The sequence below is a fragment of the Nannocystis pusilla genome (assembly GCF_020073745.1).
GTDB classification, from domain to species: Bacteria; Myxococcota_A; Polyangia; order Nannocystales; family Nannocystaceae; genus Nannocystis; species Nannocystis radixulma.
Window position 1 is genome coordinate 459,341 of the sequence record NZ_JAIRAU010000028.1, and the last position, 57,671, is coordinate 517,011.

General features: G+C 73.8%; 35 protein-coding genes and 1 pseudogene (2 of these 36 running past the window's edge). 21 read left to right on the forward strand and 15 right to left on the reverse strand.

Annotated features, from left to right (window positions below):
* Positions 1-1,042, forward strand: partial view of a DNA repair protein RadA gene (gene radA, locus K7C98_RS23395; protein WP_224193957.1) — the 3' portion only. 347 nt of this gene lie to the left of the window's left edge; only the last 1,042 of its 1,389 coding nucleotides appear in the window; its start codon lies off the left edge, out of view; it ends in the stop codon at positions 1,040-1,042.
* A gap of 44 nt (positions 1,043-1,086) precedes the next feature.
* Here radA and K7C98_RS23400 read toward each other — a convergent pair whose 3' ends face one another.
* Positions 1,087-2,172 carry a hypothetical protein gene (locus K7C98_RS23400; protein WP_224193958.1) on the reverse strand — a complete coding sequence of 362 codons (1,086 nt, stop codon included), beginning with the start codon at positions 2,170-2,172 and terminating at the stop codon, positions 1,087-1,089.
* 123 nt (positions 2,173-2,295) lie between these two features.
* Here K7C98_RS23400 and K7C98_RS23405 point away from each other — a divergent pair, with 123 nt between their 5' ends.
* Complete coding sequence (locus K7C98_RS23405) at positions 2,296-3,735, forward strand: carotenoid oxygenase family protein (protein WP_224193959.1); 1,440 nt, start codon at positions 2,296-2,298, stop codon at positions 3,733-3,735.
* Between the two features lie 277 nt (positions 3,736-4,012).
* Here K7C98_RS23405 and recA read toward each other — a convergent pair whose 3' ends face one another.
* Together recA and K7C98_RS23415 are read right to left on the reverse strand one after the other, a co-directional pair.
* Positions 4,013-5,239, reverse strand: coding sequence for a recombinase RecA (recA, locus tag K7C98_RS23410; protein ID WP_224193960.1), 1,227 nt, complete (start codon positions 5,237-5,239; stop codon positions 4,013-4,015).
* Between the two features lie 174 nt (positions 5,240-5,413).
* The gene (locus K7C98_RS23415) at positions 5,414-6,562 is read right to left on the reverse strand and encodes a hypothetical protein (protein ID WP_224193961.1); all 1,149 of its coding nucleotides are present in this window, start codon (positions 6,560-6,562) and stop codon (positions 5,414-5,416) included.
* Between the two features lie 76 nt (positions 6,563-6,638).
* On the opposite strand from K7C98_RS23415, the gene K7C98_RS23420 reads away from it, so the two are divergent.
* A complete protein-coding gene (locus K7C98_RS23420; RefSeq protein WP_224193962.1) occupies positions 6,639-8,432 on the forward strand; it encodes a bifunctional metallophosphatase/5'-nucleotidase in 1,794 nt (597 codons plus the stop codon).
* Positions 8,433-8,498: 66 nt separating this feature from the next.
* Here K7C98_RS23420 and K7C98_RS23425 read toward each other — a convergent pair whose 3' ends face one another.
* The gene (locus tag K7C98_RS23425; RefSeq protein WP_224193963.1) at positions 8,499-9,818 is read right to left on the reverse strand and encodes a CinA family nicotinamide mononucleotide deamidase-related protein; all 1,320 of its coding nucleotides are present in this window, start codon (positions 9,816-9,818) and stop codon (positions 8,499-8,501) included.
* 137 nt (positions 9,819-9,955) lie between these two features.
* Here K7C98_RS23425 and K7C98_RS23430 point away from each other — a divergent pair, with 137 nt between their 5' ends.
* Genes K7C98_RS23430 through K7C98_RS23440 form a run of 3 tightly spaced genes read left to right on the forward strand, consistent with a single transcriptional unit; the run spans position 9,956 to position 15,571 of the window.
* The gene (locus tag K7C98_RS23430) at positions 9,956-10,714 is read left to right on the forward strand and encodes a Stp1/IreP family PP2C-type Ser/Thr phosphatase (protein ID WP_224193964.1); all 759 of its coding nucleotides are present in this window, start codon (positions 9,956-9,958) and stop codon (positions 10,712-10,714) included.
* 44 nt (positions 10,715-10,758) lie between these two features.
* A complete protein-coding gene (locus K7C98_RS23435; RefSeq protein WP_224193965.1) occupies positions 10,759-11,145 on the forward strand; it encodes a TIGR02266 family protein in 387 nt (128 codons plus the stop codon).
* A 46-nt stretch (positions 11,146-11,191) separates the two neighbouring features.
* Positions 11,192-15,571, forward strand: a complete 4,380-nt coding sequence (locus K7C98_RS23440; protein ID WP_224193966.1) for a protein kinase domain-containing protein — start codon at positions 11,192-11,194, stop codon at positions 15,569-15,571.
* 345 nt (positions 15,572-15,916) lie between these two features.
* Here the strand turns inward: K7C98_RS23440 and K7C98_RS23445 are convergent, their stop codons facing one another.
* Entirely contained in the window at positions 15,917-17,614 is a 1,698-nt protein-coding gene (locus tag K7C98_RS23445; protein WP_224193967.1) for an amidohydrolase, read from the reverse strand.
* 98 nt (positions 17,615-17,712) lie between these two features.
* Here K7C98_RS23445 and K7C98_RS23450 point away from each other — a divergent pair, with 98 nt between their 5' ends.
* A complete protein-coding gene (locus tag K7C98_RS23450; RefSeq protein ID WP_224193968.1) occupies positions 17,713-18,075 on the forward strand; it encodes a hypothetical protein in 363 nt (120 codons plus the stop codon).
* A gap of 209 nt (positions 18,076-18,284) precedes the next feature.
* Here K7C98_RS23450 and K7C98_RS23455 read toward each other — a convergent pair whose 3' ends face one another.
* From K7C98_RS23455 to K7C98_RS23480, 6 genes are all read right to left on the reverse strand, one after another.
* Entirely contained in the window at positions 18,285-19,256 is a 972-nt protein-coding gene (locus K7C98_RS23455) for a WD40/YVTN/BNR-like repeat-containing protein (protein WP_224193969.1), read from the reverse strand.
* 188 nt (positions 19,257-19,444) lie between these two features.
* Positions 19,445-20,014, reverse strand: a complete 570-nt coding sequence (locus tag K7C98_RS23460) for a hypothetical protein (protein ID WP_224193970.1) — start codon at positions 20,012-20,014, stop codon at positions 19,445-19,447.
* A gap of 49 nt (positions 20,015-20,063) precedes the next feature.
* A complete protein-coding gene (locus K7C98_RS23465; protein WP_224193971.1) occupies positions 20,064-22,409 on the reverse strand; it encodes an ATP-dependent helicase in 2,346 nt (781 codons plus the stop codon).
* An 11-nt stretch (positions 22,410-22,420) separates the two neighbouring features.
* Entirely contained in the window at positions 22,421-23,296 is an 876-nt protein-coding gene (locus K7C98_RS23470) for a hypothetical protein (protein ID WP_224193972.1), read from the reverse strand.
* A 110-nt stretch (positions 23,297-23,406) separates the two neighbouring features.
* Positions 23,407-24,864, reverse strand: a complete 1,458-nt coding sequence (locus K7C98_RS23475) for a sensor histidine kinase (protein WP_224193973.1) — start codon at positions 24,862-24,864, stop codon at positions 23,407-23,409.
* 403 nt (positions 24,865-25,267) lie between these two features.
* Positions 25,268-26,254 carry a terpene synthase family protein gene (locus K7C98_RS23480; RefSeq protein WP_224193974.1) on the reverse strand — a complete coding sequence of 329 codons (987 nt, stop codon included), beginning with the start codon at positions 26,252-26,254 and terminating at the stop codon, positions 25,268-25,270.
* Between the two features lie 134 nt (positions 26,255-26,388).
* Here K7C98_RS23480 and K7C98_RS23485 point away from each other — a divergent pair, with 134 nt between their 5' ends.
* Positions 26,389-28,566, forward strand: coding sequence for a hypothetical protein (locus tag K7C98_RS23485; RefSeq protein ID WP_224193975.1), 2,178 nt, complete (start codon positions 26,389-26,391; stop codon positions 28,564-28,566).
* A gap of 330 nt (positions 28,567-28,896) precedes the next feature.
* Positions 28,897-29,568, forward strand: coding sequence for a hypothetical protein (locus K7C98_RS23490; RefSeq protein WP_224193976.1), 672 nt, complete (start codon positions 28,897-28,899; stop codon positions 29,566-29,568).
* A gap of 21 nt (positions 29,569-29,589) precedes the next feature.
* Here K7C98_RS23490 and K7C98_RS23495 read toward each other — a convergent pair whose 3' ends face one another.
* Entirely contained in the window at positions 29,590-31,293 is a 1,704-nt protein-coding gene (locus K7C98_RS23495; RefSeq protein ID WP_224193977.1) for a DUF2330 domain-containing protein, read from the reverse strand.
* A 226-nt stretch (positions 31,294-31,519) separates the two neighbouring features.
* The gene (locus K7C98_RS23500; protein WP_224193978.1) at positions 31,520-31,753 is read right to left on the reverse strand and encodes a hypothetical protein; all 234 of its coding nucleotides are present in this window, start codon (positions 31,751-31,753) and stop codon (positions 31,520-31,522) included.
* 446 nt (positions 31,754-32,199) lie between these two features.
* Between K7C98_RS23500 and K7C98_RS23505 the strand changes: the two genes are divergently transcribed.
* From K7C98_RS23505 to K7C98_RS23530, 6 genes are all read left to right on the forward strand, one after another.
* Positions 32,200-33,657, forward strand: a complete 1,458-nt coding sequence (locus K7C98_RS23505) for a hypothetical protein (protein ID WP_224193979.1) — start codon at positions 32,200-32,202, stop codon at positions 33,655-33,657.
* 276 nt (positions 33,658-33,933) lie between these two features.
* Positions 33,934-34,614 (forward strand): hypothetical protein, encoded by a 681-nt coding sequence (locus K7C98_RS23510; RefSeq protein ID WP_224193980.1) that lies wholly within the window; start codon positions 33,934-33,936, stop codon positions 34,612-34,614.
* Between the two features lie 170 nt (positions 34,615-34,784).
* Positions 34,785-36,314 (forward strand): alpha/beta hydrolase family protein, encoded by a 1,530-nt coding sequence (locus tag K7C98_RS23515; protein WP_224193981.1) that lies wholly within the window; start codon positions 34,785-34,787, stop codon positions 36,312-36,314.
* A 509-nt stretch (positions 36,315-36,823) separates the two neighbouring features.
* A complete protein-coding gene (locus tag K7C98_RS23520; protein ID WP_224193982.1) occupies positions 36,824-37,300 on the forward strand; it encodes a MarR family winged helix-turn-helix transcriptional regulator in 477 nt (158 codons plus the stop codon).
* A gap of 5 nt (positions 37,301-37,305) precedes the next feature.
* On the forward strand, positions 37,306-38,031 hold the full coding sequence (locus K7C98_RS23525) for a hypothetical protein (RefSeq protein ID WP_224193983.1): 726 nt from the start codon (positions 37,306-37,308) through the stop codon (positions 38,029-38,031).
* Positions 38,032-38,312: 281 nt separating this feature from the next.
* Positions 38,313-39,446: a hypothetical protein gene (locus K7C98_RS23530; RefSeq protein ID WP_224193984.1), complete on the forward strand. Its 1,134-nt coding sequence runs from the start codon at positions 38,313-38,315 to the stop codon at positions 39,444-39,446.
* Between the two features lie 90 nt (positions 39,447-39,536).
* Here K7C98_RS23530 and K7C98_RS23535 read toward each other — a convergent pair whose 3' ends face one another.
* Positions 39,537-40,895: an ArnT family glycosyltransferase gene (locus K7C98_RS23535; protein ID WP_224193985.1), complete on the reverse strand. Its 1,359-nt coding sequence runs from the start codon at positions 40,893-40,895 to the stop codon at positions 39,537-39,539.
* A 163-nt stretch (positions 40,896-41,058) separates the two neighbouring features.
* Positions 41,059-43,185: a beta-propeller domain-containing protein gene (locus K7C98_RS23540; RefSeq protein WP_224193986.1), complete on the reverse strand. Its 2,127-nt coding sequence runs from the start codon at positions 43,183-43,185 to the stop codon at positions 41,059-41,061.
* 499 nt (positions 43,186-43,684) lie between these two features.
* On the opposite strand from K7C98_RS23540, the gene K7C98_RS23545 reads away from it, so the two are divergent.
* The 6 genes and pseudogenes from K7C98_RS23545 to K7C98_RS23570 form a co-directional block, all read left to right on the forward strand.
* Positions 43,685-44,812, forward strand: coding sequence for a dienelactone hydrolase family protein (locus K7C98_RS23545; protein WP_224193987.1), 1,128 nt, complete (start codon positions 43,685-43,687; stop codon positions 44,810-44,812).
* 208 nt (positions 44,813-45,020) lie between these two features.
* On the forward strand, positions 45,021-46,841 hold the full coding sequence (locus K7C98_RS23550; protein WP_224193988.1) for a S53 family peptidase: 1,821 nt from the start codon (positions 45,021-45,023) through the stop codon (positions 46,839-46,841).
* A 90-nt stretch (positions 46,842-46,931) separates the two neighbouring features.
* Positions 46,932-50,126, forward strand: a complete 3,195-nt coding sequence (locus K7C98_RS23555) for a poly-gamma-glutamate biosynthesis protein PgsC/CapC (protein ID WP_224193989.1) — start codon at positions 46,932-46,934, stop codon at positions 50,124-50,126.
* The gene (locus tag K7C98_RS23560) at positions 50,126-52,966 is read left to right on the forward strand and encodes a hypothetical protein (RefSeq protein WP_224193990.1); all 2,841 of its coding nucleotides are present in this window, start codon (positions 50,126-50,128) and stop codon (positions 52,964-52,966) included. Before K7C98_RS23555 ends, K7C98_RS23560 begins: the two co-directional genes overlap by 1 nt.
* On the forward strand, positions 52,956-54,155 hold the full coding sequence (locus tag K7C98_RS23565) for a hypothetical protein (RefSeq protein ID WP_224193991.1): 1,200 nt from the start codon (positions 52,956-52,958) through the stop codon (positions 54,153-54,155). Before K7C98_RS23560 ends, K7C98_RS23565 begins: the two co-directional genes overlap by 11 nt.
* A 999-nt stretch (positions 54,156-55,154) precedes the next feature.
* Positions 55,155-57,671, forward strand: a pseudogene (locus K7C98_RS23570) (hypothetical protein); its annotated part runs 176 nt beyond the window's last position; the annotation flags it as partial.

Sequence of the window (57,671 nt, forward strand, 5' to 3'; positions counted from 1 at the left end):
CAACGGCGTCGTGCTGTACGCCAGCGGCGAGGAGTCGGTGGCCCAGGTCGCGGCCCGCTGCGGCCGCCTCGGCGCCAGCCACCCGGGGCTCTTGCTCATGGCCGAGACGCGCATCGAGGAGGTCTTGAGCGCCGCCCAGGAGCGCGCCCGGACCCTCGCCGCGCTGATCGTCGACTCGGTCCAGACGGTCCACAGCGGCGCCCAGGACGGCCTGCCCGGCAACATCAGCCAGATCCGCGCCGTCACCTCGGCGCTGGTCGGCTTCGCCAAGACCCACGGCGTCCCGGTCGTCGTCGTCGGCCACGTCACCAAGGACGGCCAGCTCGCCGGCCCGCGCCTGCTCGAGCACCTGGTCGACGCCGTGCTCTCGTTCGAGGGCGACGAGGAGCGGGCGATCCGCATGCTGCGCGCCACCAAGAACCGTTACGGCAGCACCCAGGAGCTCGGCGTGTTCGAGATGCGGGGCGACGGCCTGCGCGAGATCACAAACCCCTCCGAGGCCTTCATCACCGACCGCGACAGCCCCGCGATCGGCTCGTGCGTGACCGCCAGCCTCGAGGGCTCGCGGCCGCTGCTGCTCGAGGTCCAGGCGCTGCTGGCCGCGGCGTTCGGCAACCCGCGCCGCACCTGCGTCGGCGTCGACCCCGTCCGCCTGGCCATGCTCCTCGCCGTGCTCGACCGCCACGCCGGCGTGTTCGCGCTCGACCAGGACGTGTTCGTCAACGCCGTCGGCGGCATGCGCCTCGGCGAGCCCGCCAGCGACCTCGCCGTGCTGCTCGCGGTCGCCTCCTCGCACCGCCGCCAGCCGCTCCCGCCGGGCCTGTGCGTGTTCGGCGAGGTCGGCCTCACCGGCGAGCTGCGCCCCGCCCCGCGCTCCGACGCCCGCCTGTCCGAGGCCGCCCGCCTGGGCATGAAGCGGGTGCTCCTTCCGACAGGTCCCAAACAACATGCCCTTTCAGCCAGGAAGCTGAAAGAGCAGCTCGACGTCGAGGTCCGGCTGGCGCGCACCGTCGGCGAGGCGCTCGAGCTGGCGTTCGGCTGAGCCGCGGCGCTCGCCTCACGCGCGCCGGATCGCGGGGCGGCCGCTCACGGCTTGCACACCTTGAGCCGCAGCTGCGGGGCGGCCTCTTCCGACTCGCGCGCGTGGAGCAGGGCGCCCGGAAACAGCACCAGATCCGCGGGCGCCGGCTCCACGTAGGTCGAGGAGCTCGGGACCAGCGCGAGGCCGCTGACGATCTTCGGGATCCACCCTGTCGCGGGGCCGAAGCCGCTCAGGTCGAGCGGGAGCACCGCCGTCGGCTTCATCGGGTCCGGGTCGGGGAGCATCTCGACCGTGCCGATGGGCGCCGCGTTCTGCGGGATCGGCTGCGGCCCGTTGGCCCACGCGCCGGAGCACGTCATGAGCTGCGGCCCGCACTCGCGGCAGGCGAACGAGGCCTTGCCGTCGAGGCAGGCCGCCGCGTTCTCCAGGTTGTCGCCCTCGTCCCAGTTCAAGTCGGCGCCGAGCCCGTGCACCGCGAATTCCAGGTCGCTGTACTTGTCCCACTCGACCTCGCCCGTGACCGCGAGGTGGATCGCCTTGATCTGTTCGCTCGGGACCGGCCCCGCGTCGGACACGAGCTGGCCGTCCTTGGTCGGGAAGCGCAGCACCATCATGTTCACGTTCTTGACCGCCGCGACGATGTTGCCGACGTCCTTGAACACCGGCGCCGCCTTCACCCGGCCGAAGCTGATGTGCTCGCACGCCAGCATCTCGTAGCCCGGCGGCGGGTCCGTCACCGGACAGCCCACCCCGACCCCGTCCTCCGCGTTGCTGAAGAACGTGTCGGCCTCGACGTCGACCACGACCTCGCAGCAGCCGTTCATGTCGACGTTGTCGCAGATGAACGAATCGCCGGTGGTCTCGGTGGTGCCGGGCGTGGGGTCGGAGGTGGTGACCTCGGACGAGCCGGTGACCGTGCTCGTCGTCGTCGTCGTCGGCGGTTCGCTGGTCGCCGTCAGCGTCGGGTCGACCGTGGTCGGCTCGAGCGAGCTCGCCGTCAGCGAGGTCTCGCTGTTCGAGCCGCTGTCGGTGACGACGTCCCAGGTATCGAGGAACAGCGGGTTCGGCTTCGAACAGGCGCCTGCGAGCGCCCCGCCCAGGAGGACCGCCGTGAACGAGCTCCGCGTCATCGAACACCCACCCTAACACAAAAACCCGCAGTTCGCCGCCACGGCGGCCCCCGCGACGCCTGAGCGCGTTTTGACCCCTGCCCCTCCTCGCAATTTGCGCCGGCCTCGTCTACATCGCCAGGCATGACCGCCGCACCCGAGCTCTACGAGATCTACGAGCGCTCCAACGAGGCCGTGACGCAGGAGTACGACGTCCGTCTCCCGTTGGTCGAGGGCGTCTTGCCGGAGGCCCTGCGCGGCGTCCTCTTTCGCAACGGTCCCGGCCGCCTCGAGCTGTACGGCCACCGCTACGGCCATCTGTTCGACGGCGACGGTCACATCAACCGGTTCGCCTTCGACGGTCGTGGGGTGACCTACCGCAACCGCTACGTCCGCACCCGCGAGTTCCTGGCCGAGGAGTCGGCCCGGCGGATCTTGTTCCGCAACTTCGGCACCAACATCCCCGGGGGCCTGCTGAAGAACCTCCTGCGCACCCGCTTCAAGAACGTCGCCAACACCAGCGTCGTCCACCACGGCGGCAAGCTGCTGGCGCTGTGGGAGGCCGGCTGGCCGCACCACCTCGACGCCGACAACCTCGACACCCTCGCGCGCGACGACCTCGGCGGCAGCCTGCGCAACCCCGGCAGCCTGGTCGAGCGCCTCGTCGCGCCCGAGCTGCCGTTCAGCGCCCACCCGCGGGTCTGCCCGACCACCGGCGAGCTGTTCAACTTCGGCCTGGCCGCCACCGGCACCCGCTCGCGCCTGTGCCTCTACCGCGTCGACGCCGGCGGTCGGGCCGCCCCCCCCGAGTTCATCGACCTGCCGGGCGGCTACTTCATCCACGACTTCGTGCTGACCGCCCGCCACCGCGTCTTCTTCCTCACGCCCACCGCCTTCGACCTGCCCAGGATGCTGCTCGGCCTGTCGCCGCCGGTCCAGACGATGCGGCCGGTCCCGGGCCCGACCCAGATCCTCGTCGTCGACCGCCACGGCACCGGCCACCGCCGCACCGAGACCAGCGCCTGCTTCATCTTCCACTTCCCCAACGGCTACGAGGACGACGGCGGCACCATCGTCCTCGACGGCTTCCGCATGGAGCGCTTCCCCGACCTGAACCCGCGCCCCGACCGGCCCGAGGAGCACGTCAAGCCGTACCTCACCCGCTACCGCATCGACCCCGGCGGCAGCGTCCGCGAGGACCCCCTCACCGACCACACCGGCGAGCTCGGCACCATCCGCCCCGACCGCACCAGCCTGCACCACCGCTACGTCTGGTCGATCGGCTCCGCTCCCGGCCGCAAGGCCCCGTTCTCCACCGGCCTCCTCAAGGTCGACTGCGACCGCGCCGCCACCACCTTCCGCGACTTCGGCCCCGACCTCACCGGCGAGCCCGTGTTCGTCCCCCGCCCCGGCCGCCCCGACGAGGACGACGGCTGGCTGCTCTCGCTCCACTACGTCGACGCCGAGCGCGCCTGCCACCTGCTCGTCCTCGACGCCCGCGACCTGGCCACCGTCGCCCGCCTGCGCCTGCCCCACGCCACCCCGCTCGGCTTCCACGGCACCTTCGTCGCCGCCGGAACCTGAGCGGAAGGACATGCCCGTCAGGATATGCCCCTCGGGGCATGTCCCCTCGAGCTTGTCGCAAGGAGCATGTCACATCGGACATGCCCCCTTTGTCAGCATCGCGCGCCGCTACGCGCGGCCGGGGTGACCGCGACGTCTCCCGCGCATCGCGCCCGCGTCGCGACGCGCGGACCGGATGACCGCGACGTCTCCAGCGCATCGCGCCCGCGTCGCGACGCGCGGCCGCCGAGGCGGCCGCGAGCGCTCCATCCCACCGGGCTCTTGCGAGCCCGCCGCGTCACTTGCTGGCGGCCTTGGCCGGCGCGCCCTTGCCCTTGCTCGGCTCGGGCTCGGGCTCGGGCGCCTTGCCGCGCGGGCCGCGGCCCTTGCCCTCGTCCGGGTCGCCGGCGGGCACCATCTTGATCGGCGCGCCCTTGCCGGACGACGGCGGCACGTCGGCGTCGCCGGGGGGCTGGGCGGCCGGCACCGAGGCCTGGTGCGCCGGCGCGATGCCGTGCTTGGCCAGGATCTCGGCCTCGATCCTGTGGAAGATGTCGGGGTTCTCCTTGAGGAACTTCTTGGCGTTCTCGCGGCCCTGGCCGATGCGGTCGCCGCGGTAGCTGAGCCACGCGCCGGCCTTCTCGACCACCTTCGCCTCGACGCCCATGTCGATCACCGCGCCCTCGCGGCTGACGCCCTCGCCGTAGGTGATGTCGAACTCGACCTCGCGGAACGGCGGGGCCAGCTTGTTCTTGACCACCTTGACGCGCGTGCGGTTGCCGACCACCTGCTCGCCCTCCTTGATCGCGCCGATCCGGCGGATGTCGAGGCGGATCGACGAGTAGAACTTGAGCGCGTTGCCGCCGGTGGTCGTCTCCGGGCTGCCGAACATCACGCCGATCTTCATGCGCAGCTGGTTGATGAAGACGACCATCGTGCGGCTGCGGGCCACCGCGCCGGTCAGCTTGCGCAGCGCCTGGCTCATCAGGCGCGCCTGCAGGCCGACGTGGCTGTCGCCCATCTCGCCCTCGAGCTCGGCCTTCGGCGTCAGCGCCGCGACCGAGTCGACGACGATGACGTCGATCGCGCCCGAGCGGACCAGCGTCTCGCAGATCTCGAGCGCCTGCTCGCCGAAGTCCGGCTGCGACACCAGCAGGTCCTCGGTGCGCACCCCGATCTTGCGGGCGTAGCTGACGTCGAGCGCGTGCTCGGCGTCGATGAAGGCGCACACGCCCCCGCGGCGCTGCGCCTCGGCCACCACGTGCAGCGTCAGCGTGGTCTTGCCCGACGACTCCGGCCCGTAGATCTCGACGATGCGCCCGCGCGGCAGGCCGCCGATCCCGAGCGCGATGTCCAGCGGAACCGCGCCGGTCGAGATCACGCCGACCTCGCCCGAGGGCATCTTTCCGTCCTTGAGCCGCATGATCGAGCCCTTGCCGAACTGCTTCTCGATGGTCTGCAGGGCCAGCTCGATCGCGGAGTCGCGCTGGGAGGGAGCGGGGGTGGTCGGGGGTGTGGTGGCCATGAGCGTTTTGGATCCTCAGTGCGCGGTCTAGCGCCCGCGCGTGATCTATAGGAGAACAAGTGTTCCGTATCAAGCGCTTTCCGCCCTTGACGTCCCCCGGATCGGCCGTCCCGCCGCGAATTCGCCGATTTTACCGCGCCCGCGGGCCCCGCCTCGGCCGGCGATCCCCGCCGCTCACAGCGGCCCCGCCGGCACCCGCCCCGCCGCGAGCTCCTCCGCTTGCGGCCCCGAGAAGGGCGACACCAGCAGGCTCGCGTCGCGCTGGCGCGAGCGGAAGTACTCGAAGATGTAGCGCATGCGGTCGTCGAGGCGGGCCCAGTCGTCGGCGCCGGAGCCCTGGGCGATGCGGTCCGCCAGGTCGAGGCGGTCGAGCACGAACGTCTCGACCCGGTCGACCACCCCGAGCCCGCGCTCGCGCGCCTCGTAGGCCCCGAGCTGCTGCGCCAGCCGCACGAGCCGCGGATGCTCGAGCCGCGCCAGCTCGTCGGGCCACAGCGGCTGGCCCGGCGGCGCCGGCAGGTCGCAGCCGAGCCGCAGCACCTGCCCCGAGGGCAGCGCCATCGTCATCATCAATTCCGTCGCGGCCCGCCGCACCCCGGCGGCCAGCGCCTGGCCTGCCAGCGACAGCTCGTCCGCCGCCCCGAGCTCCTCCAGCGGCGCCGCGAGCGCCCCGGCGATGTACGGCTGCAGCCGCGTCTGCTCGTGCAGCCCGCACAGCCCGTTGGCCAGCAGCATCAGCTCGGCGCGCGCCGCCGGCGAGCGCTCGTGAAGGGCCGCGAAGTAATAGGTCAGCGCCTCACGCACCAGCGTCTGCCCGCCTCGCTGCTCGCGCACCAGCGCGCCGTCGCCGGCCACCGTCAGCCGATCCGGCAGGCTCGGGCCCTCCTTGAACAGCCCGACCACGTCGGCCAGCCGCTCCTCCGTGCGCCCCGGCGGATCGGCGAACGCGAGCGAGAACGCCGCGAACGCCACGCCGAGCTCCGCGAACACGACCGTGTTGCCGCCCATCACGTGCCGGGCGATCCGCCGCTGCGTCTGCAGGATCGGCGCCCGCAACGTCAGGTCGTCGAGCACCCCGGGCAGGCGCGCCGCCAGCAGCGCCGACACGCAGGCCCCGAGCTCCTCCTCGCGGATGAACCGCCCGGCCTGCTTCGACGCCCACACCGCGAAGATCGGCCACGCGAAGTCGGCGCGCCCGAACAGCTCCGCCAGCGCCAGGGTCAAGCGGTGGTACCCGTCGGTGATGAGGAGGTTGCGCAGGACCGGTCGGTCCTCCATGGCCACGATCTCGCGCACCCGCTCCGGCGTCATCCACTCCCCCATCGCCACAGCTTGGACCGAACTCGGCCGCCAGGGATCGCCCGCGCAGCGCAGCGCCGCACCGGCTATCGTGAACGCCGTGACGACCCGCCCGCTCCGCCCCCCGACTGGCGCCCGCGACGTGCGCGACCCGGAGACGTCGGCGTCCTCCGGCCGCGCGAGAGCCCACTTCCGCGCGACCCTCGGCATCCTCCTCGGCCTCGTCGGCGCCTGTCGCCCGCAGCCCGAGGAGCCGCCGCCGGCCGGCGAGCACGTCACCCTCACGATCATCGGCACCAGCGACCTCCACGGCCACCTGCGCGCGCTCCCGCTGCTGGCGACCCACCTCGCGGCGCTGAGGCGCGAGCGCGCGGCCGAAGGCGGCGGCGTCGTCCTGGTCGACGCCGGGGACATGTTCCAGGGGACACTCGAGTCGAACCTCGTCGAGGGCGCCAGCGTCGTCGACGCCTACGCCGCGCTCGGCTACGACGCCGTCGCCGTCGGCAACCACGAGTTCGACTTCGGCCCGGTCGGCCCGCGGGCGACCGCCGCGACCCCTTTCGGCGAGGGCGAGGCCGACCCGCGCGGCGCCCTGCAGGCGCGCATCCGCCAGGCCCCGTACCCGTTCCTCGCGGCCAACCTGCGCCGCAAGGGCAGCGACGAGCCCGCGGGCATCGGCGTCCCCTCGACCTTGATCGAGCGCGCGGGCGTCAAGGTCGGCATCGTCGGCGTCACCACCGAGGGCACCCCGCACACCACCATCGCCGGCAACATCACCGACCTCGAGGTCGCCCCGCTGGCCGACACGATCGCCGCCGAGGCCGCGAGCCTGCGGGCCCGCGGCGCCGCCGTCGTCGTCGTCGCCGCCCACGCCGGCGGCCGCTGCACCGCCTTCGCCGACCCCGACGACCTCGCCAGCTGCGAGCCCGACCACGAGATCATGGCCGTCGCCCGCGCCCTCCCGCCCGGCGCCGTCGACGTCATCGTCGCCGGCCACACCCACCAGGCCATGGCCCACCGCGTCGGCGGCGTCGCCATCGTCCAGTCGTACGCGCTCGGGGCCGCGTTCGGCCGCGTCGACCTCGTCATCGACAAGACTTCAGGACATGTCGTTTCGAACATGGTCCATGCGCCACGTAAGTTGTGCGCCGGCGCCGGCGCCGACCCCGACGATCCGCCGGCCGTGTGCGACGCCCGCGACGACGCCGGCGCGCCGCTCGTGGCCGACGCCACGCTCGCCGCGGTCGTCGCCCCGGCGCTGGCCGCCGCCGACGCGGTGCGCGAGCGCCCGCTCGGGCCGACGGTCGCCGCCGCGTTCGTCGCCCGGCACCGGGCCGAGAACCCGCTCGGCAACCTGTTCGTCGACCTCATGCTGCGGGCCCGGCCCGACGTCGACGCCGCGATCATCAACGGCGGCGGCCTGCGAGCCGACCTCCCGGCCGGGCCGCTGCGCTACGGCGCGCTGTACGAGTCGTTCCCGTTCGACAACCGGTTCGCGCGCGTGCGCCTCAAGGCCGGCGACTTCGCGGCGATGATCGCCGGCAGCCTCGGCGGCGGCGCCTTCTTCTCGCTCGGCGGACTCGAGGCGGTCGCCGCCTGCGACGGCGCCGACCTCGGCGTCACGCTCTTCAAGGCCGGCGTCCCGCTCGCGGCCGATCGCGAGATCGTCGTGCTCGCCAGCGACTTCCTCGCCACCGGCGGCGACCGGGCCTTCGCCGGCTTGCAGGAGCGCGGCCTCGCGACCGTCACGCTCGAAGAGGACCCGCCGCTGCGCGAGGCCCTCGCCGCCGAGCTCGAGGAGATGGGACCCGTCGCGCTCGCGCCGATCGAATTCCACGACCCGTCGCGCCCGCGGCTGCGCGCGCCCGGCGACCCGCCGGTCCGCTGCCCTTGACGCCCCGCGAGCACCATGTGCTCCAGCGAGATCTGCCTCGCCTGCGCTTGCAGCCGCGCGGGTAAATCAGCGGCGCTCGCCGCTGATTCCGCCGGCGTCGAGTTCGCCGACGCGAGCCAGGCCGCGGGCCACCAGGCGGTCCCACACCAGCTTGAGGGCCACGATCCCCGCCACGTGCTGGATGAGGGCCCGGTCGCCCCACAATTGCACGCGCTTGTGCATGCAACCCTCGGCGTCGGCGACCGCGAAGTCGACGGTGCCGACCGGCTTCTCCGGCGTGCCGCCGCCGGGGCCGGCGATCCCGGTGATCGCGACCGCCACGTCGGCGCCGAGCGCCCGCCGCGCCCCCTCGGCCATCGCCCGGGCCACGGGTTCGGACACCGCGCCGTGCGTCTGGAGAGTGTCTTCCGCGACCCCCAACACCGCCGTCTTCACCGCGTTGGCGTAGGCGACGACGCCGCCCTGGAACACGTCGGAGGCCCCGGCGATCGCCGTGAGGCGGGCCGCGACCTGTCCTCCGGTACAGGACTCGGCCGTGGCCAGGGTGAGGCCCGCCAGGCGACAGGCGTCCAGCACCCGCACCTCGAGCTCGGCCTCGCCGATGCCGTAGAGCGAGCTGCGGAGGGCGGCCTGAAACGGCGCGTCGAAGCTGCGCAGCTCCTCCTCGGTGGCCCGCGCCCCGCCCTCGCCGGCCAGGCCCTCGAGGATCAGCAGCACCTGCGGCGTGGCGGCGCGGTAGTGGAGGTAGACGGCGGCGAGCCCGGGCGAGCGGGCCCGCGCCGCCGCCAGGATCGGCTCGATCTCGACGGCCACGGCCGATTCGCCGCGGCCGATCAGGCGGTAGATCCGGCGCGGGATGTCCGGCAGCGCGAAGCGCCGGCGCAGCCGCGGCTCGACCTGCTCGGTCATCATCCGCTTCATCTCGCGCGGGACCCCGGGCATGCAGGCGACGTAGGAGCCGCGGGGCAGGGCGACGGCGAAGCCCGGGGCGGTGCCGATCGGGTTGTGCAGCACGTCGCAGCCGGCCGGCAGATCGGCCTGTTTGCGGTTGATGTCGGGCATCGGCCGGCCCATGGCGGCGAACATGGCCGCGATGGCGGCCTCGGAGGCGGCGTCGCGGACCAGCGGGACGCCGGCGGCGAGCGCGACGGCCTCGGCCGTGAGATCGTCCGAAGTCGGGCCGAGGCCGCCGGAGACGAGGCAGAGATCGACCGAGACCTCGCCGATGGCGGCCACGATCTCGGGGATGCGGTCGCGGACCGAAAGCGCCCGGACGACCTCGAACCCGAGCTGTCGGAGGCGTTCGCCGAGAAAGGCCAGGTTGGTGTTGACCGTGTCTCCAGACAGCAATTCGTCGCCGATGGTGAGGATCTGGGCCGTGGGCATCGCCCGGGCACCCTAGCACCCCTCGGGTTGCGACGGCCGGCGGTGAGGGCTCGCGTACGCGGGCCCGGAGCGCCCTCCGCGCGCCCGGTCCGTCGGTCTTTCCGCGCTCGCCTCGGTCCGCTAGGATAAAGCCCACCGTGCGACTTCGTTACGCTGCCAAGACCGATGTGGGCATGAAGCGCGCCCACAACGAGGATTACTTCTCGCTGATCGAAGACGAGAAGGTGTTCTTGGTCGCCGACGGCATGGGTGGGCACGCGTGCGGAGAGGTCGCCAGCAAGCTCTCGGGCGACGTCATCAGCGAGTTCTACATGCACTCCAAGGACATGGACGCGACGTGGCCGTACCGCTACGACCCGAACCTGTCCTACCCGGAGAACCGCATGGTCGCCGCGATAAGGCTGGCCAACGCGCGCATCTACGACGCCGCGCAGAAGAACCCCAACCTGCGCGGCATGGGCACCACGATCGTCGGCTGCATGTTCGTCGGCGACCACGTCTACATCTCCCACGTCGGCGACTCGCGCTGCTACCGGATCAACGCCGAGATCAAGCAGCTCACGCGCGACCACTCGCTGCTCGAGGACTACAAGGACGCGCGGCCCGACATGAGCGAGGAAGAGGCGCGCAACTTCCCGCACAAGAACGTGATCACCCGCGCGCTCGGCATGCGCGACACGGTCCAGGTCGACATCACCAAGCACCAGGTGAACGACGGCGACCAGTTCGTCCTCTGCTCCGATGGTTTGTCGGGCATGGTCGACGACAAGACGATCTACAAGATCGTGCGCGAGGCCAGCACCCTCGAGAACGCGGTCGCCGAGCTGATCGAGCAGGCCAACCGCGCCGGCGGCACCGACAACATCACCGCCATGCTGATCCAGTGCAATCTCTGACGACGCTGACGCATTGAGCCGCCGCGCTCGCGGCGTGACACCTCGTGACCGACTCACCCGCCAATCGCCGCGCCGAGCCCCGGCTCCCGGTCCACTTCGAGGTCGACTGCACCTCGGGTGACACCTTCCTCTACGCCCACATCACCGACATCTCGTCGATGGGCATCTTCATCTCGACCGACAAGCCGCTGCCGGTCGGCACCGTGCTGCAGCTCGCGTTCACCCCGCGGGCCGACACGGCCGGCGGGCCGGCGCCGCAGCGGCTCGAGCTGACCGGCGAGGTCGTGTGGAACACCACCGGCCAGGTCGCGCCCGACAAGCCGGGCATGGGCGTGCGCTTCCATCACGCCGCCCCGAAGACGCGCAGCCGCCTGCTCGAGCTCGTGCGCGCGATCGCGTACCTCGACGTCGCCACCGACATCAAGCCCTAGTGCTAGCTCCCCCATCCGGGCGGACGCTGTCGCCCTGTTGGCCCGTATGTCCCTTCGGACACCCAACGACCGTCCCGGCGACCCGGCCGCGGACGACGAGCCGGTCGTCGAACCGCGACGGATCGGCCGCTTCGCGTTGCTGCGGCGCCTCGGCGCCGGCTCGATGGGGGTGGTCTACGCCGCCTACGATCCGCAGCTCGACCGCAAGGTCGCGGTCAAGCTGCTGAAGCGCGGCGACGGCGAGCCGAACCCGCGCTGGCAGGACCGCCTGCTGCGCGAGGCCCAGGCGCTGGCCAAGCTGTCGCACCCCAACGTGGTCCAGATCCACGAGGTCGGCTTCCACGGCGACGAGGTGTTCGTCGCCATGGAGTTCGTGACCGGCATGACCCTTCGGACATGGCTCTCGGAGCTGCGCCGGTCCTGGCAAGAGATCGTGGCCGTGTTCGTGCAAGCGGCGCGCGGGCTGGCGGCGGCGCACGCGGCCGACCTGGTCCACCGCGACGTCAAGCCCGACAACATCCTCGTCGGCGCCGACGGGCGGGTCCGCGTGGTCGACTTCGGCCTGGTCCGCTTCGGCGACGACGACGACGACGACGCCACCGACGAGGTCCCGCTGGCGCGGGCGCAGGCGACCCGCACGGCCTCGGGCATCCTGCTCGGGACGCCGGCGTACATGTCGCCGGAGCAGTTCCGCGGCCGCCCGGCCGACGCGCTGTCGGACCAGTTCAGCCTGTGCGTCGCGCTCTACGAGGCGCTGCACGGCGAGCGCCCGTTCGCCGGCGAGACCGCCGAGGAGGTCGCGCAGGCGGTCGTTCACGGCCAGCTGGCGCCGCGACCCGAGCGCCCGGTCCCGGCCTGGCTGCTGCGCCTGGTGTTCCGCGGCCTGGCCCACGAGCCGGGCGCGCGCTGGCCCGACCTCGACGTCCTCGCCGCCGAGCTGGCGCGCGACCACGGCCGCCCCCGCCGCACCGTCGCCCTCGCCTGCGCCGGCGCGGCCGCGCTGGTGGCCCTGGTCGTGGCTGTCTTTTGGGCCAGCTCGTGGCGCGACCGCGAGGCCCGCGCGCGCGCCGAGGCGCTGGCGGCCGGGCGCCTGCGCGCCGCCGAGGACAGCATCGACGAGTTCCTGCGCGCCGGCCGGCAGGCCGACGCCGCCGCCGTGCTCGACGCCTTCGTCGCCGTCCCCGAGCACCGCACCACCCGCGCCCTCGTCGACGCCCTGCGCGGCTGGGGCGAGCGCATGCGGGCCCTCGGCGACATCCCGGCCGCCCGCGCCGCCCACGCCCGCGCCTACGCGGCCGCCCTCGACCCCGCCGCCGAGCGCTCGATCCTCGGCGACTTCGTGCGCCTGTTCCACGAGCAGTGGGCCTGGGACCAACTCGGCCGCCTGTGCGCGCTGCTCGGCAGCGAGGCGCCCGGCGGGCCGTGGTCGGGCCGCTGCGCCGAGGCGGCGTTCGCCCGCCGCGACTTCGCCGCGCTGCTGGCCGCCCGCGACCGCCACCCCGACGACCCCGCCCTCGTCGACCTCGCGCCGCTGGCCGCCGCCTGGACCGAGGCCACCCCGCTGAGCCGCGACATCCTCGGCGCCGGCCCGCTGTCGCCGCCCGGCGCCCTCCCGCGCGAGCTCTACCTCCACCGCGACAGCCCCGCGCCCGGCCGCCTCGACGTCGTCCTGCCGACGCCCAAGCTGCCCGTGGTCCGCTCCTACACCCTGCCGAGCCGGTTCGCCCCGCGCGTGCGCCCCCTGTCTCTCGGGCCAGGTGAACCGCCGCTGCTGCTGACCTGGAGCGCCGCCCACCGCCGCGCCTCGCTGTCAGCCGCCCGGCCCGACCGCCTGGTCGAGCTGGTCAGCACCGCCGCCGACGAGCCGCTCGCCGCCGCGGTCGCCGACCTCGACCGCGACGGCGCGCGCGAGGTCTACGTCGGCACCGGCCCCTACGGCCGCGTGCTCCTGTCCTTCGAGCCACTGTCCGATGGGACATGGCGCATCGACCATCCTCACCCCGAGACCGACGCCACCAACTCCGACATCACCTCGATCGTCGCCGCCGACCTCGACGGCGACGGCGCCGACGAGCTGGTGATCGCCGCCGGCCCGTGGCGCGCCTTCGACCTCCGCGTGCTCCGCCCCGGCGAGGACGGCCCGCTCGAGCTGGTCGCCCGCCGCAAGCTCGGCGCCGTCGTCGGCCTCACCACCCTCCGCGCCGCCGACGGCGAGCGCCTCCTCGTCGCCCTCAAGACCGACGGCTACCCGAGCAAGATCGCCTTCCCCGCCGACCACCCCGCCGGTCCGCCGGCCGGCATCTACCTGCTGCGCCTCAGGGGCAGCGAGCTCGAGACCGTGCGCTTCTTGCCCGCGCCGCGCCGCGCCGGCAGCGACGAGCCGGTCGACCTGTTCCGGCTGCACGTCGGCGACATCGACGGCGACGGCCTCGACGACATCATGCTCGGCGCCCACGACCACGAGCCGCTGCCGGGCTTCAGCGTGATCCACCGCCAGCACGGCGACGGCAGCTTCGGCACGGCGATGCTCGCCGGCTTCCACCCGATCGCGCTGGTCGAGCTCGACGGCGACCCCACGGCCGAGCTCATCGCCCGCACCACCGGCCCGCTCAACACCCAGGAGACCTGGCTGCTCGGCGTCGTCGCCGAGCCGACGCCGGTGCTGCAGGTGCCGCACGCGCCCGAGCCCGCGCCGCCGCCCCCGCTCGCCGATCCGCTGCTGGCCCGCGCGTGGCGGCGGGCCGAGCAGCTGGCCGCGCTCGACCTGTCCTCCGAGGCAGCTCGCGCGCTCGACGACCTCGCCGGCCTGCTGCCCGACGAGCCGCGCCTGGTCGCCCGCATGCGGGCCGCCGAGCTGCACGAGGCCGCCGGCGACGACCTCGCCGCCGCCGAGCGCTTCGAGCTGCTCGGCGATCGCAGCGACGCCCTGCTCGGCGCCGCCCGCACCTACGAGCAGGCCGGCCGGTTCGCCGACGCGCTGCGGGTCTCCCGGCAGCTGACCCGGCGCGGCGACCTGCCGCGCGCCGAGGCCGCCCACGCGCGCGACCGCGTGGCCCAGCTGGCCGCGATCGTCGAGGACGTCGCGACCGTCGCGCTCCGCTTCGACCAGCCGCTGCCTTCGCCGTGGACCGTCGACGACCCGACCGCCGCGCGCCAGGACCTCGTCGGCGAGCACCTCCAGGTCGACGCCTTCGCCGGCCGCGGCCCGATCGCCCGCCTGCCGTTCGAGTGGTCGGAGGGCCCGCTCGGCCTCCACGTCGACCTCGCGCTCGAGCGCGGCGAGTGGGGCTCGGGCCTCGTCGTCGGCGTGCGCCCGCTCGGCAGCCCGACCCTGCTGTCGGCCGTGCGCGTCGAGGTCCTCGGCGGCGGCGGCGTGTTCACCCGCCGCTACGCCTGCCAGATCGCCGGCCCCGATCCGACCATCCTGTCCCAGGAGCCAGGCGACGACCCGGCCCGCCCGAGCCACCTGCACCTCGGCTTCGAGATCTTGCCCGAGCTCGGCCAGGCCAGCTGCAGCGCCGTCGTCGACGGCGTTCGTCACGAGCGCCGCGTGCGGCTCACGCCCGCCGTCATGCCGCCGCCGGGCCGCTACGAGCTCGTCGTCATGCCCGCGGGCGTCGACAAGCCGACCGGCCTGTGGACCTCGGCCCGCCTGCGCGCCATCACCCTCCGCGGGGCCCGCTCCGGCGCCGCCGCGGCCGACGAGGCCCCGCTCGCCCACGCCGCCCGCCTGCTGGTCCAGGGCGAGGCCGAGGCCGCGCTGGCCGAGCTCGAGCGCGCCGGCGAGGACGGCCCGCAGGTCTGGCGCGCGCTGGCGCTGTCGGAGCTCGGCCGGTGGAACGAGGCGACCGCGGCCCTGCGCGCCGGCGGCTCGCCGACCGCCCCACCGGCACGCGAGGCCCTGCTCGGCCTCTTGCGCGCGCGCCGGCAGACGACCGCCCCGCTGGTGCGCGCCGCCTTCGGCCCCGGCTACTTCCGCCTGTTCTGGGACGCGATGGCCGACGTGGTCCGCCACCACAGCGACCCGCTGATCGAGCGCACGCTGACCACCGCGCTGTCGGACCTCGGCGAGTTCCGCCCGGCCGCCGACGACGTCGAGGGACATGTCCTCAAGGTCAGGCTGCTGTTCGAGCGCGGCCGGGCCTGGAGCGCGCTGCGCCAGGAGGACCGGGCCCGCGTCGACCTCGCCGCCGCCGCGGCGCTGGCCGAGCTGCTGCCCGCCGCCCGCCGCGCCGACCTCGACATCGACTACGAGCGCGCCGCCCTCGAGGCCGCCGCCGGCCGCCGCGAGGCCGCCCTCGAATTCGCCGGCCGCGCCCTCCTCCGCGCCCCCGCCCGCGAGCTCCTGGCCGACCGCCTGCGCTTCGACCCCCGCTTCGCCCCCCTCGCCGGCGACCGCGCCTGGCAGCGCATGCTCGGCGACTGAACCCTGTCTTAATGGGCATGCCCCCGAGGACATGTTCTACAAGGCATGCCTCGCCGAACATGTCCTCTCAGTCATGATGACTCCGCGCCTCGGCGCCGCTCCGCTCCCTCGGCGCCGAGGCGAGCAGCGATCCTGCCCTTCGACATCGCATTCGCCGGGCACCGAGCGGCGCGAGCTGGCGCCAGCAGTCCCGCCGCTGGCCACTCACGCGCGCCGCCTGCCCCTCCGGACATCTCATTCGTCAGGCGCCGAGCGGCGAACCGCTTCGCCGCCCGTCGTGCAGCATGGTCTCGCCTCTGTCCGCGTCCGCCGCCTCTGTCCTGCCCGCCGATCGGCGGCTCGCCGCTACCTCGTCCCGGCCACCACCTGCCCGCCGATCACCGTCGCCAGCACCTTCGCCGTGCGCAGCTCGAGCGGCGGCATCGTCGTGAGATCGCCGGCGAAGCAGGTGACGTCGGCCAGCATCCCCCCGGCCAGCGTCCCGGCCCACGCCTCGCGGCGGGCCGCGTACGCGGCTCCGCGGGTGAACGCCGCGATCGCCTCCTCGAGCGTCAGCCGCTGGTCGGGCAGCCAGCCGCCGGGCGGGTTGCCGCGCGCGTCCTGGCGGGTGATCGCCGAATACAGCCCGAACGTCGGCTCGACCTCCTCGACCGGGAAGTCGGAGCCGAACGCCAGGTGGACGCCGGCGTCGAGGAAGCGGCGCCACGCGTACGCCCCCGCCAGGCGGGCCGGGCCGATCCGCTGCTCGGCCCACGGCATGTCGCTGGTCGCGTGCGTCGGCTGCATGCTGGCGATCGCGCCGAGCCGGGCGAAGCGCGGGATGTCGGCCAGGTCGACGATCTGCGCGTGCTCGACCCGCGGGCGCGCGTCGCCGGGCGGTCGCGCCGCGGCCAGCGCGTCCAGCACCGCGCGGATCGCCGCGTCGCCGATCGCGTGGGCCGCCACCTGGTAGCCGTGCGCCAGCGCCTGCGTCACGATCGCGGCGAGCTCCCCCGGCGCGTGCTGGAACATCCCCGTGTGCCCGGGCCGGTCGCTGTACGCTTGCAGCAGCGCCGCGCCGCGGCTGCCGAGCGCCCCGTCGACGTAGATCTTGACCCCCTGCAGCGCGTAGCGGTCGTCCGGAGATGGCCTTTCAGCCATGTCCGGAAGACCATCTCCCCTGCGCTTCAACCACGACTCGTCGCAGTAGCCGACCATCCGCAGCTTGAGCAGACCCTCGGCCGCCAGCTCGCGCAGCGTCGCGTCGACGAGCGGGCCGACGCCCATCTCGTGGACGCCGACCAGCCCGCGCGCGAGCGCGTGGTCCTGCGCGAGCAAGATCCGCCGCCGCAGCTCGGACTTCGGCGGCGGAGGCACCGGGACCAGCTCCATCGCCGCGTCGATCAGCACCCCGGTCGGCTCGCGCCCCGACGGCCCGTCGCGCGTCACGATCTCCCCGCCGGTCGGCACCGCCGTCGCGGCCGTGATGTTGGCCGCCCGCAGCGCCGCCGCGTTGGCCCAGCCGGCGTGGCCGTCGACCCGGCGCAGCCACACCGGGCGCTCCGGGAACGCCGCCGTCAGCGCGTCGTGGCTCGGCATCGCCGCCCCGGGCCACAGGTTCTGGTCCCAGCCGCGACCGACGATCCACCCCTCCGGCGGCGCGCCTCGCTGCACCCGCTCGACGACCTCGGCCACCGAACGCGCCCCGCGGAGATCGACCTCGACCAGCGCCGCCCCGAGCCCGGCCAGGTGCGCGTGCGCGTCGGTCAGCCCCGGCGCCGCGCTGCCGCCCGCCAGCTCGATCACCTGTCCCCGCGGACAGTCACGGACCAGCGACTCCGCCGCGGCCCCGCGGGCGACCACTCGCCCGCCCGCCAGCGCCAGCGCGCGCGTGATCGGCTCGGCCGGGTCGCCGGTGACGATCGTCCCGCCGCGGATCACCAGCAGCGAGCTCTCCTGCCCCTGAGGACAGGTGCTCGCCCGCTTGTCCCCGCCCGCCCGGCACGCGATCAGCGCCGACGCGCCCGCGAGCCAGCTCCGGCGGCTCAGCCCGGGCGCGCGCACGTCGCCCTCCGTGGATGTGGTTCAGTCCGGTTGCGCCGCATGCGAGGCGCAGCATAACCACCGCGGCCGCGCCGAACCACCGGCGCAAGGAGACCGCGATGACCTCCCTGAGAAATACTCTGGAAAACAGCATGCAGGAGCTACGGACGCTGCGCGACGAGATCCGCGTCCGGCTCAACCTCGCCGGCAAGGAGGCCCGCGACCGCTGGGAGCAGCAGCTGGAGCCCCGGCTCGAGAAGCTCGAGCAGCAGATCCGCACCGCCACCGACGCGACCCTCGACTCGATCCGCGACGCCATCGAGCGCGCCCGCACCTCCTTCCACGAGTACCGGGCCCAGCTCACCCAGGGCTCCGCCCGCGGCGTCACCGGCAGCGGCGGCGGCGAGGAGACCCGCGAGCAGACGCGCGCCGAGTCCGGCGACGAGCCCGACTTCACCAGGGTCGAACCCGACAAGCGCTGAAGCATGCGGCGCCGCGCTCGCTCCCTGGCGCGAGGGTCATGTCCCTCGCGCCAGTCGAGGGCGAGCCGGCGAGCGCGACTCACATGTCGCGATGAACATGTCCCTCGGGCCAGCGGAATGCCGTCGCCCTCGCGCCCGCGGACTGCCGCACGCCTGCCGGTGCACGCGACACGCGCGCGGCGATCGAAGCCGCGCCTCGAGCGCTTCGCTCACAGGTGCGGCTCGCCGTGCAGGTCGTCGAGCCCGTACAGGGCATCCTCGAGGCCGAGCTCGAGCGCCTCCCAGTGGAGGCCGGCGTCGTGCGACTGGAGGGCCACGCCGTGGTCGCCGACCACGTGGCCGTGACCGTCGAACGCCAGGTGCAGCCCTCGCAGCGCCAGGCCCGGCTCGAGCAGCTCCTCGACGCTGGTGCCGAGCTCGTCGTCGAGGCGGAGCACCGTGCCCGCCGCGCCGACGGCGACCACGAGGTCGGCCTTGAGGGAGATCCGCACCGCGTGCAGGTCGCGGCTGGTCGGCGTCGGCACGCTGCTCCACGTCTCGCCGGCGTCGTCGGAGCGGAGCACGAGACCCCCGGCCCCGACGGCCACCAGGTGCGCGCCCTCCGGCGTGACCCCGATGCCGGTCAGCGGCCCCTCCGAGCCGGTGAACACCGGCGTCATCGCCTCGCCGTCGAGCTGCCAGATCTGCCCGCTCGCCGTCGTCATCCACGCCAGCGCGCCCTTCGCCGTCGTCGTCACCGCCGTGAATTCGCCCTCGACGTCGGGCACCGGCGTGAAGCTGCGGGCCTCGTCGTCGGAGCGCAGGACGATGCCGTCGCCGACCACGAACCCGGCTGTCCCTCCGGACAGGGCCACCGCGCGCAGCGAAGCCCGCGTGCCGACGTCGAGCTGCCGCCAGCGCCCGCCGGCGTCCTCGGTGCGCAGCACCACGCCGTCGTCGCCGACCGCCACCGCCATCGCCTTCCCCTTGCAGGCGATGGCCCGCAGGTCGCCCTCGATCTCGAGCGGGTACAGCCACACGTCGCCCTCAGGGTTCAGGCGGACCATCGTCGCGTCCTCGCCGACCGCCCACGCGCCGCCCGAGCCGTCGGACGTCGAGGTGGTCTTGTCGTCGCCTTCCTTGCAGGCGACGGCGGGCATCATCATCGTGATGAGGAGTGGAGTGAGCGATCCGAGCTTCATGCTCGCGACGCTAACCGCCCGCCCGGGGCCTCACAAGCACGAATGCCCGGCTTCGCCGGGCCCCGCAGGTGTCCCGCCCGGACCCCAACCGCGACGAACTCTGTTCCTCGCGCCTCGCGGTCGCTCGCGTATTGCCGAGGTCGCCGAGGCCTGGCCTTCAGGACCTGTCCTCAAGAACAGGCGTGCAATCACTGGCACACCGGCCCGGGGCCGTCGGCGATCGTGACACACTTCTTGCCGTCGGCGCACTTGCCGTTGGGACAGGGGATCCCACAGGTCTGGAACTTGGGCCCGCGCGGCCCGGCGATCCCGTAGTACTCGATGCACTGCTCGCCGGCGGCGCAGGCGACGTCGCCGCAGGCGACCCCCGGCGCCTCGCTCGCGGGCGTGGGGTCGGGGCTCGCGGCGGCCAGGCTGAGGCTGCCGTCGGACCACCACACGCACTCGCCGGCCACGCAGCCGCAGCTGGCCGCCGCCGGGATCTGGACCTCCAGCGCGTCGCAGTCGCCGGGCGGCGGCTCCCCGCCGGCGCACACCTCGTTCGAGCAGCCGCCCTTGCTGCAGGCGGCGTCGTCGCTGCAGGCGTTGTCGAAGGCTGTCCCTTCGAACCTGGCGTAAAGGGCATGGTCCTTCGGCACCAGCGGGACCCGATCGGCCGCGCTGCCGCCGACCTGGTCGGCCGGGACGGCCGCCTCGGAGCTCTTGCAGGAGGACGCGGCGACGAGCGCGACGACGACGACGACGATGGCGCGGATCATCGCCGGAGCTTAGCACTCTCCGGCCGCGGCGAGGATCACGGGGCGAGGATCACAGCGGCTCGCAGAAGCGGGCCAGGATGGTCTTCACGCCGACGACGGGGAAGTTGATGGCGAGCTTGAGGTTGTTGCCGCTGCCGTCCCAGCCGACCAGCGTGCCCTCGCCGTACTGGCGGTGCCGCACCTGCATGCCCTTGTACAGCGACGGCGCGTCGTCGCTGGCGATCGGCGCGCGGGTGCGGGCCGCAGGCCGCGCCGCCACGCCCTCGTCGTAGACGATGTCGCTGTTCCACGACCTCTCACGCGCGGGCGCGGGCGCGGCCGCCCGCGGGGGCGGGCTCGACAGCATCGCCTGCAGCTGGGCGGGCACCCCCGGCGCATCGCGGCGGATGACCCCCGGCACCCGCCCGCGCACCGCGTCCGGCGGCAGGTCGCGCACGAATCGCGACGGCGCGCCGATGAACTCCTGGTTGTAGAGCCGGCGCCGCCGCGCGTACGTCACCACCAGCTGCCGCTTGGCCCGCGTCACGGCGACGTAGGCGAGGCGCCGCTCCTCCTCGAGCTGGGCCCGCTCCTCCGGCCGCAGCCGGCGCCCCTCCTCGCGCGCCGCCTCCTCGCCGGCGATGGAGCGCGAGTGCGGGAACACCTTCTCTTCCATGCCGGTGAGGATGACCTTCTCGAACTCGAGCCCCTTGGCGCTGTGGATCGTCATCAGCCGGACCGCTCGCACCTCGCCGCGGCCGCCCCCGTCGGCGTCGCTGACGAGGCTGACCTGCTCGAGGTAGTCGGCCAGCGTCTGGTCGGGGTTGTCCTGCGCGAACTCGGTGAGCGCGCCGACGAACTCGTCGAGGTTCTCGACCCGCGCCTCCGACTCCTCGCTGCCCTCCTGGACCAGAGCGTCGCGGTAACCTGTCCTTTCGAGCACCTCGGCCGCGAGCTGGCCGAGCGGCGTGCCGGCGTGCAGCCGCGCCGTCAGCTCGTCGATCATGGCGACGAACAGCGCCAGGCGCTTGGCCGCCGCGCCGCCGACCCCGGCCTCCTCGGGGTTGCGCGCCACTTCCAGCAGCGGGACGTTGCGGTTGGCCGCGAGCGCCGTCAGGCGCCCGACGGTGGTGTCGCCGATCCCGCGGGCCGGCTCGTTGACGATGCGGGTGAAGTCGAGGTCGCTGGCCGGGTTCTGCAGCAGGCGCAGGTAGGCCAGCGCGTCCTTGATCTCCTTGCGCTCGAAGAACCCGAGCCCGCCGAAGATCGCGTAGCGCATGCCGTGGTCGGTCAGCTGCTGCTCGATCACCCGCGACTGCGCGTGCGTGCGGTAGAAGACCGCGATCTCCTCCGGCGGGATGTCCTCGTTGAGCGCGTCGAGGATCTCGTTGACGACGAAGCGGGCCTCCTCGCGCTCGTCCTCGCAGGCGCGCAGGACCACCAGCGCGCCGTCGCCGAGCTCGCTCCACAGCGTCTTGCCGAGCCGGCCCTCGTTGCGGCGGATGATCGCGTCGGCGCAGCGGAGGATGTGCCCGGTGCTGCGGTAGTTCTGCTCGAGGCGGATCAGCTCGCAGCCGGGCTGGCGGTCGGGGAAGCCGAGGATCTGCGACACGTCGGCGCCGCGCCAGCCGTAGATCGCCTGGTCGTCGTCGCCGACCACGCACAGCTGGGCCCGCTGCGACAGCAGCTCGACCAGCCGCGCCTGCACCGGGTTGGTGTCCTGGTACTCGTCGACCACCACGTGGAGGAAGCGGCGCTTGAGCCCGACCACCGGGTCGACGTCGACCAGCTGCGCGCCGGGCCGCGGCTGCTCCGTACCCGCCTTTTCGAGCAGCTTGACCGCGAGCACCAGCAGGTCGCCGAAGTCGGACGCGTCGGCGGCGCGCAGCAGCTCCTGGTAGCGGCGCCCGAGCAGCGCCACCAGCCGCGTCATGAAGCCCTCGAGCCCGAGCTGGTCGACCTGGTCGATGGTGAGCCCGCGGTTCTTGAGCTGGTCGAGGTGCCCGAGGATCGCCCGCGGCTTGATCTGCTCGTCGTCGCGGTTCATCTCCTTGAACACGCGCTTCATCAGGCGGGTCTGGTCGTCGGTGTCGTAGATGGCGAAGTTGCGCGACAGCCCGACCGACTCGCCGTGACGGCGGAGGATCCGCGCCGAGATCGAGTGGAACGTGCCGACCCACAGCTGCGACACGTCGACCTTGCCCTCGCACATCTTCTCGATGCGCGCGCGCATCTCGGCGGCGGCCTTGTTGGTGAAGGTGACGGCGAGGATCCGCCACGGCGGCACGCCCTCGTCCATGAGCGCGGCCACGCGGTGAGTGATCACCCGCGTCTTGCCGGTGCCCGCGCCGGCGAGCACGAGGAGCGGCGACCCGCGGTGATCGACCGCCGCCTGCTGGGCCGGGTTCAGCTGCACGATGCCGTGGCCTATACCACGGCTTCGCGGACCGGCGCGAACGCGAACTCGACGCCCCGCGCGTCGAGCTCGACCCGCAGCTCGCGCCGCCGGCTGTCGCCGACGTCGCCGGGCTCCTCGACGATCCGCGCCGGGCGCACCTGCTGCAAGACCACGGTGAAGCCGACCGCGGGCGCGCCGAGCGTCAAGGTCGCGGCGCGCCCGTTGCTGCGCCCCGCCTCGACCGCCTCGAGCCAGCGCGTGAACCCGAGCGCCTTGTTCTCGGCCAGCACCAGCGCCAGGCGCCCGACCGCGGTCGGCCCGACCCGATGGACCACGCGCAGGCCCGCCTCGCCCGACGGCCGCTCGATGCGCTGGCGGATCAGCAGGCCCTCGATCCGCCGCACCTGGCTGCACGCCTCCTCGAGGCCGTCGATGTGCAGCTCGGGGTCGGTGGCCGGCAGCGGCCGGCGGGCCTCGATCACCTCGCCGCCGAGGTGCCCGCCCGAGTAGCTGCGGCGCGAGGTGTGCGGGCTGAACTTGAGGCCCAGCTTCAAGCTGTCCCGAAAGCCATATTCGTAGGAGGCCAGGGCCAGCTCGGTGATCACGCCGCCGGCGAAGCTGAGGCGGCTCATCTCGGCGTTGCCGTCGTCGGCCAGGATCACCTCGCCGCGCACCGGCGAGGGCTCGCCCGACATCGACGCCGCGACCCACGCGTAGAAGTCGTGCGGCATGCCCGGCCAGCAGCGCAGCGTCAGCTCCTCGTAGCGGTCGGGCTTGCGGTCGCCGCCGAGCTCACCGACGGCCAGCGCGCCGGAGACGTCGGTGAGCCACCCGCAGGGCTTGCCGTCCAGCTCGAGCGCGTACTTGTTGGACGTCGGCCCCCGCTTGCTCGGCGCCGTCTTCACCGATCACCGTCCCCCGGGGGCGACCTTAGCACGGGGACGCCGCGGGCCGTCGAGCCCCGAAGTCGCCTTCGGGATCGCGGGCCGGGCGCAACTTCGGGCCGGGGACCGCCTCACGAGCCGCCGATCCACGAGAAGGAGCTGCTGGAGCTGGCCTGGTAGGAGCTGCTGACGTTGGCGACCTGGGAGCCGGTCGCCGTCTGCGAGCCGCTGCCGCTCGAATTTGCCAGCGTCGCGTGAGCGGGGATCCGCACGGTGAAGGTCGAGCCCATCCCGGGGGTGCTCTCCACCGTGATGTCGCCGCCCATCATGCGCACCAGGCGGCGGCTGATGGCGAGGCCGAGCCCGGTGCCCTCGTACTTGCGCGACGACTCGAGGTCGCCGCGCGAGAACGGCTGGAACAGCTCGCGCACGATCTCCGGCGACATGCCGATGCCGGAGTCGCTGATCTTGAAGACCACCCACTCGTCGATCGCGTCGCCCTGGCGGCCCGGCTCGCGCGCGACCGCGAGCTTGACCACGCCGGCCTCGGTGAACTTGCAGGCGTTGTGCAGCAGGTTGACCAGCGCCTGGCGCAGGCGCGTCTTGTCGACGGTGACCGCGCCGAGGCCCGCGGGCGGGCGCACCAGCTCGAGCCGGTTGCGCCGCGCCTCGGCCTGCGGGCGGATCATGCCGGCGACGTCGTCGACGAGGTCGTCGAGCGCGAAGGTCTCCCAGAACATGTCGATGCGCCCGGCCTCGATCTTCGACAGGTCGAGCACGTCGTTGATGATGTTGAGGAGGTACTTGCCGGCGCCGCGGATCTTCTCGAGGTCGACGCTGGCCGCGCGCACGCCCTCGTCCTCGAGCTCGTCGCGCAGCAGCTCGGCGTAGCCGATGATCGCGTTGAGCGGCGTGCGCAGCTCGTGGCTCATGTTGGCGAGGAAGAAGCTCTTGGCCTGGTTGGCGCGGATCGCCTCGTCGCGCGCGCGGTTCAGCTGGTCGTTGACCCGCTGCAGCTCGGTGTTGGAGTGGATGAGCCGCCCCTCGGCGCGGTGGCTGGCGAGGAAGAACAGCAGCGTCGGCCCGAGCGTCAGCGTGAAGGTGGTCAGGATCATCAGCAGGTAGATCCAGTGCTGGGCCGCCGCCGTGACCGCCGAGCGCGGCGCGAGCGAGTAGTCGGACAGCTCGCCGACGAAGAAGCTGACGACCACCACGACCATGCAGAAGATGATCTGGCTGCGCTCGCGCGCCTCGAAGCACACCAGCGGGAAGCCGATGATCGGGAACATGATGAACTGCAGGCCCGAGGGCTCGCCGAGCATCGAGGCGAAGAACACGATCGCGGTGCAGCAGCACACGCACAGGCCGATCCGCGAGACGTTGAACCACCCGAACTTGTTGGCGAACATGCACGCGAGGTAGGCCAACCAGAACGGGATCACCGTCAGCGCCTCGGTGTACAGCCCGAGCGCCACGAACAGGCCGATGTAGGCGAGGATCACCGCGAGGCAGACGACGAAGACCTGGTTGGTCAACATCACGCGGGCTGCGAGGGCCGGCGACCCCGTATACGGGACCCCCCAGAGCATCGCGGCGCGCAGTCGATTCCACAGAGAGCTCGGCACAGCCTGAACTCGACCTTTAGCACGACCCCGCCGGTCTAGCGAACCGGCCGCTGCGAGCGCCGTACCGTGAGCCCACGACCGGTCGGCACGCCCACGCCGCACCCCGTAAGCGGCGCCGCCCGTCGCCGCGCCATGAGCGACCGCGGCTTCGCCGGGCCGCCGAGCGGCCGTCCGCACGCGACCCGCTTGCTGCCTCCTCCGCCGCGCGCAGCAGCGACATCGGCGACCCGCTCCGCGACGGCGAACGACCGCGCGACGCTCGAGCGGCCGCACACTCGCGTGCCGCTCGCGTTGCCTCCAGCGACGCAGCAGCCGCGAGCGCCGGCCTCGAGCCGCTGCGCTGCGCGCTGCCTGCAATCGCTGGCTCTCACGCCGCGGCGCTGCCGTAGCTCCGCATGCTCAGGCGGGCGCGGTAGCGCATCGTCTCCTGCATCCACACGAAGTTGCCGCGGACGAAAGACCCCAGGTCGGCGACGTAGCCCAGGACGGCGGACCCGGCCAGGCCCTCGTAGTCGCGCAAGCTGCCGGCCAGCGCGTCGAACGCGTCCTCCTCGGCGCCCTGCATCGCCACCGCCCGCGCCAGCGCCTCGTCGAGCGCGAGCCCCTGGTCGGCCTGCAGCACCAGCACGAGGTTGTGCGGGTTCTGCTCGACCATCTCCTTCTCGAGCGAGCCGATGTCGTTGGCCCAGCAGATCGCGTTGTTCGCCAGCAGCTCGAGCTGTTGTATCACCACGTGTTGCCGGACCTCCTCGAGCGACTCGTGACGGATGAGCTCGATGAGCGCGAACACCACCCCGGCCGCGCCGGTGAACGGGCGCATCTTCAGGTAGATCGGCAGCGCGGGCCGGATCTGGTGCAGCAAGTTCCGCAGCTCCCACACGTTGCTCTGGAAGTAGCGCTCGACCTCGACGACGAGCCGCGCCATGAAGCCCTGCGCGGCCCACGCGGCGGTGCGTGCGCCCAGCTCCGCGAGCATGTGCACGAGCGGCTCGTCGACCTCGAGCGGCTGGCTGCCGCGCAGCACCGCGAGCATCCGCGCCTGCGCGTCGTGCAGACGCCGCAGCGGCTCGGGGGCGGCCACGACGTCGTCACAGAAGGCGTCGTCGTAGAAGAACAACCACGTGATCCAGTCGCACACCAGGCGCAGCTCGGCGAGCGGGGCCCGCGGCAGGCCGCGCGCCGCCAGCCGGGCGAACTTCGCCGCCTGCAGCTTGCGCAGCCGCCCGGGGCTCAGCGCGACCGAGGGGAAGAAGCGCAGCACCCACGCGATCCCCTCGCGCTCGACGAGCTCGGCGTAGCGGTTGATCGGTGCGGCGTGCGGCTCGAAGATCGAGGGCTGAAGCAGCGAGGACATCTTGGTTCCGAAGAGCGGTCCCTGCGGTGATCCATCGAAACCCATTCCAAGCGTATCCCGTGATGATGCCACTTCATGGCACGACTCGCAGCCGCTTCAACCTCACCATTCGATGGTGATATACTTCTGGACAGGTGTCCGACCGCTCGACCCTCACGGCCCTCGCGTGGCTCGCCGTTTGCGCCGCGCTCGGCCTCGTGGCGGCGGCTCGGGGCACCGAGGCGCAGGTGTGGGGCCTGATCCCCGCAGCGCACCGACCTGTGATCGAGATCGACTTGCGGGTGCGCCTCGACGACGGCGCGCCCGACGAGGCGCTCGAGGCCGCCGTCCTCGCCCTGGAGCCGCTGTCGGGGCGCTGCCCGCTCGCGCCGCCGCCGGCCGAGGCCCGCCGCTGGCTCGACGCGCACGCGCTGTCGCTGTTGCCCCGCGAACACCACTCCGCGCTCGCCGACCGGCTCGCGCCCGAGGCCCTGCGTACGGCGATCGCCGGGGCGAGGGCCCGACTCGCCAGCCCGTTCGCGGGGCTCGTCGGCGACGATCTGCGGCGCGACCCGCTGCGCCTCGCCGAGCTCGGCCCCGGCCGCGCCGGACGCCTCGGCTTCCTCGCCCCCGCCGGCCCCGACGTCGCGGTCCGCGGCGACCTCGTCGCGCTCGACGGGCGCAGCGCTCTGCTGTGCTTTCAAACCGATAATTCCGGGCATGAACTTCGCGACAGCGCCGCGGCGCTCGTCGGCGCGCACCCGGTCTCGCTGTCGGTGGTCGGCGCACCAGCCCGCGACGACGCGGCCGTCGCGGCCCTCGCCGCCGCGCCGCGCGTGCTCACCACGCTGGCCGCCGCGCTCGTCCTGGTCCTCGCCCTCGCGTTCCGCAGCGTGCGCCCGGTGGTCGCCCTGCTGCTGGCGATCCTCGGCCCCGCCGCCCTGCTGGCGGCCCTCGTCGCGCCGCTCGGCCTGCTCGACCTGCCGCTGCTCGCGCTCGCCGTCGGCATCTCGGCTGCTCCGGCGCGCCCTGACTGGACCGTCACGGCGCTCTCTGCCCTCGCCCTGACCCCGCTCCTTCTCACGCCGTACCCTGCGTGGCAGACCTGGGGCCTGGCCTGGGCCGCCGCGCTCGCCGCCGCGGGGGTCGCCCGGCGCGTCGTCCAGCCGGTGCTCACGACCTGGCTCGGCAAGCCGGCGGCCGAGCGCACGCCGTTCGGCCGCCCCGACCCGCCGCCGCTGCGCCTGCGCGTCGCCCTCCCGGCCGCGGCCGCGTGCGCCGTCATCCTGTCTCTCGGAGCATGGTCTTCACGACATGTCCGTTTCGACAGCCCGAGCCCGCTCCCGCTCGCCGACCCCGAGCTGGCCGCGGCCGAGGCGGCGGTGCGGGCCGAGTTCTTCCGCCCCGAGGACGTCGCGCTGATCCACAGCCCCGGGGCGACGCCCGAGGAGGCGCTGGCGCGGGCGTCGGAGGACCTGCCGGCCCTCCTCGCGGCGATGCCGGCGCAGATCGAGCGGGTCGACGCCCCGGGCGCGTTCGTGGTCGCGGAGCCCGAGCTCAAGGCCCGCCTCGACGGCCTGCAGGCGCTCGACATCCGCGGCCGGCTCGAGCTGCTGCGCGGCACGATCGCCGAGTTCGGCATGCGCCCCGACGCCTTCGGCGAGTTCATCCGCGCCGCCGGCGACGACCTGCGCGACCCGCCGAGCCCCGAGTCCGCGCTGGCCGGCCCGCTCGGCCCCTGGCTCGAGGGCAAGTTCGGGCCCGAGGGCGTCGTCACCCGCGCCTACCTGTCGAGCGAGCCCGCCGCGCTGCCGGCCGCGCTCGACCTGCGCGGCCCCGGGGTGTTCGCCCGCGCCGAGCATGACCGCTTCTCCAGCCGCGCCGGCGCGGTCGCGGCCGCGGGCGCGTGGCTGTCGGCGCTGGTGGTGTGGCTGGCGACGCGCCGCCTGTCGCTGGCCCTGGCCCTCGCGCTCGCGGCGATCGTCGCCCAGTGCGGCCTGCTCGCGCTGCTCCACCTGCTGCACCGCTCGTTCGGCCCGCTCACGCTGCCCGTGTTCCTGCTGGCCGGCTCGGCCGCCGCGGTCGCCGGCCTGCGCGCCGTCCGGGCCCTCGCCGACGGCCGGGCGTGGATCGACCCCGGCCGCCTCGCCAACGCCCTCGGCCCGCTCGCCGCCGCCCTCGCCCTGCTCGCCGCCCCCGAGCCGGTGTGGCGCTCCCTCGGGATCGCCGCCGGCCTCGCCGTCCTCGCCGCCCACGGCGTCGGCGGCCTCCTCGGACCCCTCCTCTACGCCCTCACCAGCCGCGCCGGCCAGCGCTTCGAGCGGCGCCCCTGAGCTGTCCCATGCGACCTGTCTATCCCGCCATGTCCTTTCGAGCACGCGAGATGGGCCGCGGCGCAGGCGCCTGCGCGAGAACCTGGCTCTTGCGACCTGCTCGTTCGTTCCTGTCCCTCGGATCTACTGCTCGACGCGCGCCACGCCCCGCCGGCCGCCTCGGCCGTCCTGCCCCGGCGCCGCCCCCTCCGACCCTCACGCCGCGCCGGCCGACTCGGGCGACCTGTCCCGCGGGCCACCGCGGCGCCGCCTCACGACCTGTCCCTTGCGACATCTGCGTCCCGCGCCCGCGCGACCGGCCCTCCTCGCCCGCCTGACCCGCCCTGACCCATGCGCCCCCGCCGACAATTCCTGTGCCTCGCCGCCGGCGCCCTCGCCCTGGCCGGCCACGCCCGCGCCGCGGCACCGGCGGTCGATCGCCAGCTGACGCGCCGCCTCGAGCTGTGGGCCAGGGCGGCGGCAGGCACCCGGGTCCTGGTGGCCCGCTACGCGCTGACGCGCCAGTCGACGCTGCTGCAGGCGCCGCTCAAGACGGCGGGGACGCTGCTGGTGCGCGCGCCCGACACGCTGGTCCTGCGCGACGACGAGCGCGCCGGCGCGACCACCCGCCTGGCCCGCGGCCGCCTCGAGATCCGGCCCAACGACCCGGCCCTGCCGGCGCTGGCCGAGGCGCCGAGCCCGAGCGTCACCTGGCTGTTCGAACATGTCCTCGCGCTCTTCAGCGTCCCCGACGGCGCCGGCGAGCCGACCGCCGCGCTGTACGCCGACGCCCGCCTGAGCGTCCCGCGCGGGCCCGGCCACCTGCTGGCGATCACCCCGCGCCGCGACCACCCGGCCCGCCGGGAGATCCGCGACCTCGTCGTCCACCTCGACCCGCACACCGGCGACGTCGACCAGCTCGAGTTGCTCGAGACCGGCGGCGACAAGGTCGTGCTCACCTTCAGCCAGCGCCGCCGCGACGCCCCCGAGGACGAGGTCGCCGCGCTGCTGCAGCCGACATGACCGTTCGGACAGCCTGTCTCTTCAGCCAGCCGGTCGCCGCCGGCGCCCGCGCCAGGCGAACACGAACACCACCCCGAGGCCGAGCGCCGCGCTCCACGAGCCGCGGCGCAGCGCGCAGCTGAGGCCGTCGCCGTCGTCGTAGTCGAAGCGGGCGTTCGAGGCCTTGAGCGCGGCGACGATGGCCGGGTCGAAGTCCTGGATCAGCTGCGGCGCGCCGGCCGGGGCGATCTGCTCGACCCGGCGCGCGAACGGCATGCTCTCGCCGAAGTCCGGCCACTGCCCGTCCGGCTGCAGCAGCACGCCGCGGCCGTCGGGCATGAGCATGCGGTTCGAGCCGGCGCAGGGCACCTGCTGCACCCCCTGGCGGCTGCTCGAGACGTCGCCGAGGTCGGCGTTCTGGATGAACTCGGGGTCGACGGTCATCTCCTCCGGCGAGATGATCGTCAGCAGGCGCGACAGGTACGGCCAGCGGTTCAGCAGGTCGACCGCGCGCTTGCCCGGGTCGATGACCCGCTCCTGCATCTCGGTGGCGAACGAGGCCCCGCTCCACACCTCGAGGTCGATCAGATCCTCGTAGCTGGCCATGTCGCGGTAGAACTCGTCCTCGGGGATCCCCGGCGGCGCCGGCAGGTAGGTGCGGAGCAGCGGCAGGATCTGCGGGTGGAGGTACGAGCACGTCCCGGGCGAGCAGTCGACCAGGCCCTGCGACTCGAGCGCGTCGACGATCGAGAAGCCGCTGTTGATCGGGGCCGCGTCGACGAAGGTGTCGGCGTTCCACGTCGGGCTGAACACGCCCGTGGTGCTGACCACGCTCGACGCGCCGGCGTACTCGGTGACGAAGCCGTGGCCGTCGCTGCCCGGGGCGTCGATCGCCTGCTGCACGACGTCGCCGTAGTTGGCGGCGTTGGCGGTCCAGTCGATCGCCACGTCGTTGATCTCGACGTGGCGGTAGTTCGACGGCGCGTAGCGGGCGCGGCCGAGGCCGAACACGCGCACGCCCATGTGCGGCGTCGCGGCGATGGCCGTCAGGCGCAGCGGCACGCACGGGGTCGTGCCCTCGTAGGTCATCACGATCGGCTGCAGCTCCTCGACGCCGGTGCCGTGGATCAGCTTGGCCGCCACGAAGTAGAAGCCCTCGTCGAGGTACTCCTGCATGATCGGCGCGGCCGCGGGGTCCTGGTAGTAGCCGGCGGCGTCGAGCCACTGCCACACCTCGTCGGCCGTGCCGCCCTTGAGCACGACGATCTGGAACGGCCCGACGACCTCGCGCTTGACGACCTCGAGGCCGCCGGTGTCGCCGCCGCTGTCGGTCTCGAAGCCGCCGCCGCTGGCCAGTCCCCCGCCGTCGCTCAGCGAGAGGGTGGCGCAGCCGAGCTGCGGCCGGTCGTTGTCGGAGCAGTCGGACGCGAACGTGAAGCTGTAGGTCGGCACCGTGGCCGCCAGCAGGTTGGTGAACAGCAGCTCGCTGCCCACCGCGAATTCCGGCACCGCCGTCACGGGGATGACCCACCCGAATTTCAGCGGATCGCCGGTGTACTGGATCTGGATGTGCGCCTCGACCGTGCCCGCCGCCTCGTCGACGGCGAACAGGATGTTCTCGCCGGTCTGGTCGACGGGGATCGGCTGGTTGTTGACCACGTCGCAGAAGAAGCCGCCGCACGCTCGCGCCGGCTCCGCCGGCAGCCACACTGCGAGGCCGGCGGCGAGGCCGGCGAGGATCGGCACGGAACGGGCGCATCGAGACATGCGCTCCATCTCACGTCATCGCTCGCCCGCCGTCCAGCCTCGGCGCCGTCCGTGGCCCCGCGGCTCGCGGCCGCCGACGACGGCCGCGCCGCCGCTTCGTGCGTCGCACCGAACGCTGTCCCTCACGCGGCTCGCGGCGCCTCCAGGCGCACCCGCCCGGCGACGAGAACCTCGTCTTTCGCCGCCGCGGACGGAAAATCCCGCGTCAGCTGCGGCCCGGGCCGAGCGCTTTCGGGCCCGAATTGCGCATCCACAGGTAGCCGACCCCGCCGAGCAGCAGGATCGGCCAGAACACCAGCGCCGCGTAGGCGACCGCGGCCGAGCTCACGCCGGTCAGGGCGGCGGCGCCTGCCGCGGCCCCCGAGGTCGCCTGGCGCTGCTTGCTGTAGGCGTAGGTGGCGCCGGCGGTGCCGCAGCCGATGATGAGCGCGAGGAGCATGAGCGGGCCTCCTGAAAAAGCGGTGTCTCGCAGTATAGACCTTTCGTGAGGCGGGGCGAGCGGACTGGACGCCGGGCGGACGGCGGCTGATACTTCCGGCCGTGGCAGACGACCGGAAGAGCAACAGCGCCCGCGATGCGCGGCCCGGGGCCTCGGGGCCCACGGGTGGACCGCAGCAGGACCGCCAGCGGCGAGACCGTGGCAGAGGTCCGCGGGAGGGTGGCGAGGGAGGCGGCGAGGCCCGGCCTCCGCGTGAAGGTGGAGCCGAGGCCCGGCCCCCGCGCGATGGCGAGCGTCGCGAGCGGCACGGCGACGGTCCGCGGCAGGGCGACGGCCCGCGGCGTGACGACCGTCCCCGCCGCGACGACCGTCGCGACGACCGCCGCGGCGGACCGCCGCCCCGGCGCGACACCTCGTCGCCGCTGACCGCCTCGCTCTTCAGCGCCGTGCAGGACAAGGAGATGCCGTGCCGGATCGCCGGCTGCGACAACACCTGGACCTGGTTCGCCGCCCAGCAGATCCGCGGCTTCGGCCAGAAGGCCCCCGAGCGCATGTGCGACCAGCACCTGGCGCAGTTCAGCGAGCTGAGTGACCGCGAGGTCCACTGCCGCACGCCCGGCTGCCCCAACACCTGGTTGTGGAAGCGCGGGGCCCAGCTCGCCGAGCTGCAGCGCCACGGGCGGCTGAAGAAGCCGGCCCGCCTGTGCAACGAGTGCGTGGCCGCCGAGCGCGACACCACCGACGCCGAGATGCCGTGCAAGGTCGAGGGCTGCCGGCGCGGGTGGATCTGGTCGCGCGACGCCCAGCTCCGCCACCGCCTGTGGGTCCTGCGCCAGCGGGCCCGCGCCCGCGCCGTCGAGGCCCGCGCCGGCGAGGCCGTCGCCGACGAGCCGGCGCAGGAGGTCGCGGCGGCGGTCGAACCTGCCTCTGGGGACCTGTCCCCGGAGACCGGTGCGCCTGTCTCTGCCGACATGCCCCAGGGGACAGACGAGACCGCGACCGCGAGCGCCCCGGAGGCCGGCGAGGCCCACGAGGACGGCGAGGCCGGCAAGGCCGGGCCGGGCAAGAAGCGCCGGCGCCGGCGCAAGCAGCACGTCCGCGCCGTGCCGGACCCCGAGGGGCCGCCGCAGCGCATGTGTGGCCTGTGCGCGCAGAAGCTCGGGCGCCTGGCCGCGCGCGAGGTCCCGTGCAAGGTGCACGGCTGCGTGCGCACGTGGACGTGGGACCGCGCCGGTCAGCTGCGGGCCTGGGTGCTGTCGGGCAGCGACGACGTCGAGTTCGACCCGCCCGCGCCCAAGCGCATGTGCGAGACCTGCCGCGACTTCTGCCGCAAGCACCCCGACCGGGAGATCCGCTGCGGCCGGCCCGACTGCGAGTCGGTGTGGATGTACAAGACCGGCGCCCAGCTGCAGGCCTTCCTGGCCGGTCGCCTGCAGGACCCGCTCAAGCTGTGCGACGAGTGCGCCAAGGGCGAGTTCGCCAAGACGATCGAGGAGGCCGGGCTGCCCGAGGGCGCCGAGATCATGCCGTGCGTGGTCCCGGCGTGCGGCGGCACCTGGGTCTACATGCCGGGCCAGCGGCTGATGCACGTGCCCGAGGGTGAGCTCGCGCCCGACCGCATGTGCCTCAAGTGCAAGCGCGAGCGCGGCCTGGCCCCGCCGGAGGCGGCCGCGGACGAGCCCGCCGCCGAGCTCGAGGTCTCGCCCGAGGACACCGAGGTGTCCGACGACGACGGCGACGAGCTCCTCGCCGACGACCCCGAGCCGGCCGCGCACGACGACGGCGCGCCCGACGACGGCGCGCCCGACGACGGCGCGCCCGACGACGAGGCCCTGGCCGACGACGCCCTGAGCGACGAGGAGTCGGCCGCGTCCGACGAGGCCGCGGTCGCGACTTCGGATTGACGGCGCGCGGCGTCGCGTGCGAGCCTCCCCGGGCGCACGCGACGCTGCTCGTTCGACCGCGTCCTCTCGCTCCTGGGCCCCTCGGGTCCGCGCCTCTCCCAGCGACTCCGACCGCTCCCGCGTGCGCGCCCTTTCCGACCCGACCCTCGGCCTCGCCCGGGTCAACGGCCGAGGGCGCCTGTGCTTCGGCGCAGGTCCCCGGGCACAGGTCACTTCATACAGGCCCTTCCGCACAGGCTCTTTCGCACAGGTTCTTCGAGACAGGTCCCTTCGACCATGGCCAACCCGCTCCCGCGCTCCTTCGCCCTGGCCGAGACCCGCCGCCGCTACGAGGCGACCCCGCGGACCCTCGACGACGACCTGCAGCGGATGGCCCGCGGCGACCGCGGCTGCCTCGGCGACGCGGTCGCCGGCGTCGGCGCGCTCGGCATCCTCGTCTCGGGCGTGCTCGGCTACATGGGCCTGCTCGGCATGGGCTTCATGGCCGTGTTCGCGGCCATGCTGATCGCCGGCTTCGTGCTCAGCGCCGCCGCCCAGACCCGCAGCGGCCCGGCCCGCTACAAGGCGCTGACCGAGGGCCCGCTGGCGCTCGGGCGCGTGCTGCGGGCCGACCCGGCCCTGTTCGAGCCCGGCGACGTGCCCCACCCCGCCCTCGTCGTGTTCGCCGTCGACGCCGCGCACCGCTTCGACCCCGCCTACCTCCACGGCGTCGCCGCGGCCCTGCTGGCCCTGCGCGACGCTCCCACCGCGCCGGCCGACCAGGCCGACGTCGCGGCGATGCTGCGCGACCCCAACCGCGTCGCCCCGCTGCAGCTGCCGCCCGCCCTCGCGGGGGCCGGCGAGGCCTGGCTGGGGGTCGTGAGCGTCGACCCGCGGCGCCTGCCCGCGCGCCGCGTCGAGGACGACCTCGTCCCGGTGATCGCCGCGCCCGGCCTCGGCTTCGTCGAGCACGTGTGAGCGGCTCGCCCGCGCGCCTGCGCCGAGGGACCTGCCCGATCTCACATGTCCTCTCGCACAGCCGAGGCGTCTGCCCGCAGCCGGCCTCGACACCCTGCGGGGCCCGGGGTATGAACGGCGGGGGGCCCGCGCGCGCCGCGGCCCCGCGCTCCGTCGCCGCCGAGGACCCCGTGAAGCAACCTGTCCGAATCGCCCTGTCCGTTGCGCTCTGTCTCTCGGTACCTGGCTGCAAGACCAGCCAGCCGACGAGCCAGCCCGAGCCCGCCCCCGTCGCCCCCGCGGAGCCGGCCCCGACCCCGGCGGCCGAGGGGCCCGAGACGTGGGTCGGCGCGGTCGAGCTGCCCGGCGACGGCAAGCTGCGGTTCGTCGCCCATCTCGAGCCGCCGCGGGCCGGCGACGCCAAGCCGGCGTGGAGCGGCCGGCTCGACATCCCGGCCCAGAGCGTCAAGGACTTCCCGCTGCAGGACGTGCACGTCGCCGCCGACGCCGTCGACTTCGTGCTGGCCCCGCCCGGCGCGCCGGAGAACCAGTGGGCGATCTTCAGCTTCGAGCGCGAGGCCGGGGCCGACGAGGTCAAGGGCACGCTCAGCCAGGCCGGCCAGAGCCTGCCGGCCACGGCCCGCAAGCTGAAGCCCGGCGAGCCGGTCGACGTCGCCCCGAAGCGGCCGCAGGAGCCGAAGCCGCCGTTCCCCTACGCCACGCGCGAGGCGGCGTTCGCCAGCGCGGCCAGGGACAAGGTCGCCCTCGCCGGCAGCTTCACCCTGCCCGAAGGGCCAGGTCCGTTCCCGGCCGTGGTCCTGTTGACCGGCTCCGGCGCGCAGGACCGCGACGAGGCGCTGATGGGCCACCGCCCGTTCTTCGTCCTCGCCGACCACCTCACCCGCGCCGGCTTCGCCGTGCTGCGCTTCGACGACCGCGGCGTCGGCGGCTCGAAGGGCTACCTCGACAAGGCCAGCCAGCTCGACCTCGTCGGCGACGCCCGCGGCGCGCTCGACTGGCTCGCCCAGCAGCCCGAGGTCGACAAGACCAGGCTCGGCCTCGTCGGCCACAGCGAGGGCGCCATGATCGCCGCCAAGACCGCCGCCGCCGACAAGCGCGTCGGCGCGATCGTCATGCTCGCCGGCCCCGGCGTCAGCGGCAAGGACATCCTCGTCCAGCAGCTCGTCGCCCTCGCCCGCGCCCGCGGGGTCGCGCAGGCCGACATCGACGCCCAGGTGGTGCTGCAGAAGCAGCTGCTCGACGGCCTGGCCGGCAACAAGAAGCGCGCCGACCTCGAGGCGATCCTGCGCAAGCTGGTGGCCCTGCAGGCCGGCGACGCGGCGACGCCCCAACAGGTCGACGCGCTGGTGAGCGCGTCGCTGACCTCGCTCGACACCCCGTGGTTCCACGACTTCCTCAAGGCCGATCCCCGGGTCGACCTGCGCAAGCTCAAGAAGACCCCGGTCCTCGCGCTGATCGGCGCGCTCGACCTCCAGGTGCCCGCCGACGGCAACATCCCCGAGCTGCAGCAGGCGCTCGCCAAGGCCGGCAACAAGCAGGCCACCGTCAAGTCGCTGCCCGGCCTCAACCACCTGTTCCAGCACGCCAAGACCGGCTCGCCCGCGGAGTACGGCGACATCGAGGAGACGATGGCCCCCGAGGCCCTCGGCGAGGTGTCCGGCTGGCTGCGCACCAACCTGTCCGAAGCGCCAGGCAAGTAGCAGCCGCCCGGCTCGGCGGCGGATCCTCGCGCCCCGAGCCGAGCGCCGAGCGAGCTCCCCGCACGACTCCCAGGTCTGCGCCGCCCGGTGAACGCCGCAGCGCGCACGCCCCGTCGAACGAGAGGTTGACGATCTCGTCGTCGAGCCTCGTGCCGAGGCGCTGCGACGACTGCATCGCGCCGGACGGATCGAGCCGCGGGCGCGACGGCGTACAGGGGCCGTCCCGCAAATTCGTGAGACGCGCCCGGAGGGCCTCCCACGCCGCCGATGACATGTCCTCCGGGACATGGCGAAACTCGCCGCCGGCAGCGTGCGAAGCCGCGTGAGCGGCCGCTGCCGGCCGTCGCCGTCACGGCGACACCGCCCGTGTCATGGCCCCGTGTGTATGTATGCGTCGCAGCGGCGCTCGGGCCGGCGGAACGTCGGTCTGCGCGCTGCGATCGCCGTCCTCGCCGCGCTCGGCGGATTGTGTTTGACAGGTACCTGTCGAATTCGCGACCGTGCCCCCCGTGGCACGATTGACGGCGGCGGGTCTCGCGTTCTCCGAGCTCATCCTCGCGGTGTTCCGCGTCAACGGCCTCGCGCTCGCGGCCGGCGATCGTCTGGCGGCGCCCTCGGGCCTGACCAGCGCGCGCTGGCAGGTCCTCGGCGTCGTCGACCACGGCCCGGTCACCGTCGCCGACGTCGCGCGGACGATGGGCCTGCGGCGCCAGAGCGTGCAGCAGACCGCGGACGCGCTGGCGCGCGAGGGCTTCGTCGACTACCTCGACAACCCCGCGGACCGGCGGGCCAACCTCATCGCCCTGACCCGGGCCGGGCGCAGGGCCCTGCGCGCGGTCGAGGCCCGCCACGCGGCGTGGGCCTCGCGGCTGGCCGCGCGGGTCGACCTCGACAAGCTGCGGGCCACCGTCGCCGCGCTCGACGACGCCGCCACGCTCCTGGGCGCCCCGCCCCCGCCGCGAGCGCGCCGCCGACGAAAGGACTGACGACCATGCACCCCGAGACGATGATCCCCGTGCTCCCCTCGGTGTCGCTCGCCGACACCCTGGCCTTCTACCGCCTGCTCGGCTTCGAGGTCACCTACGAGCAGACCCGCCCGTACGTGTACGGCTCCGTCCGTCGCGGCGGCATGGAGGTGCACTTCATGGGCATCAAGGAGCTCGACCCGAAGGACGCGTACAGCACGTGCCTCGTGATGGTCCCCGAGGTCGAGCAGCTGCACGCCACCTTCGCCGGCGCGCTGCGCAGCGGCTACGGCAAGCTGCCGATCGCCGGCATCCCGCGGATCACCCGCATGAAGCCCGGCCAGACCCGCTTCACCGTGGTCGACGTCGCCGGCAACTCGCTGGTCTTCATCAAGCAGGGCGCCGGCGGCGGCGAGGACGAGGACCCGCTCGAGGCTGTCAAGCGCCGGCCCGACGAGTCGCGCCTGGCCCACGCGGTCCGCTTCGCCGCGCGCCTGCGCGACTTCAAGAATGACGACCCGGCCGCCGCCAGGGTCCTCGACCTGGCCCTCGCCCGCCCCGAGCCCGGCGACCCGCTCGAGCGCGCCCGGGCCCTCTCGGCCCGCATCGAGCTGGCCGTGGCCCTCTCCGACCCGGCCCGCGCGGAGACCCTCCGCGCCGAACTCGCCGCGCTGCCGCTGTCCGCCGACCAGCGCGCCGAGCTCGCGGCGGAGCTCGAGCGCGCCCGCGAGCTCGAGCGCTCGCAGGAGTGAGCCCGCTCATCAGGACATGTCTTCACAGACATGTCCATTTCGACATCCACCGCTGCAGCCGCTCTCGCTCGCAGCATCGACCTGCCCTCCTGGACATGTCCGCTTCGGCATCTCTCGCTGCAGGCCACACGACTTGGGCGGTCGCGGGTGCCCCGCCGCGGCAAGGCCGTCCACCGCGCCGGCCTCGCCGACCAGCGGCCTCCTCCGCGCGCATCCCCGCGAGGAGCCCGACCGCCGGCGCCCACCTGCAGCCCCCCGGCCCTGCGCTCCATCGTGTCGACGTGCCGCGCCCCGCTCTCCCGTCGCTCGCGCTCGCCGCGGCCGCGTGCGCCCCGTCGGCCGACACCGCGCCTCCCGGCGGCGACGAGTACCCGCCGGTCGTCAACCCGTACGAAGACGTCGACCTCGCGCCGGAACCCGACGCCCCGACGTGGCACTCGCTCGGCGGCGTCGTCGCCGAACCGGCGGCCACGCTCGGCGCCGACGGCCGCATCGAGGTGTTCGTGCGCGGCCGCGACGACGCGCTGTGGCACATCCATCAGGTCGCGCCGAACGGCGGCTGGTCGGAGTGGTTTTCGCTCGGCGGTCGGCTCGGCGGCGGCGCGGTCGTCGGCGAGGACGGCAACGGCCGCCTCGACCTGTTCGCCCGCGGCCGCGACGGCGCGCTGTGGTACCTGCGCCAGAGGGGACCGCATCACGGCTGGTCGAGCTGGGTCCGCCTCGGCGGCCAGCTCTTCCCCGGCGATCGCCCGGCGGTCACCCGCGGGCTCGACAACCACCTCGAGGTCTTCGTCCGCGCCCGCGACCGCCGCGTGCAGTACCGCCACGAGCTCGGGAGCGGCGCGTGGAGCCCGTGGGTCACGCTCGCCGGCGAGGCCGCCGGCCCGATCGCCGTCGCCCGCGAGGTCGACGGCCGCCTCGCCATGTTCGCCCGCGGCTTCGACGACGAGCTGCTACACCGCCGCCAGCGCGAGGTCGACGGCGCATGGGAGCCCTGGGCCGCGCTCGGCGGCCGGTTCGGCGGCGCGCCCGCGGTCGGGCGCAACCGCGACGGCCGCCTCGAGGTGTTCGTCCGCGGCGTGACCGGCGACCTGCAGCACCTGTGGCAGACGGCCCCGGGCGGCGCGAAATGGTCGGCGTGGGCCTCGCTCGGCGGCGCCGCGAGCGACCTGGTGGTGCTCTCCGACGCCGAGGGCCGCCTCGAGGTGTTCACCCGCGGCCGCGACTTCGCGCTGTGGCAGATCGGCCAGGTCACGCCGAACGGCAGCTGGACGCCCTGGACCTCGCTCGGCGGCGCATTCAGCGATCTGCCCGCGGTCGCCCGCAATCAGGACGGCCGGCTCGAGGCGTTCGTGCGCGGCGCCGACGACGCTCTGTGGCACCGCTGGCAAACCAGCCCCGGCTGCTGCTGGTGAACCAGCGCGATCCTTTATAGGGGCCGCCCCGCGATCGACCTGCCCCGCGGGACAGGCCGCGGCGGCCGCCGCGACCTGTCCTTCAGGACATCACGCCCGGCGCGCCCGCCAGCGCTGCCACAGCGTCTTGCCGTGCTTCCACGCCCACAGCCCGACGAAGATGTAGACCTCGAGCGCCAGCAGCAGCAGCAGCGGGTCGTAGGGCGCGCGCAGGCGGGTGTCGCCGAAGTAGATCGCCGCGGTGATCATCAGCGCGAGCACGTGGATGGCGATGAGGCCGTAGCTGGCGACGGTGCGGCGCATGAACAGCGTCGACAGGCCGAGCACCACCGGCAGGGTGACGAAGGTGGTGTAGAGGCCCTGCCACCAGATCGCGCGCGGGCGCCACAGGTCGCGCCCGGAGTCGGGCCACGGCGTGTTGTAGCCGGCCAGCAGCAGCATGTTGACGATCCCGTACTTCACCTGGCCCAAAAGCCCGGTCTTGCGGATGCACTTGGCCATCAGCGCGTCGAGGGCGGCGGCGTCGGCGATGTAGCCGCGGTACTCGAGCTCGGGCCCGAGCGCCGGCTGGAGCTGGACCCACGAGCGCGGCGCCGTCTTGGCCCGCTTCTCGAGCTGGATCAGCGGCGGCGGTCCGAAGCGGATCTTGCCGCGCCCGGGCTCGGTCGGGGTCGCGGTGGCCTTCTTGTTGTGACAGCGGCCGAACAGCTGGTTGAACTTGCCGTTCTCGCTGACGAGGCCGACGCGGCCGGTGTGGTGGTACATGCGCGCCGCCGAGAACCCGAGCACCAGGCTCAGCGGGATGCCGGCGTAGACCAGGTGACGCCAGCGCACCCGCGGCATCTGCTTGCGGAACACCAGCCAGACCACCCCGAACAGCGCGATCGACAGCAGGATCTGCGGCCGGCACGCCGTCGCCAGCCCCGCGGTGATGCCCGCCGCCCAGGCGTCGCGGCTCTTGCCCTCCTGCACCAGGCGCAGCAGGTAGAACACCGACATCATCATGAACACGCCGAACGGGATCTCGCTCAGCGTGTAGCCGCCGAGCGAGATCAGCGGGTAGTAGAACACCAGCAGCGTGCCGAGCAGCGGCGGCACCCACTTGTACGGGCTGATGCGCGCGGCGATCCGGTAGGCGTAGGCGACGATGCCGGTGCCCATCAGCGCGTAGGCGACGCCGATGGCGGTGAAGTTGTCCTTGCCGAACAGCGCCTTGACGAGCGCGAGGATGAAGTGCGTGCCGTAGGGGAAGAACGCGTGGTACTCGTTCGGCGCGCCGAACTTGTCGATCATCTGGTCGGCCCGCGAGACGTAGCCCTTCATGTCCGAAGAGACATAGTCGCCGAGCGGGTGGACCACGAGGTTCCAGTGCAGGCGGACGAGGAAGGCGCCCAGCACGATGACGAGCGGCCAGCGGTTGCGGTAGAGCCAGTCGAGAGCGCGTTGCACGGGATCGGAGGGGGCGGAGAGTAGCAGCGTTCCGGACCCGGCGGGGAGGCGCGGGCGGGGCCTCGCGGCCCGGAGTGCGAGGCGGGCGCGGGCGCGCCCCGGATGCAGATGCGCAGCCTCACGGGCGCCCCGAGACGGGACGCCCGCGAGGCGACCATGGCGCTCAGTTCTGCGGGAACTCGACCCAGTGCGCGTCGCTGAGGTCGGCCAGCGCGCTCGCCTTGATCCCGACGTCGCTCAGCGTGAACACCTGCTCGCCGATCACGATCGACCGCCGCAGCATCGGCGACCAGCCGCACCCGTAGTACTCGTCCCAGCAGTCCTCGACCACCGGGTCGGGGTGCTGGACCTCGCCGATCTGGACGATGCCGTCCTCCTTGTCGACGCGGAAGCCGAGCGCGCCCTGCTCCCAGAGGTAGTTGTCGTTCTGGTCGTAGCTGCCCCACTCGAGCGGGATCATCGCCAGCTGGGTCTTGCCCCACCACAGGAACGCCTTGTGGTCGAACAGCGCCTCGGACCAGCCCCAGTCCTCGCCGATCGCGACCTTGTGCAGCTGCTTCGGCGCGGCGTCGTCGGACACGTCGAACAGGCTGAGCTGCATGCCGAGGATCTGGCCGTCCTCGGTGCCGTCGCGGCCGACGCCGAGGATCAGGTCCTCGCCCACGGGGTGCAGGTACGCGCTGAAGCCGGGGATCTTGAGCTCGCCGGCGACGACGGGCTTGGTCGGGTCGCTGACGTCGACGGTGTAGAGCGGGTCGGTCTGGCGGAACGTGACGACGTAGCCCTTGTCGCCGATGAAGCGCACGCCCTGGATCTGCTCGGTCTTGCCGAGACCGCCGACCTGACCGATCTGCTGCAGCTCGTCGCCGTCCTGGCGCAGCACGCTGACGAAGCTCTCCGAGGTGTTCTGGTCCCAGCCGAGGCTGTCGGTGCTGGCGACCCGCAGGTCGCCCGCGAACTCCGACATCGCCCACTGGCTCAGCAGCCAGCCGCGGACCTCGCCCGAGGCGACGTAGTTGGCGCGGGTGCGGTCCTTGATGTCGAACTTGTGGACGTAGGTCGTGCGGCCCTGGTCCTCGGGCGAGGCCTCCGGGTCCCAGTCGGCCGGGTTCCACGGGGTCGTCGCCACGTACAGGTTCTCCTTCGAGGCGTAGACCGTCTCGCCCTCGGAGAACACGCCGACGCCGCCGGTCGGGGCCAGGTGGCCGTCGAGGTCGACCGTCAGCACGCCGAGGGTCGACAGGCCCGAGTAGACGCCGGTGTGCATGACGTCGTCGCAGGCCAGCAGCACGCCGCTGGTGATCTCGCCTTGCCCCTGGGACAGGTCCTCACGGACATAGCGCGGCAGCCAGTTCTCGATCGTCGAGGCGTCGATGGCCGACTTGTTGAACACCTTCGACTGCGCGAGCGCGATCTGCCACAGGTGCTCGTAGAGCGCGTCGCTGCCGCCGCCCTGCTCGAAGGCCTGGTAGTCGAAGAACTCGTACGGCTCCTTGAGGTGGATGCCGTTCGGGGCCGAGCGGACGACCACGCGGGCGACGCCGTCGACCATGCGGGCGCTGACCAGCTCGCCGGTGATGTGCAGGTTCGACACGACCTTCATCGCCTCGGGGTCGCTGATGTCGACCTCGATCAGGCGGGTGACGCCGGCCCAGTAGTCGGGGCCGAAGTACTGCTGCAGGTCGAGGCCCCCCGCCTGCGGCGCGCCCTCGTAGTCGTAGTAGTACGGCCAGGTGCGGACCAGCAGCAGCGCGCGGTCCTCGTGCATGAAGATCTGGGCCTCGTACAGGTCGGCGCCGAGGTCCAGCGAGCCGCGCAGCGTCGGCGACGCGCCGGACACGTCGACGAAGTGCAGCTGGCCGCGGGCGAACGCGAGGATCCGCTCGCCGTCGGTCTTGACGACGTCGGGCTCGTCGACGCCGGCCTCCTGCACGTTGGTGCCGGAGTAGTCCTTGCCGCCGTCGTCGCCGCCGTTGCCGTCGCCGGGGGCCGGATCGCCGTCGCCGCCGTCGTCGAAGCCGCCGGTGCTGCCGCCGCTGCCGCTGTCGCCGCCGGCGGCGTCTTCACCCCACCAGCCCTGGCTGTAGTCGTAGCCGTAGAGGTTGCCGTACTTGTCGATCAGGCCCTTGGCCTGGCCTTTGGTGTAGTCGAGCAGGTCGTCGCAGCCGTCGAAGCTGTAGAGGACGCGCGGGCTCTGCTCCGAATCGGGCTCCTCCTTGTCCGAACAGGCGGTGGCGAGGGCGCCGAGGAGGAGGAAAGCGGGGAGCGCAAGGGCGGTGGGGCGAGACATGAGCGTGTTCTCCAGAGAAGTCGGCGACGGGGGGTCGCGGGACTGGACAGGTCAAGGACGCCGGGGGGTCTTTGCCGGCGTCGCGGGGCCTTGAGCACAGCGCGTGCCAACGGCCCCTGTGCCGCTCCGGGCGGCCGTTCTGGCGTTTCGGTGGCGACAGCGCCGATCACCCTGCCGGGGGTGCGACCCTGGCGCCCGGACGTCGGCGCCACCCTGCGGCGCCGCCGCTGCGACGTTTTTTTCACGAGTTATCACACACCGCGCAGAGCCCTTCTCACCCGCAGCTCACGGCGCGCGAATTTGGCGCGCGATCCGCCGGCCGCGGAGCCGGTGCTGTCTCCCGGATCACACATCAGAGAAACATAAAGACAGGGCCTTTAGGACAGGTTGTTTGGGACATATGTGCATTGCCCGCCCAAACAGCTGAGTCCGCAGCGGGCGCCTCGCCGCGTTGACATGTTCTTGATGTTGACGAAATCTTGACGGCAGAGGTGCTCGAATGAAAACCGCGAAACTCCTCACCATCGCCGCTTCGTTCACGCTTGGGCTCGCCATGACGGGTGTTAATACGGCGTACGGATCAGACGACTCGCAAAACGACGAAATCGACGACACCGACCGCGTCGTCGAGATCGACGGCGAGGACGCCGCCGGCGGCGAGGACCTCCTGGAGGTCGAGACGAGCGACGTGCGCCTGCCCTCGGCGCGCCACGGCCAGCGCCTGACGATCCCGGCCAAGGTGTTCAAGCCGAAGCTGGCGAAGACCGCCGGGCGCGCCCCCGCGGTGCTGATGATGCACGGCTCGGGCGGCCTGACGAAGATGCCGGGCAAGAAGCAGAAGCAGATGAGCCAGGACCCGTGCAGCCCGCAGCTCGAGGACCAGTACGAGCGGTGGGGCGAGGAGCTGGCGCAGCGCGGTTACGTCGTGCTCATGCCCTCGAGCTACTCCGCGCGCGGCTTCTGCGACATGCACGTCGACAAGGAGCGCATCCCGGACACGTTCGACGAGCGCCCCGAGGCGATCCTGAGCCGCCTCTACGACATGGACGTCGCCGCGCGTTACCTGTGCGAGATGGACGAGGTCGATTGCGACCGCATGGGCGTGATGGGCTTCTCGCACGGCGCGACGATGGCGATGCTGGCGCTCCACTGGCAGATGGACCACGCGCTCGATCACTACCGCAAGCATTCGCCCGACCGCGAGGAGATCGACTTCGAGATGCCGGACCTCCCCGGCAAGCCGCCGCGCTTCAAGGTCGGCATCGCCTATTACCCGGGCTGCGGGACCGACGGCTTCCTGCCGCGCGAGACCGACGACGGCGCCGACATCCGCAACAAGTACTTCCCGAGCTCCGACCTCTACGTCCTCCACGCCTCGAAGGACGACCTGGCCCGGATCTGCACCGTCGACAGCTCGGTGAAGGACGCCACCGGCGAGCGCGAGATCCAGTCCGCGCAGGTCGCCGCCGAGCGCGGCGTCGACGACAACTATCACATCGAGGTGTACCCCGACGCCGGCCACGGCTTCGACTCCGACGAGAAGGAGATCAACGAGCCCGGCAACCCGAGCGCGGCCGCGCACGCGCGCAAGCTCGCGCTGCAGCAGCTCTACACCCACTTGAACTGAGCGCATTCGCTCGGCGTGAGCGCCTCACGCGCACCGTACACCTGTCCTTTGTGCCAGATGAATCAATAGACCATCAATGCCCGACGGAACCGGATCAAAGCCGGTCCGCCGCACACTGGGCCGCCGACGTGACGCAGGTTGCTTGTCGCGTCGGCGGCCTTTCCTACGCTCGGAGGCGTTACAGGGGGGGCATTGTATGCCATCGAGAGTGGAAGGCACGGTTGCGTATACTCGTAGGATTGCGTCCTGGGCGGCGCTTCTGACCTGCGTCGGCGCCTGTCCGAGCGAGGATATCGGGGTCTCGAGCGCGACCGAGGGAGGCAGCGGCACCACCGATTCGGCGCTCCCGGGCACCGGCGCGAGCGAGGGCGTACCGACGACCACCAATTCGGGCGTGTCGGGCTCCGGCGGCGATAACCTGACCGGCTGGGAGACCACCGGCGCGGACGACCCGGTCGGGCCGTGCGCCACCGATCCTCTATGCGACATCCCGCCGGAGGAGCACGAGCCGACCAACAAGCCCGACGGCCTCCCGAGCCCCTTACCCGGCGTCTACGACGACCTGGGCCCGGCGCCGCTCGACAACGGCTTCCGCTCGCTGATGGGCTTCCCCAACCGCCAGCGCGAATTGCTGGAGGAGCGGGTCGCGGCGATGTACGACCCCGACAGCCCGAGCTTCCGCGACTACCTCACCGTCGACGAGTGGATGGCCGACCACGCCCCGCGCACCAAGGACGTCGACATCGTCAAGGCGTGGCTCAAGTCGCGCGGCTTCACCATCAATTACGAGGCCAAGAACCGCCTGCTCGTGCACTTCAGCGGCAGCGTCAAGGACTTCAACGAGACCTTCGACACCGAGCTGCACATCTGCATGCGCAAGAACCCGCTGCACAGCGGCGACCCGTTCCCGGTCTACTGCACGCTCGAGAGCTTCACCCTGCCGATCTTCGTCGCCGAGCGGACCCATGGCCTGGCGACCGCCGACCTGCCGGCCGAGACCGGCACGCTGACGAAGGAGGTCGGCGACGTCGTCGAGGACTACCCGGGCGACGACGCCCACGGCCCGCCGGCGTTCTACGGCGCCTACAACATGAACAAGCTGTTCGCCGACGGCTACGACGGCACGGGCTCGGCGATCGGCGTGGTCGGGGCCGGCACCTACCACACGATCGACCTGCAGATCTTCTGGAAGTCGTTCGGCATCGAGCGCGAGCTGCCGACCCGCGTGGCCCTGATGGAGCCGGTGTTCGAGCGCATCACCGAGACCTCGCTCGACACCCAGTGGTCGTCCTCGCTCGGCCCCGGCGCCGACGTGTTCGTCTACGAGGGCCCCGACGCCCGCAACACCGCGCTGCTGTTCGCCTGGAACGAGGCCATCGGCGACAACAAGGCCGACGTGGTGACCACGAGCTTCGCCCACCGCGAGGACGCCGAGGCCAAGACCCTGCGCCACCAGTACGACGAATCGGCGCTGATGGGGGCCGCGATCGGCATGACGCTGCTGTCGGCCAGCGGCGACTCCGCCAACCCCGACACCCCGTGCAGCAGCCCGTACGTCACCTGCGTCGGCGGCACCAACCTCGTCGCCACGCCGACCGGCGTCATCTCGTCGGAGCGGGCCTGGTCGATGTCGGGCTCGGGCAATTCCAAGTCGTTCGCGCCGCCCTACTGGCAGGAGGCCGACGTCGACAGCGAGACGCGCGCCATGTGCGACCTGGCGCTGTCGTCCTCGCCGGAGAACCCGATGTGGATGCGGCGCTGGAAGAAGTGGGAGGCCTACGGCGGCACCTCGTTCGCCTCGCCCGCGTTCGCCGGCATGGTCGCGGTGGTCAACAGCTACCGCAAGGCCCACGGCAAGCCGCGCGTCGGCTACCTCAACCCGGTCATCTACCTCCACGGGCCGACCCGCGCGACCTTCCGCGACATCACCAAGGGCGCCACCCCGTACCACTCGGCGGGCGTCGGTTGGGACTACCCGACCGGCCTCGGCGCACCCGATATCGCCGCCCTCGCCGCGACAATCCCGTGAGCCCCCGCGCGGGCCCTACGCCCGCGCCCAGCGCTGAGGCAGGTCGACTTCGGCCTGTCTTGTGGAACGTGGACCCCGGGGAGGCGCGTGATGACACCCTTCGAAGTGCTCCCGCACGGCGGGCTCGACCAATCGATCCTCATCCCGGTCCTGGTCGGGGTCTACGTCGCCCTGTTCTTCACCGAGACATTCGGCTGGGTGTTCGTCGGCCTCGTCGTGCCCGGCTACCTCGCCTCGGTGCTGGCGCTGCAGCCGACCACCGCCGCGGTGATCGTGCTCGAGGCGATCGTCACCTACCTGCTGGCCCGCGGCCTCGCCTACGCGCTGGCGCCGACCGGCGTGTGGGCCCCGTTCTTCGGCCGCGACCGCTTCTTCGTGATCGTCCTCGCCAGCGTGCTCGTCCGCCAGCACGACCAGCTGTGGATCTTGCCGGCGCTGTCCGCCTGGCTCGAGGTCCAGCTGGGCACCGAGCTGCCGCCGGTGCGCGAGTTCTACAGCATCGGCCTGGTGCTGGTGCCGCTGACCGCCAACATGCTGTGGAAGCCGGGCCTGGTGCGCGGCCTCGGCCCGCTCGCGGTCGTCGTCGGCCTGACCTACGCGATCCTCGAGCTGGTCCTGCTGCCGCTGACCAACCTGTCGCTGTCGTCGTTCGAGCTGCTCTACGAGGACTCGGCGATCGACTTCCTCGGCCACGCCCGCGCCTACGTGCTGCTGCTGACCACCGCCACGCTGGCCGCCCGCTTCAACCTCCGCTTCGGCTGGGACTTCGGCGGCATCCTCGTGCCCGCGCTGCTCGGCCTGCTGTGGTTCACCCCGCTCGAGATGAGCGTGACCCTGGCCGAGGCCTGCATCCTGTGGGGCATCACCAAGCTGCTGCTGCGCTACTCGCCGCTGCGCCGCTACAACCTCGAGGGCCCGCGCAAGCTGGCGGTGGTGTTCAGCCTCAGCGTCGCGCTCAAGTGGCTCCTGTCGCTGGTCGTCAGCGTCACCTTCCCCGGCGTGCGCGCCCGCGAGCTGTTCGGCTTCGGCTACCTGCTGTCGACCCTGCTGGCGATCCGCATGCTGCCGAAGAAGGCGACGCGGCGGGTGCTGCTGCCCACCATCAGCACCGCGTTCGCCGGGTGGCTCATCGGCAGCGCGCTCGGGCTCGGCCTCGACGTCGCCGCCCCGGTGCCGACCCCGGTGCCCGCCTTCAACCCGCGCAACACCAGCGATCGCCTGCTGCGCAGCGAGGCGGGCGCGCTCGCGCTGGCCCACGTGCGCGCCGAACTCGCCCCGCCGCGCCTCGAAGCGCCGCCGGCGGCCGCGCTCATCGCCCACGCTGAGGCCTGGTCGGCGCTGGCGGCATGGATCGCCGCGCCGACCGACGACGCCGCCGCGACCGCTCGCGACGCGGCCGCGCGCGCCGACCTCGGCATCCACGCGATGAGCGCTCCGACCGGTCTCTTCCATCATGTCTCTTACGCCATCTCACCGATCGAGCGCGGCGTCGTGCACACCAGCTGGCCCTCGGCGCTGGTGGTGCCCGGGGCCAGCGGCCCGGCGATCGTCGTCCCCCGCCCGGCCGCCGAGGCCCCCGCGGCCGAGGCCGCCGGTCCCCTGTGCGCCGCGCTGTCGTGCCGCCTGGTGCTGGTCGCCGGGCGCGACCAGGTGCCCGGCGTGATCGACACGACCTTCTCGGCCGCGCTGGCGCGCCTCGCCCCCGAAGGCGCGGTCGAGCTGCGCGCCGACTTCGACGCCCCGCCCGGGCAGCCGCTCGTCCACCTCGAGCCGGGCGCCCCCCTCGGCATGGCCGCGCTGCAGTCGAGCGCCCCGCGCGGCGGCGCCGTCCTGCCGGCCATGGCCGCCGCCGAGGGCGCCCCGCCGCTGCCGCTCGGCCCCGCGTGGGGCGAGGGCCGCCGCGCCGTCGTGCGCATGCACCCCGAGACGATGCGCGCCAGCCTGCTGCGCGACGCCCCCGAGATCCGCACCGCCCCCGCGCTCATGCCGTGGCTCGCCGAGCAGGTGCGGGCCTGGAGCGAGCGGCCCGACAGCGGCCTGGCCGCGCCCTCGGTCGCCGAGCTGACCTTCCTCGAGCGCCACGTCGCCGAGCCGCTGATCCACGGCTTCACCGAGGACCGCGCGCTCGCGGCCCGCTTCGCCCGCCTGGTCGACGCCGAGGTGTGGCAGCTGCGCGACTGCGGCTCGCGCCGGCCCTGCCGCGCGCTCGTGGCCAACGGCGAGATCCTGGTCCTCGGGACAGGCCCCTCCAAGCTCGTGATCGAGGCGATCCGCGTGCCCGAGGAGGCCGGCACCTGGCGCCTCGCCGCCGAGCTGTTCAGCGCCGCCAGCGGGCGCGCGCTCCTGATCGCCATCAGCCGCTCGGGCGCCGGCACCTCGGCGTTCACCCCGGCGCAGGCGCTGCACCAGGCGCTGTCGTCCGACGAGGCCGGCGCCCCGCGCACGATCGTGCAGATCCGCGGCCTCGGGGCCCGCCCCGGCGCGCCCGCGGACGCGCTGGCGATCGGCCGCCCGCGCGCCGGCGTCGGCGAGCTTCCGCCTGTCCTTTCGGACATGCTCACCATGTCCGGCCCGCTCGCGTTCGTGCCGCGCTGGCGCCTGCTCGAGGACGCCCCCGAGCTGGCCGCGCTGGTCGGCGTGCGCGACGCCCTGATCGCCTTCTCGGCCGCCTTCACCGACGACGCCGCCGCGATCTTGTGGTTCCCGCCGGCGCTGCGCCGCGTCTACGCCGTCGGCGACCCGTGCCTCGACCTCCGCCGCCTGTCGGCGCTCGACCTGGTGCCGACCGGCCGCGGCTGCGCGGCGTGGGTCCGCGACGAGGCCGCGATGGCGCTCGGCGGCGCCGCGCCCGGCGTCATCGATGTCCGTACGGCCATGTCCAAAGGGACAGCCAAGGAGGAGCCGCCGGCCCGCCGCCCGGCCCGCGCGAGCGAGGCCAAGGAGCCCGAGGGCCGCGGCAAGCCGGGCACCGTCACCGCCACCGTCGCGGGCACCGACTTCATGACCGCGCTGGCGCAGGTCGAGGCCTACGCCGAGTCGAACAACCTCCACTGGCTGCGCCTCGTGCTGGCCGAGCCGGGGCTGCGGCTGCAGGCCGGGCTCGGGCGGACCACCGGGCGCGGGTTCCTCTCGCTGTGCGAGACCGGCGCCGACCGCCGCTGCGCGATCGTCTGGCTCGGCCCCGCGCTGCCCGGGCGGACCGTCGTGGCGAGCAAGATCCGCGCCGTCGGCCCCGCGCTGTGGCGGCGCAACCGGACCCTCCTCGTCGACGGGGAGGAGCGGTGATGCTGCCCGCATCGGACACGCAGTGGCGCCGCGGCGCGACGCAGGCCAGCCGCCGCTTCGCCCTGCCGACCCTCGTGGCGATCCTCGCCGCCGTCCTGCTGGCCACCCGCGGGCCCGCGGCGGTCGAGGACGAGGCCGCCGACGACATGCTCACCGCCACCAGCGAGCGCATGATCGCCTACGTCCTGACCCCGGAGCACGGGCCGCGCTTCCGCCTGCCCGGCGGCCCCGAGCTGCTCCGCGTCAGCGCCCACCTGGTGCTGCCGAGCGGCCAGACCTACGTGGCCTCCCGCCGCTACGCGTTCGGCATCGAGGCGACCCTGCGCGCCCCCGACGGCGAGGTGCTGTGGCGGCGTCACCTGTCCGATCGGACCGATCAGACCAAGGCCGGCTACAGCGAGGGCGGCTGGATCTACGAGGCCGCGTTCGCCGCCGATCACCGCTACGAGCTGTCCGACAGCGCCGGCCTCGAGCTGGCGCTGCCGAGCTGCCCGCCGGGCTCGACGATCGAGCTGCGGCTGTCCGAAGAGACAGGCATCCTCGGCCCCGACGGCAACAAGATCGTCGTCCCCTTCAACAACCCGAGCGCGCTCGTCCGCGTCCACCGGCGCGTCGACCTCGGCCTCGCCGGCGAGAGCCTGCGCCGCAGCGCCACCCAGGCCGCGCTCGGCAAGGCCCGGCTGGCCGCCTCGACCTTCCTCCCGTGGCACGCGCTGCGCGAGGCCCACCGCGCCCACGCCGAGGCCGAGGCGTGGGAGCGCATGCCCGCCGAGGGCCGCGCCGGCGTCGACTACCGCGGCGAGAGCGTCTACGTCGCCGCCGGGCCGCCGCCCGCTCCCCCGCCGCCCGAGGCTCCGGCGCTGGCGATCGCGCCCGGTCAGTCGGCGCTCGTCCACCTGCTCGGACCCGGCGTCGCCACCGTGCGCACGCGCGGCACCGCGACTGTCTCGACGGACATGCCTCAAGAGATAGCCGTGCGCACGCGCTGGCTGGGCCCGTTCCCCGCCGGCCCCGAGCCGCCGCCCGCGGCCCCGCCGGTGTCGCTGCTGTCGATCCCGATCACCGACGCGTGGCAGGAGCAGGCCATCCCGCTGACCGCCGGCTGGACCACGCTCGAGCTGTCGACCGCCGTCGGCGCGGCCGACGTCCAGGTCGTCGCCACCGACGGCGCGCGCCACCCGACCGCCGACGAGGCCGGCTTCGAGACCGCGCGCGAGTCGACCTTCGCCGCCCTGCGCCTGCCCGCCGAGACCGAGCGCTCCGGCTGCGCCGGCGCCCGCCTGACCCACCGCGCCGCCTGCACGCTGACGACCCCGCCCCCGCCCCCGAGCGCGCTCATCCCGGTCGACCTGCGGACCCTCCCGCTCTACCGGATCGGCCCCGACATCGCCCCGCTTGCGTTCAACCTGACCGGCCCGAAGGACATCTACACCCGCACCCTGCGCTTCGACGTGCGCTCGTTCGGCGCCGTCACGCCGGTCCGCCTCGGCCTCGAGTTCCTCGACGCCCGCGGCCAGGTGATCGCCGGCGAGGAGCTGATGGCCGAGCCGCTCAACCTGTCGCAGTTCGAGCGGGTGCGCCAGCCGTCGTCGTTCTTCGCCGAGTCCGCCGGCGGCGGCGACGAGGAGGACGGCCAGCCCCCGTCGCTGCTGCCGGCGCTCGGCCTGGCGCTGGCCGAGCGGCCCGTCAGCGAGCCGGTCGCCCTGCGCCTGATCGCCCCGCCCGAGGCCGTGCGCCTGCAGATCGCCGGCGACGCGTCCGCCCTGCTCGACGTCCGCACCGTGCTGCCGCCCCCGGCCGACGAGGTCGGCGGCTCGCCGTGGGTCTGGCCTTACGACCAGGTCGTCATCGACGACGAGCGCTGGCGCTACGCCCCGCGCCGGCGCGACCGGTGGTTCCCGCTGCGCGCCGAGGACCACGCGCTGCGCCGCGCCGCCGGCCAGGTGATGCCGCTGCAGGCCCAGATCCGCCGCGAGTACGAGCCGCCGCGGCCGACCACCGAGGGCCCGTGGGTGACCACCAAGCCGCGGGGCGGGGCCCAGCGCCTCGACATCCTCGAGCTCGTGCCGCCCTCGCGCCGCGCCGAGGTCATCGCCAGCTGGGGCCCCGGCGACGTCTCGGTGCTGCGCCCGAACACGCTCGAGCGCATCGACCTCCGCCACGGCTACGCCCGCCCGACCCGCATGCGCTACCACGCGATCGGCGGCGGCGTGCGGGCGCTCGGCCAGAACATCGACATGCAGATCAACGACACCGACAGCGACTGGCTGATCACCGCCCGCGCCGAGACCCGCCGGCTCAAGCGGCCCAAGGGCGGGCTCTTGTCCCTCATTTGGTCATCAGGACCCGAATCCGTGCGCATCATCGTCAACCGACCCACCCTCTCCGGCGCGCCGATCTACACCGCGCGCCAGATCTACCGCCTCGCCGACGGCCCGCTGACGGTCGACGTGCCCAAGCGCGCCGGCGCCGTCGAGGCCCTGCACGTCGTCGTCTACTGGCTCGAGGGCGCCCCGACCACCGCGACCTCGCTCAAGATCGCGATCGACGGCGGCGCCCCCAAGCGCCACAGCGCCCGCGGCGTCAACATCTCGCAGGCCGAGCACTCGGTCGTGCTGATCCCCGACTCCTCCGCCGAGCTGCTGCGGACCGACCGCGACACCCCCGTCCGGGCCCAGCGGACCACCTTCACCATCCGCCTCGGCGACGACCTCGCGCCCGGGCGCCACAGCGTCACCTTCCACCGCGAGAGCGGCTCGCCCGTGTGGCTGCGGCTGTTCCGCGAGGCCCCGAAGAGCCGCAGCGCCGGCCGCGACCTCGAGCTCAGCCATGACGACTGACCTCCGCACGTCATGTCCGTCCGGACATGCCCGATCGCTCACCCGGGCCCGCTGGGGCGCGCTGCTGCTGCTCGCCGTCGGCTGCCAGGGCCGCGCCTGCCGCTGCGGCGACCAGCAGGAGCGCGACACCGACGCGGGCCGCCCCGCCGTCGCGCGCTCGACCCAATCGGACCGATGGGACATGCCCCCATGGTCAGGTCCCGAAGACCAGCCCGCCTCCGCCGCGCTGACCAGCGAGCGCCCGCGGCCGCCCGCCGCGCCGCTCGACGCCTTCACCATGATCGACCCGACCGAGCTCCGACACCGGCTGTGGACCGAGCCGCCGCCGCCCTTCTACATCCCGCCGACGCCCGAGCGGGTGGCCGCCTTCGAGGCGCTGATGCGCGGCCTGCTGGCCACGCCCACGCCCGAGCCCGAGGCCCTCGGCGACCTCGCGTGGGCCGCCGGCTACGAGGTGCACGCCTGGTACGTCTCCGGCCAGCGCCTGCTCGCCCTCGTCGAGCCGCGGACCCACCAGACCGGCGGCGGCGCCTACCTCGTGCGCGTCGAGGCCGACGCGACCGCCGCTCGCCCGGTCATCCTCCAGGCCCCGCACGCCTTCCACGACCTCGGCACCGAGCGGATCGCCCTCGCCCTGGCCCTGCGCGGCAGCGGCTGGCCGCGCGCCCTGTTCGTCAACACCGTCCACCGCTACCTCGACACCGACGGCGAACGCCGCGAGCGCGACGCCGCCCCGGCCGACCCCTGTCACAACCCCGATCATCTGTTCTCGGTCGCCACCGCCGCCGCGCTCGACGTCCTGCCGCGCGCCGAGGTCGTGCAGATCCACGGCTTCAGCGAGGACGACGACCCGCTCGGCCCCGCCGCGGTCGTCAGCGCCGGCGACCGCGTCGCCGCCACCGCGCGCACCCGCGAGGTCGCCGACCGCCTGCGCGGCGCTCTCGGCATCGACGTCGCCCTGTTCCCCGAGGACCGCACCCGCCTCGGCGCCACCAGCAACGCCCAGGGCCGGCTGGTCCGCGCCCGCGGCGGCGCGGCCCGCTTCGTCCACCTCGAGCTGTCGCACGAGCTGCGCCGGCGGATCCAGCGCGACGCCCGGGCCCTCGCCAGCCTGGCCGACGCGCTCCGCCCCGACCTCCGCGACCCCGAGGAGTCGCTGTCGCTCACCCCACCCGCTCGCCCGCTCTGACCTGTCCTCCAAGACATTTCCCTTCGGACATTTCTCCAATCGATACGCCCGCCCGTCCGCTCACCTGCCAGCGCGCGTTGCCGACATTCTCCTCCGCACGTCCGCCCGTCCCAGTCGTCGCCTCGAACCTCTGCCTGCGCGCCGCCGCCCCAATTCCCTCCACACATTCGCCGCCCGCCCGCTCCGACCTGCCCCTCGCCTCCAACCTCTCCCCGCCCCGCGCCCCCTCCGCCCATTTGCCCCCCGCCCGCTCCGACCTGCCCCTCGCTTCGAACCTCTGCCCGCCCCGCGCCCCCTCCGCACATTCGCCTCCCGCTTCGAACCTCTGCCCGCCCCGCGCCCCCTCCGCACATTTGCCGCCCGCCCGCTCCGACCTGCCCCTCGTTTCGAACCTCTGCCTGCCCCGCGCCTCCTCCGCACATTCACCCGTCCGCCCGCTCTAACCTGTCCTTCGCGTCGAACCTGTGCCCGCGACCCCGACCGGGCCTTCACTTCCAGCTCCCCGGCGTTCCCCGCCTCCGCACATTCGCTCGCCAACTTCGACCCGTCCCTCGCTCGCACATCGGCTGCGCACCGCCCCGCACAATCCGCGCGCCGCCCGCCCCCACGATTCCCCGCCCAAAATTCCCGTGCGCCCCTGACCTGTCCGTCCCGACATTCGCCCAACCCCGCGCGCCGCCAGATCTCCCTGCGTCCGCCCCTCTGGCCATTCGTCCGTCCGCGCCGACCTGATTCTCACGACATTCGTTCATCCCCGCGCGCGCCGGTTCTCCCGTCGACACCGCCCCCGGCTCGCCATGACACGTCCTTTACGACATTGCCCTCCGGCCATCCACCCTCCATTCGTCCCGCTCCGCGTCCTCCGCGCGCCCTGACCTTTCCTCCCCGCCATCACCCTCCGATCGCTCGCTCGCCCGCCCGCGCGCACCTGTCCCTCCCGCCATCTTCGCATTCGCCCCTCCGTGTCGCTCTGGGCCCCTCCCCTCCAGGAGCACCGCCGTGTCCACCCGCCTCCACATCGCCTTGTGGCTCCTCGCCGCCGTCGCGCTCGTCCCTCACGGCGCCAGCGCCCGCCCGGGCCGCGCCGCCGCGCCGCTCGCCGATCCGGACCTGCGCTCCGCCGTCGACTGGCGCCCGGTCGAGGTCGTGCCGGTGGCGCTGCCCGCGGGCTCCGCCCCGTGGCCCGCGGGCCCCGCCCCGTGGACCGCGACGCCCGGTCCCGGGACCGAGCCGGTGCACAGCGCCGTGGTCGGGCCCGAGGCCGGCGCGGTGGTCAAGATCCCCGCCCTCGCGCCGCTGCAGGTCCGCGCCGAGCCGGCCCGCGGCGGCGGGCGAGCGGCCCCGCTGCGCTTCTGGCGCCGCTCGGGCGGCCCCGACCGGGGCCGCGCGGCCGTGCTCGAGCCGGCGATCGAGGTGTCCCCGGGGACATGGCTTTTAGAACACCCACCCGGCGCCCCCGGCGACTGGCTGATCAGCGCCCCCGAGCCGACGCGGATCACCGCCCTGGCCCCGGCCCCGCGCGCCGGCGAGCTGATCTGGGAGCACGTCGCCGGCGCCGTGCTCGAGTGGATCGACCGCGGCGGCGACCCCCCGCCGCTGCCCGACCGGCCCGACTTCGCGGCCCTGCGGCGCGAGCTGCTGGCCGACGCCGCCGTCGCCGCCGCCTTCCGCAAATCTGACCCCGAGGACATGTCCTTGCAGAAAGCCGTGCAGGCGTGGCGCGCCGCCGCCGCGGTCCAGCGGATCTCCGCCCTGCGCCCGCCCGGTCGCCCGGCCTTCGCGCTGGCGACCAGCCAGCACCCGCTGCCCGGCACCTCCGCGGTCGACGTCGACGGCCGCACGTTCCAGCGCAGCCCCGGCGGCCGCGGCTGGGACCTCGAGCTGACCGGCCCGGGCGTGGCGTGGATCTCCGCCAGGCTCCTGGGACAGGACCCGAAGGCCAGGATCTCCGTCAGCGCCGCCGGCCGCCGGCTCGCCCGCGAGCGCCTCGCCCCCGAGGTCGTGTGCCAGCCCGACGCCCTCGAGTGCCGCCAGGGCGGCCCCGAGCGCGACCTCGCCGTCCCGCTCGCGCCCGGCCGGCACACCTACCGCCTGCACGTCGACGGCGACGCCGCGCTGCTGCAGGTCCGCGCCGGCCGCTCGCTCGAGCGCGTCGCCACCGCCCTCCGCCGCGAGGGCGCCGACGACCTGATCCGCCAGGGTCACCGCGCCCTGGCCCGCTCCCGCTCCCCGCGGGCCCCGCTGGTCGACGCCCTGCTCGCGCTCGTCGACGGCCGCCCGCTGCCGGCCCTGCGCCGCCCCAAGGCGCCCGCGCTGGCGCTCACCCACGACTGGCTGCAGGCGCAGCAGGACGGCCTCCCGCTCGCTCGCCGGCGCGACCTCGCCTGGTCCCTGGCCCGCACCGCCGACGCCGTCGCCGACCGCGACCTCGCCGCCCGCGGCCGCGCCGCCGGCATCGAGCTGCTCGAAGGGACAGACGACGTCGGCCTCGCCCGCCGCCTGCTCGGCCCGCGCCCGACCGAGGCGCCCGCGCGGGCGCTCGCCGCCGTCGCGCGCCTGATCGACGGCCCGGCGCTGCCGCTCGGCAGCCCGGCGCTGGCCCTGCTCGAGCGCGCCCGCCGGCTCGCCCCCTACGACTCCGAGCTGCGCGAGGCCTACCGCGACCACTGGACGGCGACCCGCTGGTCGGCGCTGCTGCCGAGCGACGAGGGCCCGGCGCCGCTGGTGTGGATCGAGCGCCTGCCCGTCGACCCGCTGCGCGCGCCGACCAGCGCGTCGCTGTGGGCCTGGCCGAACGGACATGTGCAAACGGTCATGGCCCCGACGCTCGCCGAGGCCCCGGGGCGCCCCGCCCTCCTCCGCCTGTACACCCGCACCGACGCCTCCCTCACCGTCAGCGTCGACGACAGCCGCTGGCGCACCCTGCCGCTGGCGCAGCTCGAGCTGCTCGAGCTGGCCCTGCCGCCCGGGCAGCACGCGCTCGCCGTCGCCGGCCCGGCCGGCGGCGAGGTGTGGTCGTCGCTGCCGCCCGCGCCCGTGCGCGCCCCCGACGCCCGCCTGCTGCGCCTGTGGCAGGCCGACCCCGACCACGCGGCCCGCTTCATCCTCCCCGGCGAGCCGGCGTTCGCCCGCGTCGACATCCGCGCCCTCGACGCCGACACGCCGACCCGCATCGACCTGACCCTCAGGACAGACACCGGCCTGCGCCGACAATTCAGCGTCGAGCTGCGCCCCGCCGACAGCACCGCCGTCCCCCTCGGCGACAGCCCGCGCGTCGGCCCGCCGACCAGCGTGCTCGTCCCCCTCGACCTCCGCGCCAACAACCTCGAGGTCCGCGTCGCCGCCGGCGGCCCCCGCGTCGCCGTGTCCGCCGCCGTGCGCGCCCCCGGCCAGCGCGACGGCCTGCCCGGGCAGACCGGCCCGACGGTCGCCACGACCGGCACCGAAGGACATGCCCAATCGGACAGTTCCGAAGAGACAGGTCCTGAAGGACATGCCCTCACGACCACGTCTCCG

Coding starts and splice junctions, on each gene's coding strand:
- K7C98_RS23400 (WP_224193958.1), bottom strand. CDS start 2,172: ATGACGCGGAGCTCGTTCACGGCGGTCCTCCTGGGCGGGGCGCTCGCA.
- K7C98_RS23405 (WP_224193959.1), top strand. CDS start 2,296: ATGACCGCCGCACCCGAGCTCTACGAGATCTACGAGCGCTCCAACGAG.
- recA (WP_224193960.1), bottom strand. CDS start 5,239: ATGGCCACCACACCCCCGACCACCCCCGCTCCCTCCCAGCGCGACTCC.
- K7C98_RS23415 (WP_224193961.1), bottom strand. CDS start 6,562: ATGGGGGAGTGGATGACGCCGGAGCGGGTGCGCGAGATCGTGGCCATG.
- K7C98_RS23425 (WP_224193963.1), bottom strand. CDS start 9,818: ATGCCCACGGCCCAGATCCTCACCATCGGCGACGAATTGCTGTCTGGA.
- K7C98_RS23440 (WP_224193966.1), top strand. CDS start 11,192: ATGTCCCTTCGGACACCCAACGACCGTCCCGGCGACCCGGCCGCGGAC.
- K7C98_RS23450 (WP_224193968.1), top strand. CDS start 17,713: ATGACCTCCCTGAGAAATACTCTGGAAAACAGCATGCAGGAGCTACGG.
- K7C98_RS23455 (WP_224193969.1), bottom strand. CDS start 19,256: ATGAAGCTCGGATCGCTCACTCCACTCCTCATCACGATGATGATGCCC.
- K7C98_RS23460 (WP_224193970.1), bottom strand. CDS start 20,014: ATGATCCGCGCCATCGTCGTCGTCGTCGTCGCGCTCGTCGCCGCGTCC.
- K7C98_RS23475 (WP_224193973.1), bottom strand. CDS start 24,864: ATGCTCTGGGGGGTCCCGTATACGGGGTCGCCGGCCCTCGCAGCCCGC.
- K7C98_RS23480 (WP_224193974.1), bottom strand. CDS start 26,254: ATGTCCTCGCTGCTTCAGCCCTCGATCTTCGAGCCGCACGCCGCACCG.
- K7C98_RS23490 (WP_224193976.1), top strand. CDS start 28,897: ATGCGCCCCCGCCGACAATTCCTGTGCCTCGCCGCCGGCGCCCTCGCC.
- K7C98_RS23500 (WP_224193978.1), bottom strand. CDS start 31,753: ATGCTCCTCGCGCTCATCATCGGCTGCGGCACCGCCGGCGCCACCTAC.
- K7C98_RS23510 (WP_224193980.1), top strand. CDS start 33,934: ATGGCCAACCCGCTCCCGCGCTCCTTCGCCCTGGCCGAGACCCGCCGC.
- K7C98_RS23525 (WP_224193983.1), top strand. CDS start 37,306: ATGCACCCCGAGACGATGATCCCCGTGCTCCCCTCGGTGTCGCTCGCC.
- K7C98_RS23540 (WP_224193986.1), bottom strand. CDS start 43,185: ATGTCTCGCCCCACCGCCCTTGCGCTCCCCGCTTTCCTCCTCCTCGGC.
- K7C98_RS23545 (WP_224193987.1), top strand. CDS start 43,685: ATGAAAACCGCGAAACTCCTCACCATCGCCGCTTCGTTCACGCTTGGG.
- K7C98_RS23555 (WP_224193989.1), top strand. CDS start 46,932: ATGACACCCTTCGAAGTGCTCCCGCACGGCGGGCTCGACCAATCGATC.
- K7C98_RS23560 (WP_224193990.1), top strand. CDS start 50,126: ATGCTGCCCGCATCGGACACGCAGTGGCGCCGCGGCGCGACGCAGGCC.
- K7C98_RS23565 (WP_224193991.1), top strand. CDS start 52,956: ATGACGACTGACCTCCGCACGTCATGTCCGTCCGGACATGCCCGATCG.